The 49,744-nt window shown below is 66.7% G+C and carries 45 protein-coding genes (1 of these 45 cut by a window edge); 30 read left to right on the top strand and 15 right to left on the bottom strand.

The features are described 5' to 3' along the window. The 7 genes from EJV47_RS28495 to EJV47_RS24145 form a co-directional block, all read left to right on the top strand. A partial coding sequence (locus EJV47_RS28495) for a hypothetical protein (protein ID WP_207895984.1) occupies positions 1-204 on the top strand: 204 nt, incomplete at its 5' end. 194 nt (positions 205-398) lie between these two features. Beyond that, on the top strand, positions 399-1,367 hold the full coding sequence (rlmF, locus tag EJV47_RS24170; protein WP_126695783.1) for a 23S rRNA (adenine(1618)-N(6))-methyltransferase RlmF: 969 nt from the start codon (positions 399-401) through the stop codon (positions 1,365-1,367). 201 nt (positions 1,368-1,568) lie between these two features. Next, a complete protein-coding gene (locus EJV47_RS24165; protein ID WP_126695782.1) occupies positions 1,569-2,135 on the top strand; it encodes a hypothetical protein in 567 nt (188 codons plus the stop codon). A gap of 111 nt (positions 2,136-2,246) precedes the next feature. Beyond that, on the top strand, positions 2,247-2,876 hold the full coding sequence (locus EJV47_RS24160; protein ID WP_126695781.1) for a hypothetical protein: 630 nt from the start codon (positions 2,247-2,249) through the stop codon (positions 2,874-2,876). A gap of 95 nt (positions 2,877-2,971) precedes the next feature. Beyond that, positions 2,972-3,820 carry a DUF5694 domain-containing protein gene (locus tag EJV47_RS24155; RefSeq protein WP_126695780.1) on the top strand — a complete coding sequence of 283 codons (849 nt, stop codon included), beginning with the start codon at positions 2,972-2,974 and terminating at the stop codon, positions 3,818-3,820. 131 nt (positions 3,821-3,951) lie between these two features. Further along, a complete protein-coding gene (locus EJV47_RS24150) occupies positions 3,952-4,383 on the top strand; it encodes a VOC family protein (protein WP_126695779.1) in 432 nt (143 codons plus the stop codon). Between the two features lie 155 nt (positions 4,384-4,538). Further along, a complete protein-coding gene (locus EJV47_RS24145) occupies positions 4,539-5,111 on the top strand; it encodes a dihydrofolate reductase family protein (protein ID WP_126695778.1) in 573 nt (190 codons plus the stop codon). A gap of 156 nt (positions 5,112-5,267) precedes the next feature. On the opposite strand, the gene EJV47_RS24140 is transcribed toward EJV47_RS24145, so the two are convergent. The 7 genes from EJV47_RS24140 to EJV47_RS28260 all read right to left on the bottom strand — a co-directional run bounded on the left by EJV47_RS24140 (position 5,268) and on the right by EJV47_RS28260 (position 12,463). After that, positions 5,268-7,775, bottom strand: coding sequence for a hypothetical protein (locus tag EJV47_RS24140; RefSeq protein ID WP_126695777.1), 2,508 nt, complete (start codon positions 7,773-7,775; stop codon positions 5,268-5,270). A 101-nt stretch (positions 7,776-7,876) separates the two neighbouring features. Then, the gene (locus tag EJV47_RS24135; protein WP_126695776.1) at positions 7,877-8,602 is read right to left on the bottom strand and encodes a hypothetical protein; all 726 of its coding nucleotides are present in this window, start codon (positions 8,600-8,602) and stop codon (positions 7,877-7,879) included. A 180-nt stretch (positions 8,603-8,782) separates the two neighbouring features. Continuing rightward, entirely contained in the window at positions 8,783-9,025 is a 243-nt protein-coding gene (locus EJV47_RS24130) for a hypothetical protein (RefSeq protein ID WP_126695775.1), read from the bottom strand. A 204-nt stretch (positions 9,026-9,229) separates the two neighbouring features. Then, positions 9,230-9,640, bottom strand: a complete 411-nt coding sequence (locus EJV47_RS24125; protein ID WP_126695774.1) for a hypothetical protein — start codon at positions 9,638-9,640, stop codon at positions 9,230-9,232. 97 nt (positions 9,641-9,737) lie between these two features. After that, complete coding sequence (locus EJV47_RS24120; RefSeq protein ID WP_126695773.1) at positions 9,738-10,583, bottom strand: hypothetical protein; 846 nt, start codon at positions 10,581-10,583, stop codon at positions 9,738-9,740. A gap of 149 nt (positions 10,584-10,732) precedes the next feature. After that, on the bottom strand, positions 10,733-11,887 hold the full coding sequence (locus tag EJV47_RS24115) for a TlpA disulfide reductase family protein (protein WP_126695772.1): 1,155 nt from the start codon (positions 11,885-11,887) through the stop codon (positions 10,733-10,735). Positions 11,888-12,307: 420 nt separating this feature from the next. After that, complete coding sequence (locus EJV47_RS28260) at positions 12,308-12,463, bottom strand: hypothetical protein (protein WP_165903917.1); 156 nt, start codon at positions 12,461-12,463, stop codon at positions 12,308-12,310. A 240-nt stretch (positions 12,464-12,703) separates the two neighbouring features. Between EJV47_RS28260 and EJV47_RS24110 the strand changes: the two genes are divergently transcribed. Both EJV47_RS24110 and EJV47_RS24105 read left to right on the top strand, forming a co-directional pair. Further along, positions 12,704-12,901: a hypothetical protein gene (locus EJV47_RS24110; RefSeq protein ID WP_126695771.1), complete on the top strand. Its 198-nt coding sequence runs from the start codon at positions 12,704-12,706 to the stop codon at positions 12,899-12,901. Between the two features lie 94 nt (positions 12,902-12,995). Continuing rightward, positions 12,996-13,208, top strand: a complete 213-nt coding sequence (locus EJV47_RS24105; protein ID WP_126695770.1) for a hypothetical protein — start codon at positions 12,996-12,998, stop codon at positions 13,206-13,208. Positions 13,209-13,293: 85 nt separating this feature from the next. Here the strand turns inward: EJV47_RS24105 and lpdA are convergent, their stop codons facing one another. Next, positions 13,294-14,700: a dihydrolipoyl dehydrogenase gene (gene lpdA / locus EJV47_RS24100; protein WP_126695769.1), complete on the bottom strand. Its 1,407-nt coding sequence runs from the start codon at positions 14,698-14,700 to the stop codon at positions 13,294-13,296. Positions 14,701-14,960: 260 nt separating this feature from the next. Here lpdA and EJV47_RS24095 point away from each other — a divergent pair, with 260 nt between their 5' ends. Beyond that, on the top strand, positions 14,961-22,403 hold the full coding sequence (locus EJV47_RS24095; protein ID WP_126695768.1) for a PAS domain S-box protein: 7,443 nt from the start codon (positions 14,961-14,963) through the stop codon (positions 22,401-22,403). Between the two features lie 380 nt (positions 22,404-22,783). Here EJV47_RS24095 and EJV47_RS24090 read toward each other — a convergent pair whose 3' ends face one another. From EJV47_RS24090 to EJV47_RS24075, 4 genes are all read right to left on the bottom strand, one after another. Next, entirely contained in the window at positions 22,784-23,029 is a 246-nt protein-coding gene (locus tag EJV47_RS24090) for a hypothetical protein (RefSeq protein WP_126695767.1), read from the bottom strand. 52 nt (positions 23,030-23,081) lie between these two features. Next, positions 23,082-23,282, bottom strand: a complete 201-nt coding sequence (locus tag EJV47_RS24085; RefSeq protein ID WP_126695766.1) for a hypothetical protein — start codon at positions 23,280-23,282, stop codon at positions 23,082-23,084. A gap of 112 nt (positions 23,283-23,394) precedes the next feature. Beyond that, a complete protein-coding gene (locus tag EJV47_RS24080) occupies positions 23,395-25,068 on the bottom strand; it encodes a M1 family metallopeptidase (RefSeq protein ID WP_126695765.1) in 1,674 nt (557 codons plus the stop codon). Between the two features lie 390 nt (positions 25,069-25,458). After that, on the bottom strand, positions 25,459-26,247 hold the full coding sequence (locus tag EJV47_RS24075; protein WP_126695764.1) for an SDR family oxidoreductase: 789 nt from the start codon (positions 26,245-26,247) through the stop codon (positions 25,459-25,461). Between the two features lie 267 nt (positions 26,248-26,514). Here EJV47_RS24075 and EJV47_RS24070 point away from each other — a divergent pair, with 267 nt between their 5' ends. From EJV47_RS24070 to EJV47_RS24005, 18 genes are all read left to right on the top strand, one after another. After that, entirely contained in the window at positions 26,515-27,438 is a 924-nt protein-coding gene (locus tag EJV47_RS24070) for a helix-turn-helix domain-containing protein (protein WP_126695763.1), read from the top strand. 92 nt (positions 27,439-27,530) lie between these two features. After that, entirely contained in the window at positions 27,531-28,511 is a 981-nt protein-coding gene (locus tag EJV47_RS24065) for an EamA family transporter (protein WP_126695762.1), read from the top strand. 531 nt (positions 28,512-29,042) lie between these two features. After that, on the top strand, positions 29,043-31,445 hold the full coding sequence (locus tag EJV47_RS24060; RefSeq protein WP_126695761.1) for an outer membrane beta-barrel protein: 2,403 nt from the start codon (positions 29,043-29,045) through the stop codon (positions 31,443-31,445). A gap of 37 nt (positions 31,446-31,482) precedes the next feature. Next, positions 31,483-32,487 carry a sensor histidine kinase gene (locus EJV47_RS24055; RefSeq protein WP_126695760.1) on the top strand — a complete coding sequence of 335 codons (1,005 nt, stop codon included), beginning with the start codon at positions 31,483-31,485 and terminating at the stop codon, positions 32,485-32,487. A 65-nt stretch (positions 32,488-32,552) separates the two neighbouring features. After that, positions 32,553-33,362: a LytR/AlgR family response regulator transcription factor gene (locus tag EJV47_RS24050; RefSeq protein ID WP_165903916.1), complete on the top strand. Its 810-nt coding sequence runs from the start codon at positions 32,553-32,555 to the stop codon at positions 33,360-33,362. A 102-nt stretch (positions 33,363-33,464) separates the two neighbouring features. Beyond that, positions 33,465-34,091 carry a response regulator transcription factor gene (locus EJV47_RS24045; RefSeq protein WP_126695758.1) on the top strand — a complete coding sequence of 209 codons (627 nt, stop codon included), beginning with the start codon at positions 33,465-33,467 and terminating at the stop codon, positions 34,089-34,091. A gap of 134 nt (positions 34,092-34,225) precedes the next feature. Further along, positions 34,226-34,387, top strand: a complete 162-nt coding sequence (locus EJV47_RS28255; protein ID WP_165903915.1) for a hypothetical protein — start codon at positions 34,226-34,228, stop codon at positions 34,385-34,387. A gap of 430 nt (positions 34,388-34,817) precedes the next feature. Next, complete coding sequence (locus EJV47_RS28250; protein ID WP_165903914.1) at positions 34,818-34,970, top strand: hypothetical protein; 153 nt, start codon at positions 34,818-34,820, stop codon at positions 34,968-34,970. Between the two features lie 95 nt (positions 34,971-35,065). Next, the gene (locus tag EJV47_RS28245; RefSeq protein WP_165903913.1) at positions 35,066-35,215 is read left to right on the top strand and encodes a hypothetical protein; all 150 of its coding nucleotides are present in this window, start codon (positions 35,066-35,068) and stop codon (positions 35,213-35,215) included. Between the two features lie 92 nt (positions 35,216-35,307). Next, the gene (locus EJV47_RS28240; RefSeq protein WP_165903912.1) at positions 35,308-35,463 is read left to right on the top strand and encodes a hypothetical protein; all 156 of its coding nucleotides are present in this window, start codon (positions 35,308-35,310) and stop codon (positions 35,461-35,463) included. A 126-nt stretch (positions 35,464-35,589) separates the two neighbouring features. Further along, on the top strand, positions 35,590-36,900 hold the full coding sequence (locus EJV47_RS24040; RefSeq protein ID WP_126695757.1) for a zinc metalloprotease: 1,311 nt from the start codon (positions 35,590-35,592) through the stop codon (positions 36,898-36,900). 118 nt (positions 36,901-37,018) lie between these two features. Next, positions 37,019-37,942, top strand: a complete 924-nt coding sequence (locus tag EJV47_RS24035; RefSeq protein ID WP_126695756.1) for an ABC transporter ATP-binding protein — start codon at positions 37,019-37,021, stop codon at positions 37,940-37,942. Next, positions 37,939-38,769, top strand: a complete 831-nt coding sequence (locus tag EJV47_RS24030; RefSeq protein WP_126695755.1) for an ABC transporter permease — start codon at positions 37,939-37,941, stop codon at positions 38,767-38,769. Before EJV47_RS24035 ends, EJV47_RS24030 begins: the two co-directional genes overlap by 4 nt. Positions 38,770-39,545: 776 nt before the next feature. Then, positions 39,546-40,766 (top strand): arginase family protein, encoded by a 1,221-nt coding sequence (locus EJV47_RS24025; RefSeq protein ID WP_126695754.1) that lies wholly within the window; start codon positions 39,546-39,548, stop codon positions 40,764-40,766. A gap of 26 nt (positions 40,767-40,792) precedes the next feature. Further along, the gene (locus tag EJV47_RS24020) at positions 40,793-42,010 is read left to right on the top strand and encodes a lysophospholipid acyltransferase family protein (protein WP_126695753.1); all 1,218 of its coding nucleotides are present in this window, start codon (positions 40,793-40,795) and stop codon (positions 42,008-42,010) included. 41 nt (positions 42,011-42,051) lie between these two features. After that, the gene (locus EJV47_RS24015) at positions 42,052-43,092 is read left to right on the top strand and encodes an ATP-grasp domain-containing protein (RefSeq protein ID WP_126695752.1); all 1,041 of its coding nucleotides are present in this window, start codon (positions 42,052-42,054) and stop codon (positions 43,090-43,092) included. Between the two features lie 31 nt (positions 43,093-43,123). Further along, positions 43,124-43,399, top strand: a complete 276-nt coding sequence (locus EJV47_RS24010) for a hypothetical protein (RefSeq protein WP_126695751.1) — start codon at positions 43,124-43,126, stop codon at positions 43,397-43,399. Positions 43,400-43,448: 49 nt separating this feature from the next. After that, positions 43,449-44,387, top strand: coding sequence for a hypothetical protein (locus EJV47_RS24005; protein ID WP_126695750.1), 939 nt, complete (start codon positions 43,449-43,451; stop codon positions 44,385-44,387). 291 nt (positions 44,388-44,678) lie between these two features. On the opposite strand, the gene EJV47_RS24000 is transcribed toward EJV47_RS24005, so the two are convergent. Further along, complete coding sequence (locus EJV47_RS24000; RefSeq protein WP_126695749.1) at positions 44,679-45,170, bottom strand: DUF4126 family protein; 492 nt, start codon at positions 45,168-45,170, stop codon at positions 44,679-44,681. Positions 45,171-45,318: 148 nt separating this feature from the next. Between EJV47_RS24000 and EJV47_RS23995 the strand changes: the two genes are divergently transcribed. Both EJV47_RS23995 and EJV47_RS23990 read left to right on the top strand, forming a co-directional pair. Beyond that, entirely contained in the window at positions 45,319-48,111 is a 2,793-nt protein-coding gene (locus EJV47_RS23995) for an alpha-L-rhamnosidase-related protein (protein WP_126695748.1), read from the top strand. 257 nt (positions 48,112-48,368) lie between these two features. Continuing rightward, positions 48,369-48,758: a group III truncated hemoglobin gene (locus EJV47_RS23990; protein ID WP_126695747.1), complete on the top strand. Its 390-nt coding sequence runs from the start codon at positions 48,369-48,371 to the stop codon at positions 48,756-48,758. Positions 48,759-48,983: 225 nt separating this feature from the next. Here EJV47_RS23990 and EJV47_RS23985 read toward each other — a convergent pair whose 3' ends face one another. Beyond that, positions 48,984-49,415, bottom strand: coding sequence for a hypothetical protein (locus EJV47_RS23985; RefSeq protein WP_243651296.1), 432 nt, complete (start codon positions 49,413-49,415; stop codon positions 48,984-48,986). A gap of 36 nt (positions 49,416-49,451) precedes the next feature. After that, positions 49,452-49,744: the final stretch of a carboxypeptidase-like regulatory domain-containing protein gene (locus EJV47_RS23980; RefSeq protein ID WP_126695746.1), read on the bottom strand. The gene runs 379 nt beyond the window's last position; 293 of the gene's 672 nt are visible here — the last part of the coding sequence; the start codon falls outside the window, past its right edge — the gene reads right to left on this strand; its stop codon occupies positions 49,452-49,454.

The raw sequence follows: 49,744 nt of genomic DNA, 5'->3' as shown, positions 1-49,744 counted from the left end.
ACGGGAAGCGGAGCACTGGCTCTAACCCACAAGGTCGAGGCCGAAGCCCCGCATTTAGGGATGGTAGGTGACTCCGCTTCCTTGGCTGGCTACCCAGAAGATAGGGCAGTGCAATCATACAAGGGATGGTTGACTTTGCACAAGAAAACAGAACGTCATGTCGAGCGAAGCCGAGACATCTCGCGTGCTGATGTCCACAAGTAATCTTCTCATTCAACGAACAGCATACTATCCGGCGAAACATCTTGATTTCGCTCGACATGACGCTCTGGCGTCAAGATCAACCACCCCTAGCCCCCCGCCGCTTGATGCGCGGAATCATCTGAGGAGGGGAACTAGCCCTAGCTCTAATGTTTCTAGTCTTAGCTTTGGTGGTTTCGCCCGTTTTCCGCTCTACCATGGCAACTCCCGACTCCGTCCCCGCTCCTACCGGCCTGCACCCGCGCAACCGCCACCAGGGCCACTACGACTTCGAGCAGCTCGTACGGGCTTCGCCGGAGCTGGCGGCTTTCGTGGCGCCGAATGCCCACGGCACGCCCAGCGTGGATTTTGCCGACCCGGCCGCGGTAAAGGCCCTGAACCGGGCGCTGCTGCGGCAGTTTTACGGAATTGACCACTGGGACATTCCGGCGGGCTACCTCACGCCGCCCATTCCCGGCCGGGCCGACTACGTGCATTACCTGGCCGATTTGCTGGCCGCGGACAACGCCGGGGCGGTGCCGCGGGGCAAGGGCATCCGGGTGCTCGACGTGGGCGTGGGCGCCAACTGCATCTACCCCATCATCGGGCACCGGGAGTACGGCTGGCGCTTCGTGGGCACGGAGGTGGACGCGGTGGCCGTGCGGGTGGCCCGGCAGATTGTGGCGGCCAACCGGGCCCTGAGCGGGGCGGTGGACATCCGGCTGCAGCCCGAGGCTACGGATATTTTCAGCGGCGTCGTCAAGCCCTCGGAGTACTTCGATCTGACGCTCTGCAACCCGCCCTTCCACGCCTCGGCGGCGGAGGCCGAGGCGGCCAGCCGGCGCAAGGAGCACAACCTGGGCACCGGGCAGGGCCCGCGGCCGACGCTGAACTTCGGCGGGCAGAATCACGAGCTGTGGACGCCCGGCGGCGAGGCCACGTTTCTGTGGCGGCTGGCCGAGGAAAGCGCCCTGCTGCGGCCGAATTGCTACTGGTACACCGCGCTGGTATCGAAGAAGGACACCCTGCCGGGGCTGTACAAGTCCCTGCAGAAGCTGAAGGCGGCCGAGGTGCGCACCGTGCCCATGAGCCAGGGGCAGAAGGTAAGCCGCTTCGTAGCCTGGACTTTCCTGAGCCCGGAGGAGCGGCAGCAGTGGCGGCAGAAGCGCTGGGGCGCGGCCCAATAGCCAAGCGCGCCAACCTTTAGAATCTAAAGCTAGTTCCCCTCCTCAGCTGAGGAGGGGCTAGGGGTGGTTGGCCTTGACGCCAGAACGCCAACTAGCTTCTAGATTTTTTTAATCCTGGCCGTTCGACTACCCCTACTACTCAACTGAGGAGGGAAACTGATTCTGGCCTCGCGCCGCAGCCGTCTACCTTATCCGCCGCAAATGGAATTTCTGTTCGGCTTTGTTTTTACTCTCATCAAAATCAGCTTGCAGGCCGCGGTGTATGCTACGTTGCTGCTGGGTTTGGCCCTGGGGCTGACTCGCATCTGGCCCGCAAGCTGGCTGGCGCGGCGGGCCCAGCGGCCCTGGCAACTGTGGCAAAGCACCTGCCTGCTACTTGCCGGCCTGCTGTTTGCGTTTTCCTTTACTTACTGGGGCAGCCACGGCCTGGGCGACTACAGCCGCATTCCGCTGGGCCACAGCGAGGCAGTGGAGGAAAACAACGGCCTCGATGCGTATTTCGAGCCCAGCGTGCCAGTCGACCGCCCGGGCGACCAAGCCCACCTGGCCAACTTTCAGGTAGCCGCTGAGGTGCTCTGCGCGGCCTACGACGACGGCTCGTATTTCACCTACGATTTGGCGAGCAAAGACTACCAGACCTTTGCCACCGGCGCTGATTACAACGCCCACGCCCGGCGCCGGGGCCTGCCGCTAGCGGAGCAGTTTGAGCCTTTTTCGGCGCACTACCGCCGCTTCTGGGGCGGCTGGCGATTCTGGCTGCTGGCCTGACGCAGCTACGGCTTCCTTGGCGGCGCGCCATAAGTCTGCCCCGCTCAACCACCACGCACTAAGCCCCGCGCCCCGGCCGTTGCCTGGCATCCGACGTTTACTACTGCTTCCATGCGCCTGCTGCCGCCTCTGCTATTTCTGGCCCTGCTGCTCACGGCGGCCGCTGCCCCCACGCCGACTCCGCCGCGCCAGCTTACCAGCCTGCTCTCGGCCGATTCGCTGCGGTTTGTGCTGCTGGCGGTGGATTTCCCCAACCGCGGCTACGACTACGCCCACCCCGACTCGGTGCCGGTGTACCAGGACTCTACCTTCAGCGGCTGGACTGCCGAGCGGCCGCGGGCGGCGCAGCTGCTGCGGCGGCTGCCGGCCATCAAGCGGCGCGTGAGCGAGGAGGAGCTGGAGCGCCGGGATGCGTGCGGCTGCCGGCGCGAGTTTCGCAAGCTGGTGTTCTTCTTTCCCCGCTCCGTCTTCGAGCTGCGGCTGCTGAATCTGCCCGGTTTCGTCGGTACGCCCCGGGGCTACTTCGAGCTGCAGGATAGCATTGCCTTCGGCCAGCTGAAGCCGCTGCTCAACCGCCGGGCCTACCACCGGGAGAAGTTCGATTCCCTGCTCACCCGCCTCGACAGCGCCCAGCTGCGGCTGCCCTACAACCGCACGCTGCGGAACCACGCCGGCAATGGCGCCGAGCGGGACGGGCGGCAATACACTCTCTGGAAAACCTCGTGGTACTGGCTGCGGTAGCGGCCCGGGCTGCGGCTTTTTCCGGCACCCCAGCCAACGTTTCGGGCCCGGCGGCCATCTGCTACCTCGTTCACCTCCCGATTCCAAACGCCGCCATGAAAAACTTCCTGTGCCTGCTGCTCGGCCTGCTGGCTTTGTTGCCCGCCCGCGCCCAAACCAAGCCCGCCGAGCTGCTGCTGCTCGGCACCTTCCACTTCCACAACCCCGGGGCCGACATCGTCAAGATCAAGTCCTTCGACGTACTGACGCCCCAAGCCCAGGCCGAGCTGGGCAAGCTGACCGATAAAATCAAGGCCTTCGGGCCCCAGAAAATCTTCGTGGAATGGGAGCAAACCGACCAGGCCGGGCTCGACGAGCTGTACCAGGCCTACCTGCGCGGGGGCTACGAGGACTACGTAAAGACCAAATACCCCGCTCAGCGCCACAACTTCCTGCTCAAAAACGAGATTATCCAGCTGGCTTTCCGGGCGGGCCAAAAGGCCGGGCTGACCCGCATTCACGCCTTCGACTACACCCAGACCCAGTTTCCCTTCGACAGCGTGCAGAAGGCCATCAAGGCGGCCGGGCAGCAGGCGCTGCAGCAGCGCCTCGACGCAACGTTTCAGGCCATCACGGCCGAGCACAACCAGAAGTTCGCGACCCTGACGCTGACCCAGCTGCTGCTCTACTTCAATACCCCGCAGAGCCTGGCGGCCAACAAAAACGCCTACCTGGAGCTGTTCAACCGCGCCGGCCGCGTCGACAACTTCGCCGGGCCTTACCTCGTGTCGGAGTGGTACCGCCGCAACCTGTATATGTACGCCATCCTGCAGAAGCTCACCGAGCCCACCGACACCCGGGTGCTGGCCCTGGTGGGCGCCGGCCACGCGGCCATGATGCGCGAGTTTGTGCAGGCCGATGCCCGCTTCCGCCTGCGCGAGCCGCAAGACGTGCTGGGCAAGTAGGCAGCCGGGCGGATTGCTAAAAATTTTGTCGCAAACGCCCCGCTCTTTGCCGCATTTGGCCTCCCTTCCACCCTGCCACGGGGCCTATTTTTGCCATGTAATCAATCAGCAACTCCTAAAACGCCCTTGTCATGGCAACTAAAATTTTTGTCAACCTGCCCGTCAAAAACCTCGACGCCTCGGTGGCCTTCTTCACCCAGTTGGGCTTCCGTTTCAATCAGCAGTTTACCGACGAAAACGCTACCTGCATGGTCGTCAGCGACGATATCTACGTGATGCTGCTGGTGGAGCCGTTTTTCCAGACGTTCACCGCCAAGCCCCTGGCCGACGCCACCAAGACCACCGAGGTCATCATCTGCCTGTCGGCCGACAGCCGCGCGGAGGTCGACCGCCTCGCGGACGCGGCCCTGGCCGCCGGCGCCCAGCCCGCCAAGCCGCTGCAGAACATGGATTTTATGTACGCCCGCAACTTCCAGGACCCCGACGGCCACATCTGGGAAGTGATGCACATGGACCCCAGCTTCGTGCAGCCCGAGCCCGCCGCAACTGCCGCCGCCCAGTAATCTGCCCGTAGCGCGGGCTTGGCTTCGCCTTCCTTCGGTTGAGCCCGCGTCCGCTCGAACGAAATCGGCCGAACGGCATCAGGCGGACGCGGACTCAACCCAAGGAAGGCGAAGCCAAGCCCGCGCTACCTTATTTCCCTTAGCACCCCCACGCGATGCGCAAACTCAAGCTGCAAGTACAGATATCCGTCGACGGCTTTATCGGCGGCCCCAACGGCGAAATGGATTGGCTGACCTGCCCCTGGGACCAGGAGCTGGATGCCTACGTGGAAGCCCTGACCGCGCCCGTCGACGGCATTGTGCTGGGCCGTAAGCTGGCCGAGGGCTTCATCCCGCACTGGGCCGCCGTGGCCGCCGACGAGGGCAACCCCGACGTGGCGGCCGGTCGCAAGTTCACCGACACGCCCAAGGTGGTGTTCAGCCGCACGCTCACGCAGTCGGCCTGGGCCAATACCACGCTGGCCCGGGCCGAGTTGCCCGCGGCAATCGGGCAGCTCAAGCAGCGGCCCGGCGGCGACCTGATGGCCTACGGCGGGGCCAGCTTCGTGGGCAGCCTCATTGCGCACGACCTCATCGACGAGTACCACCTGCTGGTCAACCCCGTGGCCATCGGCCGGGGCCTGCCCATCTTCCAGCAGCTGCCGGAGAAGCGCCCGCTGCAGCTGCTGGCAGCCCGCACCTTCGCCTGCGGCATCACGGCGCTGCACTACCGGCCCCAGCGCGGCTAGGGCCGCTTCTGCTCACCTCTCACGCTACCTGCCTATGACGTAAGCCCGCATCAGCCCCCATACTCACACCGGCCGCGCCGTCGCACCTTCCCAACGGAGGGCGGCGGCGCGGCTGCATTAGGAGCTGCATTAAGAAGATTGGGCGCCCGAACGGGCTTACCGGGCCGGGCGGCGGCCGAAGCGCCACCAGGGCGCGCGGGCAACCCGGGTGGCGGCCGGCTGCAGCTCGGCCAGGCGCTGCTCCGACCACGAGCAGGTGGGCGCGTCCCAGCCCAGGTAGCGCAGCTCGCCCTGACGGCCGAGGTAATAGAGGCCGTTGTCGGGCTGGCGCGTGAGGCCCCGCACGCAGTCCTGCACCCGCGGGTAATAATCGACGAGGTAGCCCTGGCACCAGCGCAAGCTGCGGATGCCGCCGGCCCCGGTGCGGTACAGCAGCTGGCTGTTGCCGGTCACGATGATGTCGCCGGCCGCGCCCGCGGTGGCTTCTATCACGGCGTGGCCGCTCACGGCCACCGAGTCCCAGCGCGGCGCGACGGGGTGGTGGTTGTAGCGCGCGAAGGCCACGCGGGCATCGGGCGTGATGCTGTACACGATGATGTTGGTAGTGGTATCGATTTTTTCCACCGCCAGGTGGCTGCGGGCGGGCAGTGCGGGCGCCGGCACGTTGCGCCAGCCGGCCGCAGTGGCGCGCACCGCCTGCAGCCGCTGATTGGCAATGTAGAACACCGTGCCCGGCACCGCGCTGATGATGGCCCCCTCGGTAACGTCGACGGTAATGGGCTGATCGGGCTGGTCGGCAGGGCTGATGCGGCCGGGAAGCCAGCGGCCGGTGCTGTCCCGCGCCACGTAGTCCAGCGTGTTTTGCCGGCTGCGGTAGTACACCGTGGGCAGGTTTTGGCGCACGTGCAGCGGGCCACTACTGGCCAGCGTCAGCGCCCCGGCCGCGTTGGCCACGCCGGTGGCGGTGGTAGTCCAGGTGCCCGGGGTAGCGTTATCGGGGGCGGGGGTGTACTGGCAGAACTTGATTTCGTAGCCGCTGCTGCGGTAAATCAGCTGGCCGGGAGCCAGCACCAGCAGGTTGTCGGCCGCATCGGCCACGCCGGGCAGCTCCTGCACCTGCCAGCGGGCGGCGGCTACGTCCCACTGCCCGTGCCGAATCTGGCCGGTGGCCGCCTCAATCCAGTACACCGAGCCGTTGCCCTCCACCGCCACGCCGTCGGCGGGGCGGGCCGCGTCGGGCCCCGGTAGGGTACCGCCGGGGTAATAGTCGTCGTGCTCCCCGCGCCATAGCTCCCGCAGGCGCTGCTGCTCCAGCGAAACGCCCCCGGCGGGCGCGCAGGGCTGTCCCTGGTGCGGGCGGGCGCTGGCCGGGTTTTCAAACTCGTACATGCTACCCACGGTGGGGCTGCTCAGGCTGCGCCGGCCGGGCATTTCCATGAAGGTGTTGGGTGCGTTGCACTGCAGCCAGCGGTACACGTAGCACAGCCAGTCGCTGCGGTAGGCGCAGGGCTGGGCCGCAAACCAGGTAATTTCGTCCCAGCCCCACATTTCCTGCGTGGGGTCGTGGAGGCTGGGCGCGTGCGGGCTGCTGAGGCTATTGTCCAGCTCCACCAGCATCAGCCGCGGGTTGCCGCGATTGGCCAGGGCCCCGCGTCCGGGCAGGGCGCACTCGTTCGGCATCAGCAGGGTACTCCACGCCGGGTATCCGTAGAGCCCGCCCGGTTGGCCCCCGGTCAGCACCTCGCGGGCGCTGATGGGGTTGGAGTAAAAGTCGAATAAATCGACCGGCCGCCGCCACGGGGCGCGGTAATACACCGGCTCCTTGCTGTGAAAATCCAGCACCACGTAGCCGTGCCGGGCGCCCTTGCGGCCGTTGGGCTGCTCGAAGTAGGGCGAGCCGTTGGCCGCAAACGCCCGAATCTTGTCAAACAGCTGGTTCGTGTAGTAATAGGGCCGCTTACCGCCTACGCCCCGCTTATCCTTATTGCTAATCAGGTTCCACTGGCCCATGTGCAGGGCCTCGATGCCGCAGGCCATGTAGCGGCAGGCCCGGTAGTAAAGCCAGAGCCGGGCTTCGAGCCGGGTCACGTCGGGCACGGCCTCCGACATGCCGCGCCAGGGGTCGTCGGCGTCCTTGGGGGCGTAGGCAATGGCGCGGGCGTCGAAGTTGCGCTTAACCACGGGCAACCCCCAGTCGCGCAGTACCCAGGCCGGCACTGGGATGGTGCTGGCGTTGATGGACGTGAGCGAGTCGGTGGCGGGGTCGCGGCCGGCAATGAACTCCATCACCCCGGCCTGCACGATGCGGCTGGAATCGGTGGCCAGCAGGCGGCTGGTATTCACGTAGGTGCGCTGAAAGTGGGCCTCCTCCTCCTGCGCGCCGTAGGTGTTGTTCCACCACAGCGCCGTCCGCCCGATAAACCGCGCCCCAATATCGTCGAGGGCGGCCATCTGCTGCTCGCGCCGGGTTTCGTCGGGGTACTTCTCGGCGCAGAGCTGGTACATGGTAATGGCCCGCGACAAAGCCCGCTTAAGCGTGACGTCGTCGATGCGGCGCCCCGGCCGGGGCTTGGCAGGAGGCGGCGGGGGGCTGGCCCAGGCGGCCGGCCCCCATAGCAGGGCCAGCAACAGGAAAACCAGGAATTTGGGGTAACGCGTAAGCAATTGCGAAGCGGAAAATAAGCTCAGGAAGACAGGCCTTTGTGCGCCGTAACTCCACCAACGTCCCGCGCCGGATTCGTCGTGCCCGGGGGCTGGGGCAGCCTTTACGGCCCTACCCACTGCAAGTTGCCCTGCCGGTATTGGTAGCGGCCGGGCTTGATGGGCGTGAGCGGGCAGTCCGCCGCCAGCCCCTGGGCCAGGCGCCAGCGCGTGCGGGTGGTGCCGTCGAGGTGGTACAGCGGGCCGACGCGCACGTAGCCCTGGCTCAGCCGCCAGTCCCGCTCCCAGCCGCGACGCTGCAACTGGTCGCTTTCGTCGTAGCCGCCGTTGCTGAGCGTAGTCAGCTCGCTGAGCAGCAGCCGGGGTCGGGGCTCCAGGGCCAGGAGCAGCCGGCCGTCTTCGTTGGTAATGACGGCGAACCGGCCGGCGCCATGCCATTCGCGGGCCCACCGCAGGTGCACCAGCAGCGGCCCGTCCCGCTGCAGGCGCTGCTGCTGCTCAATCATGAGGTAGGCGCCGGTCGGCGACGATTCATTTTCGCCGTGCGGCCGGGCGGGCAGCCGGAAGCTGATTTGCCGCCAGAGGGTGTCGCCGTGGCCGGGCAGGCGCTGCAGCAGCCAGCCGTTGAGGCCCTCCCGCCCGCAGAGCAGGGTTTCGCCGGGCTCGGGGCCCCGGGCGGGGGCGGGCCATAGCTGCGCGGTGGTGCGCAGCTGCACCGGCAGCTCGCGCCCGCGCACGAGGGGCCGCACCGGCGCCTGGTCGGGCCCGGCCGCGGCCCGGGCGAGCGGGCCCCACCACAGGCCAGCCAGCAGGAAGGATAACAGCGCCATCGGGCAGCGGAAACAATGATTGGGGAGCGATGAACCCGAAAGGTAGCGAGGGAAGAAACGCAAATGAAAAACGGGCAGTGGCAACGATAAAACAGGGCAACGCCGAACGGCGTGCGGACGCAGGAAAATGCTTTCTGCGTCCGCACGCCGTTCGGCGTTGCCCGGGGGGGGCGAAGGGCTCTACAGGCTTGCGCCTTCCATGGAGGTGAGGCTTTCGCCGGTGTTGGCTTCGGTATCGTCGGCGGCGGAGGCAGAGGCGCCGGCAAACAGGCCGCTGCGCTGGGCCAGGTAGCCCAGCCCCAGGGCCAGCAGGGCCGAGCCACCGACCACTTTCTGGGTGGTGCTGAGCTTTTTGATCGACTTACCGGCGCGGCCGAGCAGGGACTTTTTCTTCTTGCCGGCTTTGTTTTTTTTCTTCGGCATGGCGGGTGCGTGCTAGGGTTGGAAAGAGGCCACCGGCGTATTGCCGGCCCCAGGGGTATGCGCAATTTGCCGGCGGAAGGTTGCCGCCCGGCTCGTTCTTAACGCTGCAGCTGTTTGGGCTTGTCGATTCGTACCAGGCCGCCCGTTCCCCTTTATCTGCCGTACGCTCCGCCAGGTTGACCTTTCCCAGCACAGGATTCCGGCCTATTCCTCATCGGGGCTGGCGGCGGCTTTCTTGCCGAAGCTGCCGGCGTGCTTGCTCGTCTTGGTGGCCTTGCGCTTCTTTACCACCGGCGGCGTCGGCTCCACGACTTCGGCCGGTTCGGGCTCGGCGGGGGACTGGGGAGCGTGGGCAGCGCGGCGCACCAGGGGCAGCAGCGGCACGGGCAGCAGGCCGGCCACGGGCGAATCTTGCCAATCCTCGTCGCGCAGGTTTTTGTAGTAGAAATACCCGGCCGCCGCCAGCAGCAGCCCGCCCAGCAGCTTCTGCCCGGGGCTGAGCTTGGCCAGCTCGTTGGTGACCTTGCGGTACTTCTTGATCGACAGGGCCGTGGCGTCGAACACGTTGTCCGACACGCTGTCCTGCTTTTTGTGCTTCTTCTTGTTCTTGCCCATAGCGAGGAGGAATAGTGCCCCGGCGTGGCCCAAGCGGCATTGCCCACCGGCCCGGTTCAGGGTATTCGCAGGGGGCGCGGGCAAGGTTGCCGGGGGGCTACTGCCCCGCCCGCCGCAGCCGCCCACCGCGGTAGTGGTAGCGGCCAGCGGGCAAGGGCGGGGCAGACATATCCTGGCGCCGGAAACGGCCCAGCAGCCTCACCGGCCCTAGCCGTAGCTCCCCGCGGCGCAGCCCGACGGTGCGCTCAAACCCGGTGTACTGGTCCCGCGGGTCAAATTCGAGGTTGTGGCGGGCGTAGTAGCCGGGCAGCGCCTCGTCCACCGCTGCGGTACCCACCCGGAGCAGCAGGCGCGGCCGCGGCGGCGTCACGTCGAACAGCCAGGCCTTGGAACGCCGGTAGCCCGCCCCACTGCCGTAGCCGCTCGTGGTCAAGGTCACTAACACTTCCGGCCGGCCGCGGCCATCCAGGTCGCCTTCCTGCACGGCCACCTCCACGTGGCCCTGCCACTCGCCGAAGCGGTCCAGCTCCGGCGTCAGCGCCAGCCAGCTGGTGTCGGTTAGGGCCGCCCGGCTCAGCAGGATTGGCCGGTCGGCACCGCTCCGGGCAGCCAGCAGCAGCAGCCGCGGCGAGAGGGTATCGAGGTAGGTTTCCGAATCGGGCAGGCCCCGCAAGGCCCGCAGCCCATACGGCTCGTAAGCCGCGGCGCGGGCCCCGAGGGTATCGGCGCCCCGGGCAGGGTCGGCCCCGGGTGCCGGCTCGTCGGCCCGGCGCGGGGGCAGTTCGGTGGTATCTACCCACACCCGCCCGCTGGACAGGGCGGCAGTATCAAGGTCGGCGGGTACGGGCGCCGCGGCTGGCTGGCGGGTGGCCGGCTGGTCGGTGCAGGCGCTGAGGCCGGCCAGCAGCAGAATGAGGACCAAGCGGCGGCGGCGGAGCGGCATCGGGGGCTGGTGAAGCGGATGGTGGCTAGCGAGTATCAGTCGACCAAGGGCTCCACTACGCCCGGCCTCACTTGCTGGGGTGGCCGTTCAACCTCGGCTACCCGGCTGACTTGCGCGGCTTGGCATGGCAGTGTATCAACCCGCTTTGGCTACTGGAGGTAGCGCGCCAGCGCCGCCCGCAGCTCCTCCCCGCGCAGGTTCACGGCAATGATTTTGCCGCTGGGGTCGAGCAGGAAGTTTTGCGGGATGCCCAGCACATGGTACTGCTCGGCCGCGGCGTTCTGCCAGCCCTTCAGGTCCGATACCTGCGTCCAGGGCAGCTGGTCGTCCTTGATGGCCTGCAGCCATTTCTCGCGGCTTTTTTCGCTGTCGAGCGAGACGCCCAGCACGTCGAAGTTGCGGCCCTTGAACTCGTGGTAGGCCTTCACCACGTTGGGGTTTTCTTCGCGGCAGGGGCGGCACCAGCTGGCCCAGAAATCGATGAGCACGTACTTGCCGCGCAGGCTGCTCAGGCGCACCGGCTGGCCCGCGGGGTCGAGCTGGGTGAAGTCGGGCGCTTCGGCCCCGATGGCCACGCGCTTGATGGCCTGCAGCATCCGGGCGTACTCCTGGCCGGGGGGCGTGCTTTTCAGCGCGGGGCTCAGCACCTCGTAGAGCGGGGCCACCTCGGCGTACTGGGGCACGCTGCCAAACTTCTGCAGCACCTCCAGGCTTACCCAGGAACCGGGGTGGGCTTTGATAAAAGCGGCGCGGCGCTGGTCGCGCTCCGCCCGCAGGGCCTGCTGCCGGGCCAGCAAGGGCTGCTTGAACTCCGGCCGCTGCTGCTGCTCCTTGGGGGCGCGCTCGTACGCGGCATCCAGCGCGTTCTGCTGGTCCTCGATGGGCTGGAGCGCGGCCAGCAGCTGCCGGTGGTCGGTGGTGAGCGGGCCGCCCTGCACGGTGGCGTGGCGGAGCGAGTCGGGGCTGGTCAGCACCACCGGGGTGGGCTCCAGAAACACCCGGATGGCGTCGCGGGCTTCGGGCGCGTCTTCCCAGAGGTGGTGCTGGCGCAGGTTGCCGTTGCGGCTCAGGATGAGCACCATTTCCTTGGGTACGTCGGTGTGGCCTTTCAGCTCAAACACCCCGTTTTTCAGCGTCGCCGAATCCATAATGGCCGGGCGCACCAGGTAAATCTTGGCCGGGGCATTAAGCTTGCCGATGGTGCCGCGCAGGGTGTAGGTAATGGGGGCCGGAGCCGGGGCCGGACGCTGCGCCAGGGCCAGCCCCGGCCCGGCCAGCAGCAGACTGAGTAGTAGTTGTTTCATGCGGATTCGAGGAAGTTAAATAAAATGGCCATTTGCAAGCTAGCGGCTAATTCTCCTCCTCAGATGAGGAGGGGTGCCCAAAGGGCGGGGTGGTTGAAAAATTAGAGCTAGAAAGCTAAAGGCTACATGACGTTCTGGTGTAAGGTCAACCACCCCTAGCCCCTCCTCATCTGAGGAGGGGAACTAGCCGCTAGCTTTTTAGCCCTTGTTCTTCAACTACCCCTGGCCCCGCCGCTTGATGCGCGGAATCAGCTGCGGAGGAGAACTAGCCTTAGCGCTGGCCTTGGCCTGCCATTGAGTTGCCCTAAAATGGAGTTCCATAATCCTCCTACGGTTGCGTCTCGCTGCGCTGCCCCACGAAAAAAGGGCTTGCCGCCAGCTGGCAGCAAGCCCTTTTCGGAGCGAGACGACGGGTGGGAGCTAGCGGACGATAAAGCCTTTGGCCTCCCAGGCTTTCACGTTCTGGGTGCGCACGAAACGGGTTTCGATGTGGCCCCAGGCGTCTTGCTTGTACATCACGGTTTTGCCCTGCTCACGGGCTTGCAGCTTCTCCATGTGCTCGGCGTGCGAGAGCATGGGCGCGGGTACGGGTTCGGCCGGTTTGGCCGCCCGGGAGCGTCGGTTAGGAGTTGACATAAGTCCCTAACCGCCAAGGGCGACAAAATGATTCGTTGAAAGGATTTTTAGTTGGCCGGCACTGAGCACTTGCCGGCTAGCGCACCGAGCGCCGCCAGTCCGGCACCGCCTCGCGCCTGGCCGTAGTTGAAGCCAAAATTGCCTCGCAGCAGGCCATCCTGGCCGCCCCTGGCATCAGCAATGAAGACGCCGACAAGGCCCAGCTGGACCTGGACACCCTGCAGCTGCAGCGCCGTAAGCTGCAGAAGCGCGCTCAGCAAAACCGGCACCGAAGTCTTCCTCGACGACGTGGAGCTGGAGCTGGGTGAGGTGCAGGTAGCCAGGCTCAATACCATCAAAGCCGGTATTGCCCAGCGCCGCGCCGAGCTGTCGGCCTAGCCGCCGCCCGAGTTACCGCTGAAACGGGAGCCTCCCGCCACGTTGTGGCGGGCGGCAAATGCATGCTCTTAAACCCTCAATCTACGCGCATACCATGTACGACAAAGCCGGCATTGCCGCTCAAATCGATAAAATCATTGAGCAAGGAAAGAAACTGGACAGGCTAAGAGACATCCATCAAAGACTGCAAAAGCTTCGAGATGAGAATTTTGCTGCTACCGAGCAGCACCAAGAATTGTCACCAGAGCATGAAAGAAAAACTAATCGGCTTGTTGACGAATGGAATGAAACGTGGCGGAGCCTGTAGCAGGGTCTACGTAGTATAAACGCAAAAGCGCCCGAAGCTCCAGTAGCTTCGGGCGCTTTGCATTTCCGCCTTTCGGCCAGAAGAATTACATGTGAATAGCCCGGTTCTCGGTAGCGGCGAGGCAGGCTTCCTTCATGGCTTCGGCGTAGGTGGGGTGGGCGTGGCTCATGCGGGCCACGTCCTCGGCGGAGGCGCGGAACTCCATGGCCGTTACGGCTTCGGCAATGAGGTCGGCGATGCGCGGGCCGATCATGTGCACGCCCAGGATTTCGTCGGTTTCCTTGTCGGCCAGCACTTTCACGAAGCCGTCGAGGTCCATGCTGGCGCGGGCGCGGCCCGAGGCGCGGAAGGGGAAGGAGCCGGTTTTGTAGGCGCGGCCCTGCTCTTTGAGCTGCTCTTCGGTGTAGCCCACGCCGGCCACTTCCGGCCAGGTGTACACCACGCCGGGGATGAGCAGGTAGTTGATGTGGGGCTTCTGCCCGGCCAGGCGCTCGGCCACGTACACGCCCTCTTCCTCGGCCTTGTGGGCCAGCATGGCGCCCCGAATCACGTCGCCGATGGCGTAGATGCCAGGCACCGAGGTTTCGAGGTGGTCGTTGACCTTGATGCGGCCGCGCTCCTCCATTTCCACGCCGGCGGCTTCCAGGTTCAGGCCCTGGGTGTAGGGCACGCGGCCCACGGCCACGAGGCAGTAGTCGCCTTCCAGCTTCACTTCCTCGCCCTTGGGGCTGGTAGCGGTTACCGTCACGGTGTCGCCCGCACGGGTGGCGCCGGTGACTTTATGCGAGAGGTAGAACTCGATGCCGATTTTGCCCAGGATGCGCTTCAGCTCCTTGCCCAGGGCGCGGTCCATGGTGGGGATGAGCGAGTCCATGAACTCCACCACCGACACCTTGGCGCCGGCGCGGGCGTACACCGAGGCCATTTCCAGCCCGATAACGCCGCCACCAATCACAATCATGTGCTTGGGCACCTCGCGGATGTTCAGGGCCTCGGTGCTGGTGATGATGCGCTCCTTGTCCTGCTGAATGAACGGCAGCACGGTGGGCTTGGAGCCGGTGGCGATGATGACGTGTTGAGTCTCGATCTGCTGGGCCTCGCCGCCTTCGCGCGGGGTGATGCTGATGTGGTTCTTATCGACAAACGAACCGACGCCCTTGATGACGTCGATTTTGTTTTTCTTCATCAGGAACTGGATGCCGTCGACATTGGCCTTCACCACCCCGTTTTTGCGGTCGATGAGCTGGTTCATGTTCAGGCGCAGGTCGCTCAGCTCAATGCCGTGCTCCTTGAAGGTGTGGCCGGCGTTGTGGAAGTGCTCCGTCGAGTCGAGCAGGGCCTTCGAGGGGATGCAGCCCACATTGAGGCAGGTGCCGCCGAGCGTGTCGTACTTCTCGATGATGGCCGTTTTGAAGCCGAGCTGGGCGCAGCGGATGGCCGCCACGTAGCCGCCGGGGCCGGAGCCGATGACGGTAACGTCGTATTGGTTCATGCTGAAAATCGGGTTGATGAAGCGCTGCGGGCAAAGGTAAGGCAGAATGCCCAGCGCCGTAAGGGAAAACCGCGGCGCGGCGGGAAAGGTTGGCCCGCGGCCGTCCGGGCGGGGCGGCGCCTCACCGGTCGAGCTTGCCAAGCCCGGCAAAACCTCGTTACTTACCCGGCTCCCTTGCTCATACCCCTACGCGCGGCAGCCCGCCGGACGTGCGCCCTACGCCTCCGGCGGGCTGCGCGCCGCCAAGCTTAGCGTCGCTCATGCCTGCTTCTACCTCCCCCGCGGATGCGGATTCTCCGCTCGAGCCGTCCGAACCGACGCCGGCGGCCGTAGCCGCAGCCCTGCACGCCCTGCCCTGGGCCGTGCTGCAGCTGACGGCCGCGGGCGCGGTAAGCCTGCTGAATCCCGCCGCCGAAGCCCTCTGGGGCGTGCCGGCCGCTGCGGTACTGGGCCGGGCCCCGGCGGCCGTGCAGCCCGCCGTGCTGCCGCCCGCCGTGCTGCAGGCCCTCAGCAGCCTTGCGGCCGACGACGCCCCCACCGCCCCGCTCTGGCTGCCCCGCACCGGGCAGTGGGTGCGGCTGCGCGCTGCCGCCGCCCCGGAAGGCGGCCGGTGGATTTACTGGGAAACGGTAGCGGCCCCGCCGTCGGCCGAAAAGCGTAGCGCCGATGAGCATCTGTTGCAGCACACCATCGACAGCTCCCTGGATTTGGTGCAGGTGTTCCGGGCCGTGCGCGACGAGCAAGGCGAGGTGGTCGACTTCGTGTGGGTGCTCAACAACGCCGCCGCCGAGCGGGTGTACGGCGACGTTATCGGCTGCAGCCTGCTGGCGCTGAACCCGGGCGTGGTGGCGGAAGGCATCTTCGACACGTTCCAGCGGGTACTCGAAACCGGCGTGCCCGACCAGTCGGAGCGCCACTACGTGCACGAGCAGTTCGACGGCTGGTTTCTGCAGTCGACCGTGAAGCTGGACGACGGGGTGACGACCACCACCCACGACATTACCCAGCGCAAGCGCATGGAGCAGGAGCTGCGGGAAAGCAAAGCCCTGCTGCAGGACATCATCGATGCGCCCCACATCGGGCTGGCCGTGTACCGGGCGGTGCGCAACGCGGCCGGCGACATCGTGGACTTCGTGCACGAGTACATCAACCGGGCCAGCCGGGCCATGCTGGGCGAGGACTTTACCGGCAAGCTGTTCACCGACCACGGCGACAATGGCCGCCAGCAGCTGCCGCAGCTCATCGAGGTCATCGAAAGCGGCCAGGGCAACAGCTACGTGCGGGAGGCCAGCTTCCGCGGCCGCCAGGTGTGGTTTGCCATTACCAACGCCCCGCTCGACGCTGACCGGCTGGTGCATACCTGGGAAGACGTGACCGAGCGGCGGCAGGCCGAAGCCGAAATCCTGCGCCTGAAGGAGGAGCTGGCGCAGCAGGCCCAGGACCGGTACTACTCGCTGTTCGCGGCCATGGACGAGGGCGTCTCCATCCTGGAAATGATTTACGACGACGACGGCCGGCCCGTGGATATGCGCTGGGTCGAGGTCAACCCGGCTTTTGAAAAAATAACCGGGCTGCGCGACGTGGCCGGCAAGCTGACCAGCAGCTTCGTGCCCACGGAGCAGTACTGGCTGGAGGCTTACGACAGCGTCGTCAAAACCGGGAAGCCGCTGCGCTACGAAAACTACCATGCGGGCATCCAGCAATGGTACCGCACGCATACCTCCCGCATCGGCGGCCCGGAAAGCCGCGTGGTGGCGAACGTGTTCGAGGATATCACCGAGCGGAAGCGCCACGAAGCCCAGCTGCGCCACGCCGCCGAGGCCGAGACGCTCCGGCGGCAGCTGGCCGATGCCCTGGGCCCGCTCACCGACCCGGTCGCCATTCAGGAAGCCGTTACGCGCCTGGCCCGGCAGCACTTCGGGGCCGACCGCTGCTACTACTGCGAAATCGAGCACGACCAGGCTATCATCCGGCGCGACGCGGCCACCGCGGGGCTGCCCTCGGTGGCGGGCACCTACCCGCTGGCCAGCTTTGCCCTGCTGCAGGCGGTGATTGAGGCCGGCCGCCCCCTTGTGGTGCGCGACGTGCGCCAGGATGCGGCCGTAGACGAGAACCTGCGCCAGCTCTGCGTGCAGCTGCAGGTTATTTCCTACCTCGACGTGCCCGTCATCAAGCACGGGCAGCCGGCCGGGGTGCTGTGCCTGGTGCAAAGCCAGCCGCGCGACTGGACCGCCGCCGAGGCCGCCCTGGCCGCCGAAGTGGCCGAGCGCACCTGGGCCGCCGTGGAGCGGGCCCGCACCGAGCTGGCCCTGCAGCTGAGCGAAGCCCGGCTGCGGACGCTGGTGGCCAGCCTGCCGGGCGCGGCCGTGTTCGTGGTCGATGCCGACCTGCGCTACCAGCTGGCCGAAGGCGAAGCCCTGGCCGCGGCCGGCCTGCGGCCCGCCGACCTGCTGGGGCGCACCGTGGCCGAGGCCATGCCGCCGGAGCAGGTGGTGCTCCACGAAGCCCACTACCGCCAAGCCCTGGCCGGGGAGAGTTTCGCCCTGGAGCACGAGGCCCACGGCCACGCCTACCTCTCGCGCGGCGTGCCGCTGCCCGGTCCTGCGGGCCAGCCGCCGGCCGCGCTGGTGGTCAGCTACGACATCACCGCCCGCAAGCAGGCCGAGGCCGCCCTGGCCGCCTCGGAAGAAAAGTACCGCGCCCTGTTTACGTCCATGGACGAGGGCTTCTGCATCATCGAAGTCCTGTTCGACGAGCAGCAGCAAGCCGTGGATTACCGTTTTCTGGAAATGAACCCGGCGTTTGGCCGGCAAACCGGGCTGGCAAATGCCGCCGGGCGCACCATGCGCGAGCTGGCGCCCGAGCTCGAAGCCTTCTGGTTCGAGGTCTACGGGCGCATTGCGCTGACTGGGGAGCCCGCCCGCTTCGAGCACGCCGCCGCCGCCCTCGGCCGGTACTACGACGTGTACGCCTTGCGCGTGGGTGCGCCGGCCGACCGCCGCGTGGCCGTCCTCTTCAACGACATTGCCGAGCGCAAGCAGCGGGAGCAGCGGCAGCAGTTTCTGCTGAAACTCTCCGACAAGCTGCGGACGGAGCCCAGCGCGGACGCCGTGGCCAACTGCGCCCTCCGCCTGCTCGGCGAGGAATTAGGGCTCGACCGCTGCTACATTGCCGAGTACCGCCTGGAGGCCGACCGCGCCGATTTCACGCACCAGGTGGGCAACGACCGGGTGCCGCCGCTGCCCGCCGGGGGTATTCGCCTCTCCGATTTTCCCGAAGCTTTCCGCGTGGTGCTGGACCGCACGCTGGTCATTGAGGACTTCGCGCAGACCGAAGGGCTGTCCGACACGGACCGGCACAACATCGGGGCCCTCGGCCTGCGGGCCCTGGTAGCCGCCACCCTGCGCCAGGGCCCGCACCAGCCGCACTGGGTAGTGGTTGCGGTGTCGGCCGCTCCCCGGCGCTGGACGCCGGGCGAAATTGCGCTGCTCGAGGAAGTAACCGAACGAACCTGGGCGGCGATGGAGCGCGCCCGCGCCGAAGAAGCCCTGCGCGAGAGTGAGGCCAATTATCGTACGCTTTTCAACTCCATGGACGAAGGCGTATCCACGCTTCAGCTCCTTTTTGACGAGGCGGGTAAGGTGGTGGACTTCATCTACCTGGCCCATAACCCGGCCCTGACCCGCCAGACCGGGCTGGGGCCCGACATGGTGGGCCAGCGGGTAAGCACGCTGTTTCCCGAGTTGGAAACGTATTGGCTGGAAGTCTACGAACGGGTGTCGAAAACCGGCAAGCCGGAGCGCCACGAATACTATTTCGCCACGCTGGCGAGCTGGTTTGACATCTACGTCTCCTGCATCGGCGAGAAGGGCAGCGACCAGGTGGCTTGCGTCTACAACAACATCACCGAGCGTAAGCGCCGCGAGGCGGATGCGGCCCTACGGGTGGCCATCAGCGGCGACCTGAACCGGCTTTCCGGCGAAAGCGAGATGCTGGCTGCCGTCGGCGCGCACCTGACGCGGCACCTGCAGCTCGCCTGCTGGCACTACGTGGACGTGGACGAGGCCCGCGGGGAAGTGACGCTCCGCCACTTCTGGCACGAGCAGAACGTACCTTCTATCCTGGGCACGTATCCCATTGCGGACTTCCTGCCCCCCCACGTTGTGGCCGACATGCGCGCCGGCGCGCCGGCCGTAGTGGCCGACGTGCAGGTCGACATACCCTCGGACAGCGCCGCCGGCTTGGCGTTGCAAGCCGGCGCAGCGGCCCAGAAAATCGGGGCATACATCGCCGTTCCGTACAGTGTGGGGGGAAACTGGAAGGCCTATTTTGCCGTGGCCGACAGCCGTCCGCGGCATTGGACAGAGGGTGAGCTTGCGTTGGTGCAGGACGTGGCAGCCCGCATTTTTCCGCGCATTGAGCGCGCCCGCGCCGAAGAAGCCCTGCGCGCCTCCGAGGAGCAGTTTCGCACCGTGGCCAACCTGGTGCCCGACCTGCTCTGGCGCAGCGACGCCCAGGGCGGGCGGACCTGGTACAACCAGCGCTGGCACGAGCACACCGGCCAGCCGCCCGAAGACGCCGCCGGCGCCGGCTGGCTCGACGTCATTCACCCCGACGACCGGCCCGAGTCGGAGCGGCGCTACCGCGCGGCGGTGCAGGGCGGGCAGCCCCTGCGCCTGGAGCACCGCGTGCGGTCGGCCCAGGGCGAGTACCGCTGGTTTCAGGTGCAGGCCCGGCCCATTCGCGACGCCCAAGGCAGCATTACGGAGTGGTTCGGGGCGGCCACCGACATCCACGCCCGCCGCCTCAGCGAGGAGCGCCTGCGCCGCAGCGCCGCCCTCGATGCCTTCCGCGTGCAGCTCACCGATGCCCTGCGCCCCCTCACCGAGCCGGAAGCCATTCAGGCCGCGGCCTGCCGCGTGCTGGGGGAGCACCTGGGCGTGAGCCGCGTAAGCTACGCCGACGTGGAGGGCGCGGAGCTGGTGCTGCGGCCGGGCTACGTGCGCAGCGGGGCGCCGCTGGTGGGCCGGGCCGCGCTGGCCACCCTGGGCGACACCGTGCTGGAAGCCTTCCGGCGGGGCGAAACCCTGGCCGTGGACGATGTGCGCCTGGAGGCGCGCTTCAGCCCGACCGAGCGGGCCCGCCTGCAGGATGCCCGGGTGCTGGCCCTGGCCGGCGTGCTGCTCGAACACGACGAGCAGTGGCGGGGCGTGTGGCTGCTGCACCACGAGCAGCCCCGCGCCTGGACCGACCAGGAGCTGGACCTGCTGCAGGAAACGGCCGCGCGCACCTGGGCCACGGCGGAGCGCGCCCGCGCCGGCCAGATTATGGCCGCCGACCTGCGGGCCACCCAGCTGCTGCGCGAGCTAGGCGCCCGGCTCACCAGCGAAACCAACCCCCACGTGCTCTACGACGAGCTGCTGCAAGCCGCCGTGCAGCTGCTGCGGGCCGATGCGGGCACCCTGCAGCTGCTCGACGAGACGACCTGGCAGCTGCGCCTGCTGGCCACCCACGGCATCAGCCCGCAGCTGCAGGCCCGGTTTCGCCGCGTCGATGCCGGCTCGGGCTCCAGCTGCGGGCGGGCCCTGGCCAGCGGGGAGCGGGCCCTTGTGTACTTCGACGACCCCGACACGCCCGACCACGACGGCGCGCTGAAGCTGCACCTGGAGGCTGGCCTGCGCGCGGCCCAGTCGACGCCGCTGGTGACGCGCGCGGGCCGGCACATCGGTATGCTCTCCACGCACTGGCGCCAGCCCCGCCCCCTCACGGAGCGGCAGCTGGGCTTTCTGGATTTGCTGGCCCGGCAGGCGGCCGATTTGCTGGAGCAGCACCAGGCGGAAGAGGTGCTGCGCCGCTCGGAGGAGCAGTTTCGGACGGTGGCCAACCTGGTGCCCGACCTGCTCTGGCGCTGCGACGCCCAGGGCCACTCCGACTGGCACAACCAGCGCTGGTACGAGTATACCGGCCAGACGCCCGAGCAGACCACCCGTCACGGCTGGCAGCGGGCCATCCACCCGGCCGACCGGCCCCGCATCGAGCAGCAGTACGCCGCGGCGGCCGCAGCCGGCGAATCGGCCTGGCGCCACGAGTGCCGGCTGTGCGACTTGCGCGGCACCTACCGCTGGTTTCTGGTGCAGCTGCTGCCTTTTCACAATGAGCTGGGCGAAATACTGCACTGGTACGGCGCGGCTACCGACATTCACCAGCGCAAGCTGGCCGAAGAAGCCATGGAGGCCGACAAGGCCTGGCTGGCGCGCGAAGTGGCCGAGCGCACCCGCGCCCTGCAGGAAAGCACCGAGCTGCTGCAAAGCATCTACGACACCAGCCTCATTGGCATGTCGGTGCTGCTGGCCGAGCGCGACGAAACCGGCGCGGTGCAGGACTTCCGCATTGCCGTCATCAACCGGGAGCTGGCCCGCGAAACCGGCCGCACCGACCTGGTCGGCAAGCTTTACGCCCAGGAGTTTCCGGGCATCGTGCCCAGCGGCCTGTTTGCGCTGATGCGGCGCGCCCTCGACACCGGGGAGCCGCAGCAGGTCGAGTACTACTACCCCTTCGACGGGTTCAACAAGTGGTTTGCGGCCACCTTCGTCAAGCTGGCCGAGCGCGACGGGCTGGCCGCCTCCAACCTCGACATCACGGAGCGCAAGCGGGCCGAGGAGGAGCGGCTGAAAAACTTCACCCTGCTGCAGCAGTCGGAGGAAGTGGCCCGGCTGGGCAGCTGGGAGTACGACGTGGGCACCGGCCGCATGCACTGGTCGGCGGGCATGTACGGCCTGTTTGGGCTGCCGGCGGGCAGTGCCGTGGGCCCCGATGCCTACCAGCAGGCCGCCACCCCCGACGCCCACGCCGCCGCCCGGCGCCTGGTGCAGCAGCTGCGGCAGGGGCAGCAGCCCCTCGACGCGACGCTGCGCATCCGGGTGGGCGAGCAGACGCGCACGCTGCGCATCAAAAGCGTGGTGGTGCCCGACGAGCAGGGCCGGCCCGGCAAGGTGCTGGGCGTCGACGTGGACATCACCGACTTGCAGCGCCTGCAGGCCGAAAACCTGCGCCTGCAGCTGGAGCAACAGCAGCAGCTGTTCAACGCCGTGCTCGACGCCCAGGAAACCGAGCGGCAGCGCATTGCCGAGGGCCTGCACAACGGCGTGGGCCAGCTGCTGTACGCCACCAAGCTGCAGCTCACGCAGCTGCGCCCCGCCGCCCCGCCCGAGCTCTGGACGCGCACCGACGCCCTGCTGGCCGACGCCATCCGGCAGACGCGCGCCCTCTCGCACGAGTTGGTGCCCACGGTGCTCAACGAGTTTGGCCTGGCCGCGGCCCTGGAAGACATCTGCCGCAAGCTCAGCGGTCCGCAGCTGCACTTTCACTGCACCGTGGAGGTCGACGAGCCCCTGCCCCAGCTGCTGCAGGTGGCCGTGTACCGCATTACCCAGGAGCTGGCCCAGAACGTGGTGAAGCACGCCGGGGCCACCGAAGCCACGCTGGCCCTGGAAACCGTGCCGGGCTTCGTGCTGCTGCGGGCCGAAGACAACGGGGTGGGTTTCGCCCCGGACGCGCCGCCCGGCCTGGGCCTGCGCACCATCCGCGACCGGGTGGCCCTGCTGGGTGGCAGCGTCGATTTGGGCTCGGCGGAGCGCATCGGCACCTACGTGCGCATCCGGCTGCCGCTGCCTGGTGCGCCGCCGGCGCCCCGGCCGGAGTAAACTGCGCAGCCGCAAATCCGCGTATCGCGCAGCTTAAATGCCGTCGTTATGGCGTCTCCCGGGGCGTTTTTCAGCCGTTAAAGCTAGTGTGGTTCGTCGCCAAATGCGGCAACTAGGGTAAGGTTTCAGGTGTGGGACTTTACCTGGCGACGAGCCCGAACTAAAAAGCCCCTTCGCTTGAGTGCGAAGGGGCTTTTTGGGGTTCAATGCAGTCATCTGGCCTGGCGCGCTGGTTTATTCAACTCGTTGGTCGGGTTCGGCGCTGGCAGCGGGCACTGCCGGTCGTTCTACGATAGTGGTACTACGAACTCCGGCGGGGAATTCGCAAATACCACTGCGGCCACTCGTCAAACAAGCCGCTGAGGCCTGCCAGGAGCCGCCTACGCGGCCTGCGGACGGGGAGCCGGCAGCCACTGGCGCAGCTCGGCTTCGCTGCGGATGGGGCCGCGGTAGCACAGCCGCCCCTCGGCCAGCGGGCCGGCGTAGATTTCTACCTCGTCGGTGTGCTGGGGCACAAACACGCGCCGCAGCTCCGTGGCGCCGGGGCGCACGTAGGTGGTGCCCGGCGCCGCGGCGGGCCAGCGGATGGGGAAAAAGCCGGCGTGGTGTAGCCAGGTAGCAAGCATCGGCACAGGCAGTAAAAGTCAGCGGATACGGATGGGCGGCCGGCCCGCTCCGTCAGGAAACGGCGTTGTCGCGCAGGGCGCGCACTTCGTTCCAGCTCAGCTCCCCGGCCACGTACCAGTCGTAGAGCTGGCCGAGGTAGGCCGAGGCCTGGCGGCGCCAGCGCGGGGCGCAGGCGGCCAGCATCTGTTGCAGCACGTAGGCGCGTTGTTGCGGCGTCTGGGCACAAGGACCGTATTTGGGGTTGTAGGCCATCGGAAACGGCAGTTCGTCAGCGGTTGCCCTACAAAATTGCGGCGGAACTTTCCGCAGCGAAACCGCTGAACTACTGAATCGAACCGGGCACAACTACGGAGCCGCCCCCGCCCTACTCCACCAGCACGCCGATGTAGTAGTTGAACGTGTCGACTTCCAGGTTTTCCTTGGTGGCGCCGGGCAGGTCCATCACCTGAAAGCGCGTATTGGGCAGAATCAGCCTGTACTCGCCGCCGCGCGTGCGCACCCGCACCGGCAGGTCGAAGCCGGGTTCGTCGGCAATCCAGCGGGCCAGCATTCGGCCCTGCTCAAAGCGCACTTCCAGCGTTGGCAACGCCGGGTGGCGCAGGTACTGGTTGAACACGGCCGTCAGGTCGCGGCCCGTCCGGCGGAAGTACTGCACGATGTCCTCGGTGGTGACGGTCTGGTGGTAGAACTGCTGGTTGAGGCCGCGGAGCAGCTCGCGCCATTTCTCATCGTTGCCCATGCTCACGCGCACCATGTTCAGCAGCACGGCGCCCTTGTCGTACATGTCGCCGGAGCCTTCCCGGTTCACGCCGTAGGGGCCGATGATGGGGGCATCGTTGCGAATGTTGCGGCGCTGCCCGTGCACGTACTCCTGCCCGGCCTGCTTGCCAAACAGGCTTTCGGTGAACAGGCTTTCGGAGTAAGTGGTAAACGACTCGTGAATCCACATGTCGGCAATGTCCTTGCTGGTGATGTTGTTGCCGAACCACTCGTGCCCGCTTTCGTGGATGACGATGAAGTCCCATTTGTCGCCCCAGCCGGTGGCCGAGCGGTCCTGGCCCAGGTAGCCGTTCTGGTACTTGTTGCCGTAGGCCACGGCGCTCTGGTGCTCCATGCCCAGGTGAGGCGTCTCCACCAGCTTGTAGCCGTCCTGGTAGAACGGGTACGGCCCGAACCACGACTCAAACGACTTGAGCATGGGCTTCACGTTGGCCCCGAACTGCTTTTTGGCCTTGTCCAGATTCTCGGGCAGCACCCAGTAATCCAGCGTCAGCCGGCCTTTCTCGCCCTGGTACGCGTCGCTGAGATGAACGTAGTTGGCCACGTTCAGGGCCACGTCGTAGTTGTTGATGGGGTTGGATACGGCCCAGTCGAAGCGGGTGAAGCCGCCCTTGAGCGGAGTGGTTTTGCGCAGGCGGCCGTTGGATACATCGGTCAGGCCCTTGGGCACCGTCACGCTGATCATCATCGAGTCGGGCTCGTCGGACTGGTGGTCTTTGCAGGGCCACCAGATGCTGGCCCCCACCCCCTGGCAGGCCGTGGCCACCCAGGGCTGGCCCGGGCCGTGCTCGGTGAAGACGAAGCCGCCGTCCCAGGGGGCGCGCCGGGCCACGGTGGGCTGCCCGCCGTAGTACACCCGGAATTCGTCGCGCGCGCCCTGCCGGATGGGCTGCGGGAAGGTTACGAACACGGCGTTGGCTTCGCGGGTAAAGGGCAGGTTTTTGCCCTTGTATTCCACCCGTTCCACTTGCAGGTTGGCAAACAGATCAAACTGCAGGCGCGTGAAGTCCTGGGTGGCAGTGAAGCGGATGAGGTTGGAGCCGCTGATGGCCCGGGCCTTGACGTCGAGCTTCACGTCGAGGTGGTAGTAGCCCACGTCGTAGCAGCTGCGCAAAGGGCTGAGGGTACCGCGCAACGAGTCGGCGCGGGTGAAGGCGGGCTTGGGCTGCAGCAGCTGGGCAGCGGCAGGGCGGGGCGGGAGCAGCAGCGCGGCGGCCGTAGCGGGCAGCAGCGCAGCAAAAGCGGGAAGAAAACGCATAGCGGAAATTACACCGCGCCGCCGGCCGGGCTGCGCCGGAGCCGGAAAATTTGCCCGGCGGCAAGGTGTTCAGGCCATCAGGCAAGGTGCCGCAAACCAGAAGGCTAAGGCTAGTTCCCCTCCTCAGATGAGGAGGGGCTAGGGGTGGTTGACTTCGTTCTGGAACGTCAGTTAGGCTTTAGCTTTCTAGCTCTAGCTTTTCAACCACCCCTAGCCCCACGCCGCTTGATGCGCGGAATCATCTGAGGAGGGGAACTAGCCTTAGCTTTTAGCTCTATCCAAAAAGCCAACCTCCCATCAACTGATACTGCATTCACAACTGATCTACAGCAAGTAAACACGTTTACCAGGTACCAAAAACGGCTATGATAAAGCAGCTGCTAAACCCGCTTACCGCACCTTGGTCAGCGTGAGCATGCGGGCGAAGATGCTGGGTACGAAGCGTTTCAGGTACACGCCCAGCGTCTCCTTGCCGCCGATGTAGGCTTCGTTTTCGCCGCAGGCAATGACGCGCAGGGCGCGGCGGGCAAACTCGGCCGGGGCCAGGCCGTTGGCGGTGGCCTCGTCCATAGTGCCCAGGGCCGTGCCGTCGCCGGTAAGCGCATTTACCGATACGCCGGTGTGGATGAAGCCCGGGCAGATGATGCTGATACCCACGCCGGAGCCGCTCAGCTCGGCCCGCAGCGAGTCGAAAAAGCCGTGCAGGGCGTGCTTGCTGGCCGCGTAGGCCGAGCGGTAGGGCGTGCCGAACTTGCCCACCAGGGAGCTGATGACCACCACCCGGCCGCTTTTCTGGGCCAGCAGCGCGGGCAGCACGGCCTTGCTCAGGGCCACCGTGCCGAAGTAGTTCACCTCCATCAGGCGGCGGTCTACGTCGAGCGTGGTTTCCAGGGCGAGGCTGCGCTGACTCACGCCGCCGTTGTTGATGAGCACGTCGAGGCGGCCGAAACGGGCCAGCACCTGCGCTACTTTTTCGGGCAGGGCGGCGGCTTCGGCCAAATCCAGGGGCAGCACCAGCGTTTCGGCCGGGGCGCAGGCGGCGGCCACGCGCTGCAGGGCGGCCTCGTTGCGGGCCGATAAGACGAGGCGGGCCCCGGCGCGGGCAAACGCCAGGGCCAGCGCCTCACCGATGCCGGCCGAGGCGCCCGTAATCCAGACGACTTGATGTTGGAAGCTCACGGCGGGGAAGATACAACGCCCGCCAGAACGTTGTAGAGACGCAACCTTGGCTAACGCCTTCCTGCGGTTGCGTCTCGTCGTCCGCGCCGTATAGTTTCCGGGCGGCCCGCTAGTCGTTCAACGACGAGACGCAATTATGCGTCTCTACATACCCACGGCCCAGGTCGTAAATACGCTGTAGCGCCCGCCGGGAAAAAAGTGTTTTCGGCATAGCCGGCGGGCCGGGCTTCTGCGTCTTTGGCTTTCAGAACCCGCCCCGTGCCCGCCATGTACATCCGCTCCACCGTCGAAACCGAAGCCCAGTCGCTGCAGGAGTTTGCGCAGCTTCAGCGCCTGCCCGCCGCCGGCAGCACCGTGCTCGACTCGCAGTGCAAGTTCTGCGTGTGGCCCAGCTACGACGACCGTCTCTCGCTGAAATGCACCTTCCGCGGCCACGAAACCTACTACCTGCGCCAGCGCCCCGTGACGGTGGCGCCCGAGCAGCTGCTGGTGGTAAATGCCGGGCAGCAGTACGCCAGCGCCATTCGCTCCGCGGAGTGGGTGCATTCCTTCGCCATCTACTTCGATCAGCAGCTGGTGGCCGACGTGGCCGCCGCCCGCCGCGCCACCGACGAGCTGCTGCTGACCAAGCCCTGGGCCGAGGCCGCGCCGGACGTGTGGTTTTTCGAGCAGCTGCACGCCGCCCCGCCGGCGCTGCGGCAGGGTTTGTATCAGCTACAGCAGGAGCTGGCCCACCGGCCCTTCACCGCGCTGGAGCTGGATGAGCAGCTGCACGGCGTGCTCAGCGCCCTGCTGGGGCTGCAGCAGCGGCAGGTGGCGCGCAGCGCCGAGCGGCTGGCCGCGGTGAAGCGCAGCACCCGCCTGGAAATCTGCCGGCGGCTGTACCTGGCCAAGGAGTTTATCGACGACGCGCCGGCCGCGGCCCTGACGCTGGACGGCATTGCCCGGGCTGGTATGCTGTCGAAAAACCATCTGCTGCGGCACTTCCGGCAGCTGTTCGGCTGCTCCCCGCACGAGTACGCCACCGGGCTGCGGCTGGCGCGGGCCCGCACCCTGCTCACCGAGTCGGCGCTGCCGGTGCAGGCCATCAGCGCGCAGGTGGGCTTTGCCTCGCCCAGCGCGTTCGGGCGCGTGTTCAAGGCCGCCCTGCAGCTCACGCCCCAGCAGTACCGGCAGCAGCACGCGGCCTAAGCTCGTTTTTTCTTTCCCGTCCTTTGCGCGGCCGTTTTCGTCGGCCGGGCTGCTACCTGGCCCACCCCGACGCGCCGGCCACTGATTTTGCCATGTCTACTTCCGTTGCTTCCTCCCCCGCCGCCGTTTCCCGCCCCGCGCCTTTGCTTATCGGCGCGGCCCTGCTGGCGCTGTACCTGATCTGGGGCTCTACTTACCTGGCCACCAAGACCGCCTTGACGGCCTGGCCGCCCATGCTGCTGTCGGCCATGCGCTTTCTGGTGGCGGGCACGGTGCAGCTGGCGGCCGTGCGGCTGCTGGGCGGCGCGGCCTGGCCCAGCCGGCAGGACTGGCTGCGGGCCGCGGCCGTGGGCGGCTGCCTACTGCTGGGCGGCAATGGCGGCACCACGTTCTCGCAGCAGTACATTCCCTCCGGTCTGGCCGCGCTGATGGTGGCCTCGGTGCCGATGTTTCTGGCCGTGCTGGGCTGGCTGAGCGGCCTGGCCCCGCGCCCCAACTGGAAGGTTACGCTGGGCCTGATGCTGGGCGTGGGCGGCATGTATCTGCTGGCTACCGCACGCACCAGCAGCGCCCCGGTGCTGCACCCGGGCCAGCCCCTGCTGGGCGTGGGCATTGCGCTGGCCGCCTCGTTTGTGTGGTCGGCGGGCTCGTTGTTGTCGAAGCAGAAGCCCATCGGCGGCTCGCCCTTCCTGGGCGTGGCCATGCAGATGCTCTGCGGCGGGGCCATGCTGCTGGTGGGCGGGCTACTGCGCGGCGAGGCGGCCGAGTTTCACTTCACGGGCATTGGCTGGCAGCCCTGGGTGGCCATGGCCTACCTGGTGGTATTCGGCTCGTGGATTGCGTTTTCGGCCTACATCTGGCTGCTGGGCGTGGTGGAGCCGGCCCTGGCGGGCACCTACGCCTTCGTCAACCCCGTGGTAGCGGTGCTGCTGGGCTGGGCCGTGGCCGGCGAGCCGCTGAGCGCGGCCATGGCCAGCGGCGGGGCCCTCATCGTGCTGGCGGTAATGCTGGTGGTACTGGGCGGCCGCCGGCCGGCCCCGGTGCCGGCCAAGGCCGCGGCGGAGCGCGTCTAGAGCTAGAGGCTAGAAGTTAGTTCCCCTCCTCAGCTGAGGAGGGGCTAGGGGTGGTTGAAAAACTAGAGCTAGAAATACTAGAGCTAAAAAATCGTCTGTCATGTCGAGCAGAGCGAGACATCTCGCGTGCTGACTCTAGACAGTAATTTCTAGCTCTAGTTTTTCAACCACCCCTAGCCCCTCCTCAGCTGAGGAGGGGAACTAGCCTCTACTTCTAGCCTCCAGCTTCTGGTAACTCTGTAACCCGGATTCCTCAGTTCAGCCGGAAGCCCATCCTGATTCAACCCGGATTTCCCCGAGTTCATCCGGCCAGCGGCCCGCATTCAACCCGGATTTCCCCGGGTTCAGCCGGAAACCCCACCCGATTCAACCCGACTTTTCCTCAGTTCAACCGGAAAGTCGCCTTCATTCAACCCCCGTTTCCCCGAGTTCATCTGATTTTTCCCTGACCTCGCCAGTTTGTGCCGGGCTTCGGCGGTAGGTGTGCCTTGTTTTGGGCACATCATCTGACTCACCACTGCCACCGACGCCATGAAAACACTGCTTACCCTCACGCTGGCCGCCGCCCCCCTGCTGGTCCAGGCCCAAACCGCCGGGCGCATCACCGGCCGCCTGCTCGACGAGCAGCAGCAGCCGCTGCCCTACGCTACGGTGCTGCTGCAGGCCACCGCCGACACCGCCCAGTTCAAGGTGGAGCTGTCGAAGGCCGACGGCAGCTTTGGGTTCAGCGGCGTGGCGCCGGGCCAGTACCGGGTGGTGGTGACAATGATGGGCTACCGGGCGCACCGCACCGCGGCTTTCGAGCTGACGGGCGCCCAGCCGGCAGTGGAGCTGCCCGTGGTGCGCATGGCCTCGGCCACCCAGCAGCTGAAGGGCGTGGAAGTGGTAGGCCAGAAGCCGCTGCTGGAAATGCAGAGCGGCAAGATGGTGGTGAACGTGGCCGGCTCGCCCGCCGCGGCCGGGGCTTCGGCCATCGAGGTGCTGCAGAAAGTGCCGGGCCTGGTGGTCATCAACAACCGCATCAGCTTGGCCGGGCGCGAGGGCGTCATCATCCTGCTCGACGGCCGCACCACCCACTACACCGACGTGGTGAGCGTGCTCAAGGATTTCCCGAGCAGCAACATCGAGAAGATTGAGGTGCTGACCCAGCCCGGCGCCGCCTACGACGCGGCCGGCACGGCGGGCATCATCAACATCATCCTGAAGAAAAACGCCGACCTGGGCACCAACGGCACGGCTACGCTTACCGGCGGCTACGGCCGCTTCGGCAAGGCCGGCGGGGCGCTGGATATGAACCACCGCACCAAGGCCGTGAACGTGTTCGGCAACTACGGCTACAACTACCGCAAAACCTACGAGCAGCTCAACACCGACCGCGTGGTGAGCGACCCGGCCGGCGCCGTAACCTACGCCCAGCAGAGCTACCAGCCCCGGGCCTCGCACGTCAACACCGCCCGCGTGGGGGCCGATTTCAGCCTCTCGCGCCGCCAGACCCTGGGCGTGCTCCTGAACGGCTACACCACCCGCACCGCCGTGGAAGCCGAAAACCGTATCGACGTGCAGGACGCCAGCGGGCTGGCCCGCAACACGACCCGCAACAACAGCCAGCGCAACACCACCAGCTACGCCGGTAACCTGAACTACAAGCTGGCCATTGACTCGCTGGGCCGGGAGCTGGTGCTCGACGCGGACTACTCGCGCTACACCTCCGGCAACGACAGCCGCCTGACCAACGCCCTGGAATCCAGCGGGGTGCCGGCCACCGAGCTGCTGCGCTTCGAGCAGCAAACGGCCATCAACCTGCGCTCGGCCAAGGCCGACTACCGCCAGCCCGTAGGCAAAACCGGCAAGCTGGCCGCCGGGGCCAAGCTCAGCGACGTGGACATCGACAGCCGCCTGGACTTTGCCCGCCTCAGCCAGAGCGCCTGGGTGCCCGTGCCTGGCCGCTCCGACCATTTCCGCTACGAGGAGCGCATTTCGGCCGCTTATGTGAGCCTCGACCAGGCCGTGGCCGGGCTGCAGATTCAGGCCGGGCTGCGCGCCGAGCATACCCACTCGGTGGCCCGCTCCCTGGCCCTCGACAGCACCGTGCGCCGCAACTACCTGCAGCTGTTCCCGAGCCTGTCCGTCGACAAGCCGCTGACCTCGAAGCTGGGCGTGAACCTGAGCTACGGCCGCCGCATCGACCGGCCCAGCTACCAGGATCTGAATCCGAGCATCGTGTACCTGGACCCCTACACCCAGCAGTACGGCAACCCCTTCCTGCGGCCGCAGTTTACCAACGCCTACAAGGCCGCCGTGACCTACCAGAAGCAGCCGGTGCTGCTGCTGGCCTACAACCGCACCAACAACGCCATCAGCCTCGTCACCAACCAGCGCGACGACGTGCTGTTCTCGACCACCACCAACCTGGGCCGGCTCGACAACTACAGCGCCACGCTGAACTTCCCGGTGAGCCTGGGCAAGCTGCTCAGCGGCTACGGCGGCACCAACGTGTTCTACAACCAGTACCGCAGCCAGTACCTGGGCAGCGAGTACCACCGGGGCCGCCTCTCGGCCATGGTGTACCTGCAAAGCAAGGTGCGCCTGCCCCAGAACGTGAGCCTGGAGCTGTCGGGCTTCTACCACTCGGCCGGCCTGAACGGGCTGATTGCCTTCCGCCCCTTCGGCTCGGCCACGGTGGGCCTGCAGAAGTCCTTCCTGAAAGACCAGGCCCAGCTGCGCATCTCCGCCTCCGACGTGTTCTTCACCAACAAGCAGCGCGGCACGGTGATGTACCAAGACATGAACATCCGCTTCTTCACCCAGAGCGAAACCCAGCAGGTGCGCGCCAGCTTCACCTACAAGTTCGGCAACCAGCGCCTGCAGGCCGCCCGCAAGCGCGCCACCGGCCTCGACGAGGAGCGCGGCCGCGTGAAGTCCGACAAAGAGTAACTTACCCCGGCGTGCGCCCTGCCGCCACCCGCTTCCCATGAAACTGTTCCTGACTCGTCCCGTTCGCTCCGATGTGCTGGTAGTAGCCACCTACTGGCTGGTAGCACTACTGGTGATATTTCCCAGCTACGTGGTGGAGTTCGGCTGGCTGCGGGCCGTGGTAGCCATGCTCTACAACATCGTGCTGGACACGGCCGCGGTCTACTTCATCGTCTTCGGCTTCCTGCCCCTGGTGATGGAGACGCGCACCCGCCTGGTGGCCCTGCTGCTCATCCCCACGTTTCTGCTGCTGAGCGGGGTGCTCTACAAAGTCGGCTACGGGCTGATTCTGCACCTGCCCATCACCTGGACGCCGGCGCAGTTTATCAGCAGCATCATCCGCCACGGGCAGAGCTACGGCGTGCTGGGCATCATGCTGGTGGGCAAGGGCTACTTCGACATGCAGCGCCGCCTGCTGCTGGCCCACAAAGCCCAGACCGAGAGCGAGCTGAAGAACCTGAAAGCGCAGATTGACCCGCACTTTCTCTTCAACAACCTCAACATCCTCTACGCCCTCATTCAGCAGGACAAGCAGGTGGCCAGCCACTACCTGAGCTGCTTCTCGGCCCTGTACCGCTACCTCATCCGCCACAAGGACGATGACTTTGTACCCCTGGCCGACGAGCTGAAGTTTGTCGACGAGTACATCTACCTGCTCAACCACCGCTTCGGCCAGGCCTACACCTTCCACAAGGTGATGCTCACCGAAGCCAACCTCGACAGCCGCTTCGTGGTGCCGGCGACGCTGCAGATCCTGGTGGAAAACGCCATCAAGCACAACCGCGGCGACGAGGACAACCCGCTGGCCATCGTCATCAGCGTGAGCGACGAAACGGTGTCGGTCAGCAACAAGATCCGGCCCAAGCTCACGCCGGTGGAGTCGACCGGCACCGGGCTGCTGAACCTGAAAGAGCGGTACAAGATTCTCTCGAACAAGGAAATGCAGATTTACCGGGACGGCTTCTTCGAAGTGCTGGTGCCCGTCATCAAGGAATGGAACTAGCTCCGCCGGCCCCCGGCCCGTACCTTACCGCTCCTCTGACCCCAACCCTCTGCCTAGCCGCCGCCATGAACGTACTGCTGATCGAAGACGAAGAGTGGACCGCCCGCCAGACCACGCAGTTCTTGCGCGAGTACGCCCCCGAAGCCACCGTGCTGGCCGTGCTCCGCAGCGTGGAAAAAGCCCTCGACTGGTTTGCCCGCAACCCCATGCCGGACCTCATCTTCTCCGACATCGAGCTGCTCGACGGCAACGTGTTCACGCTCTACAGCCAGGTGCGCATCACCTGCCCCATCATCTTCGTCACGGCCTACGACCAGTTTCTGCTCCAGGCCTTCAAGGGCAACGGTATTGCCTACCTGCTAAAGCCCTTCGACGGGGGCCAGTTCAAGGTGACGCTGGATAAGTACTACGCCCTGCGCACCAGCTTCGCCGGCCAGCAGCCCTCCGCTGCCACCGCGCCGGCCGCCACCGCCCCGGGCCTGCTGGACGAGGCCGTGGTGCAGGAGCTGAGCCGGGCCCTGCAGCAGAACAGCCGCTCCTACAAGCAGCGCTTCTCGGTACGGATGCGCAACAGCCTCTACATCCTGCCCGTCGACGACGTGATGTACCTGCAGGCCGACGAAGGAGTGGTATTTGCCTGCGACAAGCAGGCCGCCCGCTACCCGCTGGCCGGCACGCTCACCGACCTGGAAAAGCAGCTCGACCCGAACCGCTTCTTCCGCCTCAACCGCTCGGAGCTGATCAACATCCACTACGTCGAGAAAGTCGAGCCTTACTTTGGTAACCGCCTCTCCGTCAAGCTCAAGCACCACGAAACCTCCCTGGTGACCAGCGCTGCCCAGACGGCCGATTTCCGGAAGTGGCTGGAGGGCTAAGGCCCTCAATTCCCCCGCCTTACGCTTACCGCTTACTGGCGCCCCCAAGGGGCTGCCCAGCCTCCCCCATGCCTGTTCTTCTCCCTTCTACGCCTAGCCGCTATGAGCAAAATCAGCACTGTTGCCGTCATTACTGACGACGAGTTTTTCCGGGATGCCTCCGCTTACTTCCTGGCCCAGCAGAACTACGCCGTGCTCAACATCGGCCCGGACGAGCAGGAAATCCGCACCCAGCTGCTGCACCAGCGCCCCGACCTGGTGATTGTGCGCACCCGCCGCGGCCCCCAGAGCACCTGCGCGCTGCAGTGCATCCACGAGCACAACCTGCCCACCCGCACCGTCGCCTACACCGACGCCGCCGCCGACCAGGCTCCCACGCCCCGGCACGCCTACCTCACCCGCGCCGATGGCCTGGAAGCGCTGCTGCGCTGCGTGGCCGTGCTCGAAGGGGGCCACGCCGCCACCGCGCCGGCCGCCGCCCCCACCGCCGCTGCCGCCCCCGATCCGCTGGCGGTGCTCGGCAGCCAGGAGCGCAAAGTGCTGGCCCTGATCGGGCGCGGCCTGAGCGCCAAACAGATGGCCGAGCAGCTTTTCGTGAGCACGCACACCATCAAAAATCACAAAACCAACATCACCCGCAAGCTGGCCGTGGCCAGTGGGCGCGACCTGCTGACGGTGGCCCTGGCCCTGCGCGAGCATCCCGCCCTCAAATCTGCTCTAATGAGCTAGAAAACATAAAAATAGGAACAATTTCCTATTGCATTATCGCCGGATAATGAGGTTCTTTAAATAAGAAAACAACGCCGGGGCGCCGCCGAAAACCCCAGACCGAGTAGGCACACCAACACCACCAAAATACCAATATGAAGCACATCGACACCACCGCCGCTACCGCTGTTTCGTCCGTATCCGCCGCCGACCTGTTTATCCTGGAGCTGGAGGACCGCCTGGAACTCTCCACCGTGACGACGGTCGTCATCAAGTGTCTGGACGGCACCAGCGGCGGCACCTTCGACCAGCCCTAATACCCCGCGCCGCCGCCTGGCTGCGCCCCTTGCCCGAGTACCCGCTGCTTGCAGCCTTTGCCGGCCGGGCTCCTGCCCGCCTGGAGTCTTCCGCCGGCCGCCCCCTGCGTGGCCGCCGGCGCCGGCGAACCGCCTGACCAGGCCTCGCCCGCCCCCCTGCGCGGCACGACTTTGCCGCCGCGCCCGGCCACTCCAAATTACCATTATCCTACTTACCCTGCCTCGCTGCCTGCGCCGCGAAGCCCGCTACCCGCATGCCTTGCGCAAGCGTCCGAATACCAGCTACATATAATTGATTATCATATAATTGAGAACAAATTCCTATTGCAAAACGAATCTACACCGCCTTCCTTTGCTTCAGACATCAACACCGGGCCACGCCGAAAACCCGATAACAGAGTAGGCACCAAAAACCCCTCATAATACCATTATGAACAACATCAACACCCCCGCCGAAAACATCGTTGCCAACCAGCCGGAGCTGACCGAAGGTCTGTTCGTCCTGGAGCTCGAAGAGCGCCTTGAGCTGGCTGCCGCCGCTGCCGTAGCCGCCGGCTGCGACCGTTGCGACGTGGAGCTGTAAGAAGCCCCGCTTCCCCTGCACTGGCCCACCCCGGGCCCGGGCGACGCCGAAAACCCGCTAATCGAGTAGGCACCTCTTTCCTTTCACTTACCACTATGTACTCTGTACAAACCCAACCGGAGCTGAACCAACAGCAGCCCGACCTGGCCGAAGGCCTGTTTGTCCTCGAACTCGAAGAGCGCCTGGAGCTGGCCGCCGTGGCCGTAGAGGCCGCCGACTGCCGCCGCTGCGACGTGACCGACTAATCCCCGGCCACTTCCACTCTTCACCAACCAACGGGCCCGGCCGAAAACCCGCTAACCGAGTAGGCAAACCCACTTTTCACTTTCCAACCAACATGAAAGCTGTACAACAAACTGCCCCCGTTACCATCGACAACAACCAGCCGGAGCTGACCGAAGGTCTGTTCGTTCTGGAGCTCGAAGAGCGCCTCGAACTGGCCGCCGCCGCTGCCGTAGCCGCCGGCTGCGAGCGTTGCGACGTGGAGCTGTAAGAAGCCCCGCTCCCGCCCAATGGCCCCGGGCGGCCCGCTTCGGCGGGTTGGCCGGGGCCACTTGGTTGGCATCCTGTCCATTCCTATTACCCCCCCGACGGCCCCGCCGTTCCGCTTTTCACCGCCATGAGCACCGCCACCCTCGCCCCGACGACCGCCGCCTACCCCGTGCTGAGCACGGCCGAGCTGCAGCACACCCCCGACAACCGCTTCCTGCTCATCGCAGCCGGGCGGGTGTACCAGGTGGGCGAGCTGCTGTACCACGTCATCGGGCGGCTGCAGGCGGGCGAGACGCTGGCGGCCATCTGCGCCGATTACCGGCAGCGCGGCGCCCAGCTGCACGAGGCCGAAGTGGACCTGGTGCTGCGCAAGTACCTGGCCGTGCCCGAGGAGCTGGCCCCGCGCCGCTCCGGCTACCTGCACACCAAGATTGACCTGGTGGGCCCCGAGCTGCTGCAGCACCTGTGCCGGCCGCTGCTGGGTTTGTTTCGCGGGCAGCTGATGCCGGTGCTGCTGGTGCTGGCCGGCCTCGTGACGGCCGTATTTGTCAACCGCTGGGGCACTTTCGTGCTCGATACCAGCTCCCGGGCCATGCTGCTGAGCGCGGTGGGCGCTTACGTGGGGCTGGTGCTGGGCATCTTCTGCCACGAGCTGGGCCACGCCTCGGCCGCCACGCGCTACGGGGTGGCGCCCAAGGCCATCGGCTTCGGCTTCTACCTGCTGTTCCCGGTGTTCTTTGCCGACGTGACCAACGTGTGGACCCTGGGCAAGCGCCCGCGCATCATGATCAACCTGGCCGGCGTGTACCTGCAATTGCTGTTCTGCGTGCTGCTGATCGGGGTGTTTTACCTGCTGCCCGCCGGGCAGGAAACGGGCCGGCACCTCGTCGGAACCATCATCAGCATGAACGTGGTGGTGGTGCTGTACTCGCTGAACCCCTTCCTGCGCAACGACGGCTACTGGGTGTACTCCGATTTGTTCAACATTCCGAACCTGATGTCGCGCTCGGTGCTCTACCCCTGGCGCCTGCTGGGCCTGGTGGCGCCCGAAAACCGCGCCGTGCCCACCACCTTCCGCTTTCCGCAGGACGTGGCGCTGCTGGTGTACTCCCTGGCCAACTACGGCCTGTTTTTCTACCTGCTGACGCTGTTCTACAACTACAGCAACCACACGCTGCTGCCCCGCCTGGGCAAGCTGCTGTTCCACGCCGATTTCCCCCACAACCTGCTGAACTGGGACGACAGCCTGTTCCTGCTCAAGACCTTCGGCCTGTACGGCTTCATGCTCTACATGACCGTGTACTCCTTCTGGCGCAACCTGCGCAACTACCGCCGCCGCCAGGCCCGCCTCACGGCCCTCGACCAATCGGCCGCCGCCGACCAGGCCGCTGCCGCTACCGCCCCGCAGGGCGCCCCGCTGCTGGCCGCCACGGCCTGAGCCATCCTGCCGCCTTTCTCCCGACACTCCCGGACCGGGCCGCTGCGGCCCGTCGTTCCGCTCGCTTTTTCTGCTTCACCTGCCGGCCGCGCTGCGGCTGGCCCGGCCTGTCCTTGCCATGCTTGACACCTCCTTGCTCATCGAAACCGAGCAGCTTAGCTTTCAGTTTGGCCCCACGCCCATCCTGCGCGCGGTGAGCCTGCAAGTGCCCACCGGCAGCATCTACGGCTTTCTGGGGCCGAACGGCGCCGGCAAAAGCACCACTCTGCGCCTGCTGCTGGGCCTGCTGCCCGCCCCCGCCGGCTCGGTACGCCTGTTCGGCCACGACCTGGGCCGCCACCGCGAAGCCCTGCTGCGCCACGTGGGCGCCCTTATCGAAAGCCCCTCGCTCTACGAGCACCTCAGCGGCCGCGACAACCTGGAAGCTACCCGCCGCCTGCGCGGGCTGCCCGCCGCCCGTACCGCCACCGTGCTGGCCCTGGTCGGCCTCACCGCCGATGCCCACCGCCCCGTGCGCCAATACTCGCTGGGCATGCGGCAGCGCCTGAGCATTGCCCTGGCCCTGCTGCCCGACCCCGAGCTGCTCATCCTCGACGAGCCCACCAACGGGCTAGACCCGAACGGCATCATCGAGCTGCGGGAGCTGCTGCGCTACCTGCAGCGGGAGCACGGCAAGACCATCCTGGTATCGAGCCACTTGCTGAGCGAAGTGGAGCGCGTGGCCTCGCACGTGGGCGTAATTCGGGGCGGGGAGCTGCTGTTTCAGGGCAGCCTGGCCGACTTGCAGCTGCACCAGGCCGGGCAGGCCCACATCGTCATCGAAACCCAGGACGCGGCCGCCTGCCGGCAGCTGCTGCCCGCCGAGCTGGCCGATGCCCATGTCACCAGTGCTGGCACGCTGCAGCTGCCGTTTCGCTCGCCCGAGCGCGTGGCGGCGCTGGTGCAGCAGCTCGTGGCCGTGGGCCAGCCGCTCTACCAGATTGCCTGCCGGCAGCCCAGCCTGGAGGATACGTTTTTGCACCTTACCGCCGCCCGCGCATGAGCCTGACTTCGACTTCCGTCCTCGTTTCTTCCCCGTCGCCGGCCTGGTGGCAGCTGCTCGGCGGCACGCTGGCGGCCGAGCGCATCAAGCTGCGCCGCACGGCGGCCCTGCGGCTGGTCGTGGGCTTCGCGGCCGCGCCGGTGCTCATCATCTTCGCCGTGTTCTACTTCCGCGGCGCCACCCTGCTCACGCCCGGGCAGAGTCCCTGGGTACCCTACCTGCACAACGCCTGGCGCACCGAAGTGACCTTGCTGCTACCGCTGTTTGCGGTACTGCTCACCAGCCTGGTGGTGCAGGTGGAGCACCGCGCCGGCACCTGGAAGCACCTGCTGGCCCAGCCCGTGCCGCGCCGCACCCTGTTCGTGGGCAAGCTGCTGACGGTGCTCGGCCTGAGCCTGCTGGCCCAGACGCTGCACGCCGCGCTGCTGCTGCTCACCGGCTGGCTGCTGACGGTGCTCCGGCCCGAGCTGGGCTTTCAGCACTACGCCACGCCGCTGGCGCCGCTGGCCGCGGCCGTGCTGCGCATCTACGCCGGCACGGTGGGCATCGTGGCGGTGCAGTACGTGGTGAGCCTGGCCTGGCGCTCCTTTGTGGTGCCCATTGCCCTGGGGCTGGTCGGTACGGTACTGGCCCTCACGGTGCTGCGCATTGCCCACGCCGATTTGCTGCCTTACGGCGCGCCCCTGCTCACCTGGCACAGCTTCGAGGCCGACGGCCCGGCCCTGCGGGTGCCCACCGCCCTGGCCCGGCACGAGTGGCTGAGCCTGATCTGGCTGCTGCTGGTGCTGCTGGCCGGCCCCGCCTGGGTGCGCCGCCGCCTGGGCTGATGCGCAAGCGTCGGTCCGCGCCGTAGCGCGCCGGCCGCGTCGTAGCGCGAACCGCAGGTCGACGCAGTCAAGCTCTGCTTCGCGTACCCAGCACGTTTGTCGCAGAACGAAATGAACGCGTGCCGTTCAACAAGTCGTTCTGAATACGCGAAGCAGAGCTTCGCGCTACCCCCATGCGCTCCGCTAGTACCGGTGCGGCTGAATCAGCAGGCGGTGAGAGGCCGCTGATTCAGCCGCCGCCAGTACGGTGGCCCGTCTGAATTAACCTGCCGCCCCAGCCGACAGCATCCCGCCTGCTGGCCGGGGCGGCGGTGTCTTGCCCGGTCGGCACTTCCGCCCCTTGGCGCATCGGCCAGCAATAATTTACGCCACGCTACCCGGCGGTTCTGACACGTCGCCCATCCTTTCGCTAAGGCTACCCGGTGCTTTCAACAAGTCACCCGGAGCTTTCTAGGCCGGGCCGAAGCGCAAAAAATTACAGCCGATTCGCGCGGTATAGGTCCCGGCCCGCCGGCAGGCCGGCTTCGGCCCGGCGCGTGGCCGCTGTATGGCCCTGCAAGGCGCTTCTGAGCGTGCTACGCCGGTTTCCGGCACCCGCCAGCCAGGCCCAAAGCCGGTTTCGGGCGCTTGAATTCAAGGGCGGTTTTCCCCGGTTAGAGGGCTTTTTCGCCGACTTCATCAAAAACCGCCGGGCATCCGGACTTGCAGGTGTCACCTTCGTTGCACCCTCTCGCCGCCGGCACCTTCTCCCCGTCAACTCTTCTGCCTGAGCCGTTATGAGTACAACCCTGAAAACTTCCCGCTGCCTTGATTTCCAGCCTCAACCCAACGGCCGGGTGGAAATCACCCACCGCCTGGTGGGCAAGAAATACGTGGTGGCCCCCGACGTGTACAAGCTGCTCGACTCCTTGCAGCAGCCCCGCTCCCGCCAGGAGGCCATCGAGGCCCTCAGCCAGCACTACCGCCGCGAGGACGTGCTGACCACCTTCGACTTCCTGGAGCGGCACCAGATGCTGGTGGCCCCCGAGCACGACGAAACCTTCGTGGTGCAGCCGGTGAAGGCCCCCCTGTTCGGGCTGGCCGGCTACGACCCCACCGCGCCCGAAACCGCCCCGCTGGTGGTATTCTGCGGCATTCCGTACGGCGGCGGCAACGCCGAGGACAACAACTGCCGCCACTTCCCGCTGCACCTGCGTCACCAGCTCAGCCGCCAGCACGCCACGCTCACCAAGCAGATCGACAGCATCGATTTTCGCTTCCTGAACGCCGAAACCGACTTCGGCCCGCTGCGCGCCGGCCTGCACAGCGGCCGCTTCCGCGACTGGGGCGACCTGTACGTGGGCCCCGGCGAAAGCCGCGAGGTGGTGCACCGCCGCATTGCCCAGGCCGCCCGCCAGCTCTACCAGCGCGGCCACGTGCCCTTCTTCCTCGGCGGCGACCATTCCATTGCCTGGCCCCTGATTCTGGCCTGCAGCGAGGCGGTGCCGGAGTTCCAGGTGCTGCACTTCGATGCCCACATCGACGCCTACCAGACCCACGAGTCGGCCGCCTTCCACGACCCGGCCGCCGCCCCGCACCACGGCAACTTCATGACCCGCGCCCTGCAGCTCGACGGGCTGATGCGCGTCAGCCAGCTGGGCATCCGCGGGCTGGTGAACAACCGCCCCCACAAGCACCCCAAGCAGCACATCTTCTGGGCCGACGAGCTACCTGGCCTGCTGCAGGACCCCAATGCCGTGGTGCTCGACCCGGACCTGCCGGTGTACCTCACCTTCGACATCGACTTCCTCGACCCGCAGGTGGCGCCCGGCACCGCCACGCCCGTGGCCGGCGGCCTGTCCTACTCCCAGACCTGTGCCCTGCTGCAGCGCCTGCTCGGCAACGCGCGCATCGTCGGCCTCGACTTCGTGGAGGTCAACCCGCTGCGCGACCAGTCGGGCATCACCCTGCAGGTGGCCGCCAACCTGCTGCTGACCATGCTGAACTTCATCCGCTAACGCTTCCCTTTCTGCCCTTCTGCGCTATGACAACTGCTACGCTCTCCGCTCCCTCGGCCGACCTGCTGCTCGACCCGGCCGAACCCCAAACCCCGCGCGAAGCCTACCTGGCCCGCGTGGCCGAGGTGCAGACCCGCTCCCGCGAGCGGTCGGCCGCGGCCCACCGGCAGGCCCCGCACGGCACGCCCACGCACAACTTCCTGCTCTGCGCCGCCAACCGCCACCACTACCTGCCCGAGCACCCGGCCACCGAGGCCGAGTTCTTCGCCGAGGTCATGGCGCACCGCGACTGGGCCGCCCTCGACGAGCAGGAAGCGCAGGTGTTCGGCCTCACCCGGTTTACCGGCGACACGTCCTTTCTGGCCGACGTGCACAGCCGGCCGCGGGTGTTCTGCACCTTCCACCTGGGCTCCTACCGCATGATTCACCACTTCCTGCTGCGCCACGGCATCCACTACACGCTGGTGGTCGACCAGGTGACGCTGGAGCAGCAGGGCGATAAGTTTCAGGCCCTGCGCCAGAGCAACCCGGTGTACCACGGCGGCAGCATGCGCATCCTGAACGCGGAGTCGCCCAGCATCGGGCTGCAGATGATCCGGGAAATAAAGGCCGGCCGCAGCCTGCTGTTCTACATCGACGGCAACACCGGCGTGGGCGGCATGGACCGCCAGGACGACAAGCTGACCCGCATCAACTTCCTCTCGCGCCAGATTTACGCCCGCAAGGGCATTGCCTTCATTTCGCACGTCACGCGTACGCCCATCGTGCCCTTGCTGCACCTGCGCCACGGCGCCGCCGACTACGAGACGCACTTCTTCGCGCCCATCGAGCCCACCGAGTCGGAGCTGCCGCGCGAGGAGTTTGCCGCCGCTACCACCCAGCACATCTTCGGGCTGTTTGAGCCGGTGCTGCGCCGCCACCCCGAGCAGTGGGAAGGCTGGCTGTACATGAACCACTTCGTGGACCAGAACGCCCTGCGCGAGGCCCACCCCCCCCGCCCGGTGCCAGCCACCGCGCCCGGCCCGCTGAGCTTCAACCAGGCCCGCTACCGCGTGTTCTGGCACGCCGATACGCCCCAGCTCTTCGACCAGGCCACCTACCAGACTTTCGCCATTTCCGACAAGCTGGCCGCCCTGCTGCCCCAGCTGGCCGCGCTGCCCGCCGAGGTGCAGCAGCGCTTCAGCGCCACGCCGCTGTTCCAGGATTTGTGGGCGCGGCAGGTAGTGGTAGCCGCGGGCGAGTAAATCCGCGGCCTGGTTTCCCCGACTTCAGTCGCCCTCTGGCCATGATCCTCGTTCTGACCCACGCCGACCACGAGCAGGGCACCGAGCCGGTGCTCGACTGGCTGCTGGCCTACGGCGCTTCCTTCCTGAAAATCAGCAGCCGCGACCTGGTGGAGCCGCCCCGCAACTGGGTTATCGACGTGAACCGCGGCGACATTCTCATCGACGGGCTGAGTTTGCGCGAGCATGTGCACGTGGTGTGGTACCGCCGCTTTTTCGACGCCTTCGACGCCCGGGCGCTGGGGCGGCTGGGCGCCCACGCCGCGCAGGTAGCCGGCGACATCCGCAACGAAACCAACCACCTGGGCCAGTTCCTCTTCGAGGTGCTGCAGGACAAGGTGTGGCTGCCCGACTACCCGGCCCTGCAGCGCACCAAGAACAAGCTCAGCGTGCTGCAGCTGGCCCAGCGCTGCGGCCTGCCCACGCCCCGCTCCCTGGTGCTGACCACCAAAGCCCAGCTGCGCGCCTTCTGGGCCGAGTGCGGCGGCCGGCTCATCACCAAGCCGGTGGATTTCTGCGGCTACTACCTCGAAGGCGCCGACGCCTACACCGCCTTCACCACGCGCGTCACCGAGGCCATGCTGGACGAGCTGCCCGACACGTTTTTTCCGACGCTGTACCAGCAGCAGGTGGCGGCCGAGTACGAGCTGCGCGTGTTCTACCTCGACGGCACTTGCTACGCCACGGCCATCCTGAACACCCGCCCGGCCGCCCCCGATCAGCCCTACGCCGATGTGAAGCTGGTGTACAGCAGCCCGCAGACGCACGTGGTGCCCTACCAGCTGCCGCCGGCGGTGGCCCTGCGCGTGGCCCACTTCATGCGCACGGCCCGGCTGCGCACCGGCTCCCTGGATTTGATGCGCACGGCCGAGGGCGAGTACGTCTTCATCGAGGTCAACCCGGTGGGCCAGTACCTCTCGCCCTCGCAGCGCTGCCACCACCACCTGGAGCAGCACCTGGCCCGCTGGCTGGTGGAGCAGGACCACGAAGAAGCCGTGCTGCCCCCGGCCCCGGCCCTGGGCGGCCCCGGCTACCTGGATTGAACCGCCTTTTCCACCCTTAGCCCCGCTTCCAATGTCCGAGTACCTGTTTTCCGACGAGCAGCTGCGGCCGCTGCCGGTTCACTTCCGCTACATGCGCCGCAACACCGCCGCCCAGGTGGCCGAGCTGGGCACCGAGGCCCGCGCCAGCAGCAGCCGGCAGCACCAGCTCACGCACTACCGCCAGCAGGAGCTGTACAAACCCGTGTCGGAGCTGGACTACGGGCACTGGGAGGAGTTTGCCCGCAGCTTTCAGCCGCCAGCGGTAGCCGCCGGGGCCGCCGAGTCGGCGGCCGTGCTCAGCCATTAGCAGCGCGCAATTCCGTCTGGCTCCCCCGTTTACTCCCGCCCCCCTTGCCATGCATTTTCTGCTGTACGCCCACAACGTGCCGGTGCGCGGCCGCGACCGAAGCGCCATCTACGACCTGCACAACGCCCAGATTACCTTCATTCCGAACGTGCTCTTCGACATCGTGGCGGCGCTGCAGCAGCGGCCCTACGCGGCCGTGGAAGCCGATTACGGCTACGACGCGGCCAGCTTCGGCAAGTACCTGGCGTTTTTGCAGCAGAAGGGCCTGGGCTTTTTCACCGAGCGGCCCGAGGCCTTTCCGCGCCTCAACCTCGACTACCACTGCCCCGACCCGCTGACCAGCGCCGTGGTGGAGTACGAATTCGGGTACTACGACTTCGCGGCGCTGGTGCAGCAGCTCGACACGCTGCGCTGCCGGCACCTGGAACTGCGCCTGCGCCGCGCCACGCCCGCGCGCCTGCAGACGCTGGCCGCCGCGCTGAGCGGCACCACCCTACGCGCCGTCACCATCTGGCTGGAGTACACCCCGCAGGTCAGCGCCGCGGACTTGCGCGCCCTGTACGCGGCCCAGCCCAAAATCAGCCGCCTGCTCTGCCACTCCGCGCCGTGGTCGGGCGCTGACGCCGAACTGCCCCGCCTCACCTACACCCAGTGGCAGCTCGACGAGGCCGCGGCTACGCTGCCGAAGCCGCGCTACGTGGTCAATTCGCAGTTTTTCGTGGAGGCCCGGCACCGCAACCCTTACTACAACGGCAAGGTGTGCGTGAGCCGCCGCGGCGACATCAAGAACTGCCTGCGCCACGCCCGCTCCTTCGGCCGCCTGCCCGAGGCCACGCTGCCCGACGTCATCCGCCGCGCCGACTTCCTGGAGCTGTGGTTTGCCGCTCCCGACGCCATTGAGGAGCTGCGCGACTCCCCGCTGCGCTACTGCACCTGGTTTCCGCACGCGCTGCAGCGCACAGCAGAGGGCTACGCCGTGGCCAGCTGATTCTCGGCTTCTCCGGTAATGCAAGCGGCCCCGCAACTCACCGGTTGCGGGGCCGCTTGCGTGTGGGATGGTTGTCTGTGCGGTGCCGCCGAGTTGCGCCGCTTTGGAATCGGGCCACGTCATTGAACGGAAGTTGAGGCGTAGCAAGCCAGCACCGTCAGAGGTGAGCCGCCTTGTAATCGTGTCACGACGCCCGCGCGGTGGCGCGGGCCTACAAACCGTAGCTGAGCCAGTCTGGCCGTTTGCCCTGCCCCAACCGTCCACCGACGTAGCTGGCGTCGCGCAGGCTTTTTACAGTTTCGGCTGGTGGCCGCTGAGCAGGGCTTTGCCGGCGGCCAGCGTCAGGGCGTCCTCCACGAAGCCGGTCCAGGGCTCTTTCAGGGCGGTGCGCTGGTCGGCGAGCTTGCGCAGGTACAGGGCGGCAAAGGAGCCGGCTACGGCGCCCAGGCTACCCACCACGGCGCCGGTGAGCAGGTTGCCGCGGTTGGTTTTGTAGAGCACCGCCCCCACCAGGGCGCCCGACAGGGCCCGGCCCGCCAGCACCGGCAGTACGGTGCGGTCGGGGGCATTTGGCAGCTTGTCGCCGGCCATTTCGGCGCCGGCCATCAGCTGCAGGGCCCGGGCCGCCCCGCCCGATTGCAGCCAGCTCAGGGCCGAGTAGGCCAGGCGGCCGGAAGGATGATGGTGCAGGGCGGTGCTGAGCAGGGCCGGGGCCGTCATGCTGCGCATGCCGGCCACCGCGCCCAGGCCCAGGGTTTTCCAGAACGTCGAGGAAGAAGCCATAATGGGTGATAAGGTGAATACCGGCTTACGCACCGGCGGGCCGCGGGGTAACGCCGGGCGGGCCTTGGGGCGCTAAAAACTGCTCCCGGCACCACCGGCGCCGGCGGATTCGCGTAGCTTCAGCGCGGCTTTCCCTTGCCGCCCGTGTATGATGTGTCGCCCGATTTTCCCGCTGGGTCTGCTGCTCGCGCCGCTGCTCGTGGCGGGTTCCTGCCAGATGACCAAGCCCACCGCTCCGCCGCCCGCCGCGGCCACTCCTGCCCCGCCCCAGCCCGCCGCGCCGCTGTGGAAATCGGCCGCCTATGCGCTGTACCCCGACTCGGTGGTGCAGGGCCGGCACGTGGCCCGGGCCCTCTCGCGCCGGGAGCTGGTGTCGAACTACCAGAGCCCGGCCAATCAGTTTCTGAGCCCGCGGGTGAGCTTCAAGTTCAGCCTCAACGGCAAGGACAACGAAATGCCGCCCGGTCAGGACCACATCATCACGGCCCTGCCCCGGCCCGGCGGCGCGGGCCTGGAAACGCCGCTTATCGTGTTCGGCCGGCAGTACGTGGACCCCACGCCGGTACCCGCCGAAACCTACCTGGCGCCCAACACGCCGCTCAAGATCCGGCTGGATATGCGCCCGGTGCTGGCGGCCTTCAAGCAGCAGGGCTACTACCAGCTCTACAACGGGCAGAAGCTCTACCAGCAGGACCTCAAGCACGTGCTGGTGGCCGGCAACGCTGCCCCGCTGAGCTGGGACTTTGATAACCTGGTGAGCAAGCCCGGCCTGGAGCTGACCGACCCCGACGGGGACGGCATCTACGAGACGACCCTCACGCTCAACGCCCACGACGCGCAGCGCACCACCGCCAAGAGCTGGAAGGCCAGCCTCGACGTGAGCGGGCTGCCGCAGTACGAGTCGGATTACCCGCTGCTGGATGCCCTCTACAACCTGGCCCTGGAAGAAGCCAAGCGCGCCGTGGAGCCCGACGGCACCTTCCGCACCGGGCAGGAGTGGGCCGGCGTCTGGACCCGCGACATCAGCTACAGCATCATCCTCGCGCAAGCGGCCATTCAGCCGGAAGTGGCTAAAACCAGCCTGCTGCGCAAGGTCACGCCCGAGGGCCGCATCATTCAGGACACCGGCACCGGCGGCGCCTATCCCGTCTCCACCGACCGCATGATCTGGGCCGTAGCCGCCTGGGAAGTATACCTGGCCACGGGGGATGAAGACTGGCTGCGCCGGGTGTACCCCATCGTGAAAAAGTCCCTTGCAGAGGACACGCAGAACAACATCTACGACGCTACGCGCGGAAACTACAGTGGCTTAGTGCGCGGCGAAACGTCGTTTCTGGACTGGCGCGAGCAGACCTACCCGAAATGGATGCAGCCGGTGGACATTTATCAGTCGACTGCGCTAAGCACTAGCGTCGTTCACGCCGAAGCCAACTATGCGCTTATGCAGATGGCGTGGGTTCTGGAACCTTCGCGCGCTGGTCAGCAGGCGGCTACTACGGCCGCGTATCGTCGACGTCGGAACACAAGCGGGCGCGGCATCAACACCCATTTGTGGCGTGAGGAACAAGCCACGTACGCCGCCTACCGTTACGGCCGGACCACACCGGAGCGGCAGTTGCTGGCGCCGCGCGCCGAAGCCCTGGGAACTGCGCTGGCCGTGCTATTTGAAGAGGCCCTGGAACCGGAAAAAGCCATTGCCAGCACCCCCGTCATGGACTACGGCGTACCGTGCGTGTACCCGCAGACGCCGGGCATTCCACCCTACCACAACAACGCCGTGTGGCCCTTCGTGCAGAGCTTCTGGGGGCTGGCCGCCGCCAAAGCTCAGAACGAAACGGCCTTCCTAGAAAGCATTGCCGCGGTGAGCCGGCCGGCGGCGCTGTTTCTGACCAACAAGGAAAACTTCGTGGCCTCCAACGGCGACTACGCCGGCACCCAGGTCAACAGCAGCAACATGCTCTGGAGCCTTTCGGGCACGCTGGGCCTGGTGTACAAGGGCCTGTTCGGTCTGCGCTACGAGGTGGAAGGGCTGACGTTCGAGCCCTTCGTGCCGCAGGCCCTGCGGGGCACGCGCCGCCTCACCGGCCTGCGCTACCGGCAGGCCACGCTGGACGTCGAGCTAATGGGCTTCGGCAACCAGATTCGCACTATAACCCTCGACGGCCAGCCCCTGCCCAACGGGCTGCTACCGGCCAGCACTACCGGCCCGCACGCCATCCGCATCGAGCTGACGAATGAGTCGCTGCCGCCTTCCACGCAAAACAAAGTGCCCCACCACGTGGCCCCGATGACGCCGCAGGTGCGCTACGCGGCCGGCCGCCTGAGCTGGGCGCCGGTGGACGGCGCCAAGGCCTACCAGGTGCTGCTAAACGGGCAGTTTGCGGCCCGCACCACCGAGCCGGAGTTCGTGGTGCCCCGGCCCGCCAGCTACGCCGAGTACCAGGTGGTGGCCGTGGATGCCCAGGGCTACGAAAGCTTCGCCTCCGAGCCGCTGCCGGTGGAGGCCGAGCCCTTCCGCCGCTACGTGCAGCTGGAAACGGCCGCGCCGAAATCGGCCAAGCCCTACAAGGGCTACACCGGCAAGGGCTTCTTGGAAATCAGCAAGACCGTGAATCGAACCTTGACGTTCAGCGTGGACGTGCCCGCCGCGGGCGAGTACGCGCTGGATTTCCGCTACGCCAACGGCAACGGGCCCATCAACACCTCCAACAAGTGCGCCCTGCGCAGCCTGTACCTGGCCGGCCGGCCGCTGGGCCTGGTGGTGCTGCCCCAGCGCGGCGTCGATGAGTGGTCGGACTGGGGCTACTCCAACTCCATCCCGGTGAGCCTGCCCAAGGGCCGCAGCACCTTCAGCCTGCGCTTCGAGGCGGCCAACGAAAACATGAACGGCGAGGTCAACCAGGCCATGCTCGACCACCTGCGCCTGACGCGGCTGCGCTAAGCCAAAGGGCGGGGCGGCCGACGCCGGCTGCACCTACCGGCAGCCCAGCCAAATTTGCTGATAGCAAGTTCGATTAGTACGGAGGCCAGTTGGGCTTCATCGGTGATTTTCCCGGATTCGTATATTTTTTTCGAGCAATAAACACTGATTATCAGCTTTGTTGCGGGGTTACTGTTGGCCCGCGCAAACGTTTGCGCTATCTTAGCCAAACCTGGCTACCTCGGTGGCCGTATTGCGTGCCCCAGCGTCCTTGTTCTATGAAAACCGCCCCTGCCTCCGTTCTCACCGACATTACCCGGGAAGCCGACGTGAAAATGCTCGTGGACCAGTTCTGCGAGAAAGTCACGCAGGATGAGCTGCTCAGCCCCGGGTTCAACGCCGTTTCGCGCGTGTACTGGCCCCAGCACCTGTTCACGATGTACAACTTCTGGAGCGCGGCGCTGTTTGGCTCCAAGTCCGGCCGCGGGCAGTCTTCGCCCAACGATTTGGGCCTGCCGCTGGAAGGTCCGCACTTCCAGCGCTGGATCAGCCTGTTCGACGCCACGGTGCGGGAGAATTTTGCCGGTCCCAAAGCCGAGGAAGCCAAGCACAAAGCCCTGAACCTGGCGGCGCTGTTCGGCCCGAAACCCGTCCTGGCCGCCCACTAAGCCAGCTACAGTCCCCACCGGAGCGCCTTCGCGCCCCGCCGCACAGCGGCTGCTGCCTCCGGGGTAGCAGCCGCTGTTTGTTTTTCCGGCTCAGCTCCCAACGCCAAACGGCGCGCCCAACACCCGGTCTACCCAAACCCGGGGCTGAGCGCGCCGTCGGTGCGGCAAGGGCCATTCCCGCGGGAACGGCCGGAAGAAGAATGTTTTGTGAGTCAGGCGCCCGCCTTAGCGGAGCTGGCCGGCTTGGGTGCGCAGTACCTCCCGGGCCGTAGCCAGGTTGGTGGCCTGCGCACTCACGGCGAGGTAGATGAACTTGCGGCCGCCGTCGGCCAGCTTCATCAGGTGCAGCTGGCTCGACAAGGAAATCAGGATGTCCTCGATTTGCTCGTCGATGAGGTTCAGGGCCGTCAGGGCCTTCTGCTTCTGGCGCACCACTTCCGCGTTGAAAGCCGCGGCGGTGGCCGGGGCAATGCTAGCGTCGTTGGAGTGGGCGGCCAGGCTGGTGCCCGTGCGGGCATCCACCACGGCCACGGCCAACAGATCCGGCAGCTCGGCCAGCACATTCTGCACTACCTCCCCGGCTTCGGCCACGGCATCCAGGGCCGCTTGGCGGGCTCGTTTGGTAGCAGTTTTCTTACGATACGACTTTGGTTTCACGGAGTAAGCGTTGGGCCCCGTAGCCCCTTGGCGGGCTTAGAAGAACAACCAGCGGCGCTGCTTGCTGCGGGGCGTGAGGGTTACATCGGTCGGAGCGGCGTTCTGTACCTGCAGCTCCTGGTCCTGGTAGCCGCCGTAGCCGTACACCAGCGTCTGCTGCCCGGCCGGCACGCGCATGGTGTAGTTGCCGTTGGCGTCGGTGCTCACCCCGAAGCGGGTGCCTTTCTGCAGCACCGTGGCGCCGATCAGGGGCTTGCCGCTCTTGTCGAGGATGCGGCCTTTCAGCGTCACCATGCGGATGGCCGAGGCGGCTTCGGTGGCCGGCGCTA

The organism is Hymenobacter gummosus (assembly GCF_003970915.1).
In the GTDB taxonomy this organism is placed as follows: Bacteria; Bacteroidota; Bacteroidia; order Cytophagales; family Hymenobacteraceae; genus Solirubrum; species Solirubrum gummosum.
Note: the sequence above shows the minus strand (reverse complement) of the source record. Positions and strands in the feature narration are given on the sequence as shown.

Excerpts from the sequence above, each read along its gene's own strand:
- EJV47_RS28245 (WP_165903913.1), top strand. The coding sequence starts at position 35,066 with ATGTACTCTGTACAAACCCAACCGGAGCTGAACCAACAGCAGCCCGAC.
- EJV47_RS24080 (WP_126695765.1), bottom strand. The coding sequence starts at position 25,068 with ATGCGTTTTCTTCCCGCTTTTGCTGCGCTGCTGCCCGCTACGGCCGCC.
- EJV47_RS24060 (WP_126695761.1), top strand. The coding sequence starts at position 29,043 with ATGAAAACACTGCTTACCCTCACGCTGGCCGCCGCCCCCCTGCTGGTC.
- EJV47_RS24040 (WP_126695757.1), top strand. The coding sequence starts at position 35,590 with ATGAGCACCGCCACCCTCGCCCCGACGACCGCCGCCTACCCCGTGCTG.
- EJV47_RS24135 (WP_126695776.1), bottom strand. The coding sequence starts at position 8,602 with ATGGCGCTGTTATCCTTCCTGCTGGCTGGCCTGTGGTGGGGCCCGCTC.
- EJV47_RS24035 (WP_126695756.1), top strand. The coding sequence starts at position 37,019 with ATGCTTGACACCTCCTTGCTCATCGAAACCGAGCAGCTTAGCTTTCAG.
- EJV47_RS24085 (WP_126695766.1), bottom strand. The coding sequence starts at position 23,282 with ATGGCCTACAACCCCAAATACGGTCCTTGTGCCCAGACGCCGCAACAA.
- EJV47_RS24045 (WP_126695758.1), top strand. The coding sequence starts at position 33,465 with ATGAGCAAAATCAGCACTGTTGCCGTCATTACTGACGACGAGTTTTTC.
- EJV47_RS24160 (WP_126695781.1), top strand. The coding sequence starts at position 2,247 with ATGCGCCTGCTGCCGCCTCTGCTATTTCTGGCCCTGCTGCTCACGGCG.
- EJV47_RS28250 (WP_165903914.1), top strand. The coding sequence starts at position 34,818 with ATGAACAACATCAACACCCCCGCCGAAAACATCGTTGCCAACCAGCCG.
- EJV47_RS24025 (WP_126695754.1), top strand. The coding sequence starts at position 39,546 with ATGAGTACAACCCTGAAAACTTCCCGCTGCCTTGATTTCCAGCCTCAA.
- EJV47_RS24000 (WP_126695749.1), bottom strand. The coding sequence starts at position 45,170 with ATGGCTTCTTCCTCGACGTTCTGGAAAACCCTGGGCCTGGGCGCGGTG.
- EJV47_RS24105 (WP_126695770.1), top strand. The coding sequence starts at position 12,996 with ATGTACGACAAAGCCGGCATTGCCGCTCAAATCGATAAAATCATTGAG.
- EJV47_RS28255 (WP_165903915.1), top strand. The coding sequence starts at position 34,226 with ATGAAGCACATCGACACCACCGCCGCTACCGCTGTTTCGTCCGTATCC.
- EJV47_RS24145 (WP_126695778.1), top strand. The coding sequence starts at position 4,539 with ATGCGCAAACTCAAGCTGCAAGTACAGATATCCGTCGACGGCTTTATC.
- EJV47_RS24130 (WP_126695775.1), bottom strand. The coding sequence starts at position 9,025 with ATGCCGAAGAAAAAAAACAAAGCCGGCAAGAAGAAAAAGTCCCTGCTC.
- EJV47_RS24120 (WP_126695773.1), bottom strand. The coding sequence starts at position 10,583 with ATGCCGCTCCGCCGCCGCCGCTTGGTCCTCATTCTGCTGCTGGCCGGC.
- rlmF (WP_126695783.1), top strand. The coding sequence starts at position 399 with ATGGCAACTCCCGACTCCGTCCCCGCTCCTACCGGCCTGCACCCGCGC.
- EJV47_RS24165 (WP_126695782.1), top strand. The coding sequence starts at position 1,569 with ATGGAATTTCTGTTCGGCTTTGTTTTTACTCTCATCAAAATCAGCTTG.
- EJV47_RS24015 (WP_126695752.1), top strand. The coding sequence starts at position 42,052 with ATGATCCTCGTTCTGACCCACGCCGACCACGAGCAGGGCACCGAGCCG.
- EJV47_RS24090 (WP_126695767.1), bottom strand. The coding sequence starts at position 23,029 with ATGCTTGCTACCTGGCTACACCACGCCGGCTTTTTCCCCATCCGCTGG.
- EJV47_RS23990 (WP_126695747.1), top strand. The coding sequence starts at position 48,369 with ATGAAAACCGCCCCTGCCTCCGTTCTCACCGACATTACCCGGGAAGCC.
- EJV47_RS24020 (WP_126695753.1), top strand. The coding sequence starts at position 40,793 with ATGACAACTGCTACGCTCTCCGCTCCCTCGGCCGACCTGCTGCTCGAC.
- EJV47_RS24010 (WP_126695751.1), top strand. The coding sequence starts at position 43,124 with ATGTCCGAGTACCTGTTTTCCGACGAGCAGCTGCGGCCGCTGCCGGTT.
- EJV47_RS24150 (WP_126695779.1), top strand. The coding sequence starts at position 3,952 with ATGGCAACTAAAATTTTTGTCAACCTGCCCGTCAAAAACCTCGACGCC.
- EJV47_RS24030 (WP_126695755.1), top strand. The coding sequence starts at position 37,939 with ATGAGCCTGACTTCGACTTCCGTCCTCGTTTCTTCCCCGTCGCCGGCC.
- EJV47_RS24095 (WP_126695768.1), top strand. The coding sequence starts at position 14,961 with ATGCCTGCTTCTACCTCCCCCGCGGATGCGGATTCTCCGCTCGAGCCG.
- EJV47_RS24005 (WP_126695750.1), top strand. The coding sequence starts at position 43,449 with ATGCATTTTCTGCTGTACGCCCACAACGTGCCGGTGCGCGGCCGCGAC.
- EJV47_RS24065 (WP_126695762.1), top strand. The coding sequence starts at position 27,531 with ATGTCTACTTCCGTTGCTTCCTCCCCCGCCGCCGTTTCCCGCCCCGCG.
- EJV47_RS24050 (WP_165903916.1), top strand. The coding sequence starts at position 32,553 with ATGAACGTACTGCTGATCGAAGACGAAGAGTGGACCGCCCGCCAGACC.
- EJV47_RS24155 (WP_126695780.1), top strand. The coding sequence starts at position 2,972 with ATGAAAAACTTCCTGTGCCTGCTGCTCGGCCTGCTGGCTTTGTTGCCC.
- EJV47_RS24055 (WP_126695760.1), top strand. The coding sequence starts at position 31,483 with ATGAAACTGTTCCTGACTCGTCCCGTTCGCTCCGATGTGCTGGTAGTA.
- EJV47_RS24115 (WP_126695772.1), bottom strand. The coding sequence starts at position 11,887 with ATGAAACAACTACTACTCAGTCTGCTGCTGGCCGGGCCGGGGCTGGCC.
- EJV47_RS24125 (WP_126695774.1), bottom strand. The coding sequence starts at position 9,640 with ATGGGCAAGAACAAGAAGAAGCACAAAAAGCAGGACAGCGTGTCGGAC.
- EJV47_RS24070 (WP_126695763.1), top strand. The coding sequence starts at position 26,515 with ATGTACATCCGCTCCACCGTCGAAACCGAAGCCCAGTCGCTGCAGGAG.
- EJV47_RS28240 (WP_165903912.1), top strand. The coding sequence starts at position 35,308 with ATGAAAGCTGTACAACAAACTGCCCCCGTTACCATCGACAACAACCAG.
- lpdA (WP_126695769.1), bottom strand. The coding sequence starts at position 14,700 with ATGAACCAATACGACGTTACCGTCATCGGCTCCGGCCCCGGCGGCTAC.
- EJV47_RS23995 (WP_126695748.1), top strand. The coding sequence starts at position 45,319 with ATGATGTGTCGCCCGATTTTCCCGCTGGGTCTGCTGCTCGCGCCGCTG.
- EJV47_RS28260 (WP_165903917.1), bottom strand. The coding sequence starts at position 12,463 with ATGCTCTCGCACGCCGAGCACATGGAGAAGCTGCAAGCCCGTGAGCAG.
- EJV47_RS24110 (WP_126695771.1), top strand. The coding sequence starts at position 12,704 with ATGAAGACGCCGACAAGGCCCAGCTGGACCTGGACACCCTGCAGCTGC.